Origin of the sequence: Nitratireductor luteus (genome assembly GCF_026162365.1) — a bacterium.
In the GTDB taxonomy this organism is placed as follows: domain Bacteria; phylum Pseudomonadota; class Alphaproteobacteria; order Rhizobiales; family Rhizobiaceae; genus Chelativorans; species Chelativorans luteus.
On record NZ_JAOANW010000022.1, the window covers coordinates 1 to 45403 of the forward strand.

Below are 45403 nucleotides of genomic sequence, written 5' to 3' on the forward strand. Positions count from 1 at the left end.
GCTCCTTGCGCAGCTTCAGCAGCGCGTCGATCTCGCAGTCGAGGGTCAGGTAGAAATGCGGGATGGTGGTCTTGGCCTCGACCAGGCGCCGGGCGATGGTCTTGCGCATGCCGTCATGGGGCACCAGTTCGTAGGAGCCTTCCTCGAACAGCTTGAGCACGGCGTCGTCCGACATCGGCTTGGCGGCCGGCGCCTCGGCGGCCTTCGCCGCCGGCGCGGCGCCTGTCTCGGCGGCCTTTGCCACATCGGCCTTCACCACACGGCCCTTCGGCCCCGAGCCGGCAATCGCCGACAGATCGAGCCCCGCCTCCCTCGCAAGGCGCCGGGCAAGCGGGGTGGCGAAGATGCGCTCGCCATCCTCTGCCTTGCGCGCGGCGGGCTTTGTCTCGCTGGCTTCAGCCTTTTTCGGCGCTTCGGCCGCTGGCTCAGCCTGAGGCTTTTCGGCCTTTCCGGCCTCCGCTTCTTGCTTCCTCGATTCCGGTTTTGCCGCTTCCGGCTTCGAGCCGCCGTCAGCCGCCTTGGCGGCTTCGGCGACGTCCTCGCCTTCCCCGGCCAGAACCGCGATGAGGGCATTCACCTTCACTCCGTCGGTGCCCTCGGGCACGACGATCTTGGCGACGGTGCCCTCGTCGACCGCTTCCACTTCCATGGTCGCCTTGTCGGTCTCGATCTCCGCTATGACGTCGCCGGGGGCGACATTGTCGCCCTCCTTGACCAGCCACTTGGCGAGATTGCCCTCCTCCATCGTTGGCGAGAGGGCCGGCATGGTGATCTCTATCGGCATGGGGTCTCCTCCCTCAATTCCGGTAGGAAACGGCTTTCACCGCCTCGACAACGTCCACGACACTGGGCAGCGCGAGCTTTTCCAGATTGGCGGCGTAGGGCATCGGCACGTCCTTGCCGGCGATGGTGACGACGGGGGCGTCGAGATAATCGAACGCCCGCTGCATCACTTGGGCAGCGATATGGTCACCCACCGACGATTGCGGGAAGCCCTCCTCGACGGTCACCAGCCTGTTGGTTTTCTTCACGGATTCGATGACGGTGTCTAGGTCCATCGGGCGGATGGTGCGCAGGTCGATGATCTCGACATCGATCCCCTCGCCTGCCAGTTCCTCCGCCGCCTTGATGGCATAGGTCATACCGATGCCGAAGGAGACGATCGTCGCGTCCTTGCCTTGCTTGTGGATGCGCGCCTTGCCGATGGGCAGCACGAAATCTTCGAGCTTCGGCACATCGAAGCTCTGGCCGTAGAGGATTTCGTTTTCGAGGAAGACGACCGGGTTGGGATCGCGGATCGCGGCCTTGAGCAGGCCCTTCGCGTCGGCTGCGGTATAGGGCATAACCACCTTGAGGCCGGGAATGTGGCCGTACCAGGCGGCATAGTCCTGACTATGCTGGGCGGCGACGCGGGCCGCCGCGCCATTGGGGCCGCGGAAGACGATTGGCGCGCCCATCTGGCCGCCGGCCATATAAAGCGTCTTGGCAGCCGAATTGATGATCTGGTCCATCGCCTGCATGGCGAAGTTGAAGGTCATGAACTCGACGATCGGCTTCAAGCCGGCAAAGGCAGCGCCGATGCCGACGCCGGCAAAGCCGTGCTCGGTGATCGGCGTATCGACCACGCGCTTGTCGCCGAACTCCTGCAACAATCCCTGCGTGATCTTGTAGGCACCCTGATACTCAGCAACTTCCTCGCCCATGACGAAGACATCGCCATCGCGGCGCATCTCCTCGGCCATGGCATCGCGCAGCGCCTCTCGAACGGTGGTCGGTACCATCTCGATGCCTTCCGGTATGTCCGGATCGGAAGCCACCTCGACCTTGGGGGCGGCCGGAACTTTTTCGCCGCCATCCGCCTTCGCTTCAGCCTTCGGCGCATCTTCCGGGGCGGGCGCTTCCGCCGTCCTGTCCTTGTTCGGGCTGTCCGAGGCGGCATTGTCGAGGTCGCTGGCGCTTTCGCCGTCCCCCAGAAGCAGTGCGATGGGCGTGTTGACCTTGACCCCTTCGGCGCCCTCCTCGATCAGGATACGGCCTATGGTGCCTTCATCGACGGCTTCCACTTCCATGGTCGCCTTGTCAGTCTCGATCTCGGCTATGATATCTCCAGGAGCGACGTTGTCGCCTTCCTTCTTGAGCCATTTGGCCAGATTGCCCTCTTCCATGGTCGGCGAGAGCGCGGGCATCAGGATTTCCGTTGGCATGTTGCGTCCCCCCTTAGAGCAAGATGTCAGTGTAGAGCTCGGAAACATCCGGCTCGGGGTCGTTCTGGGCAAAATCGGCGGCGTCGGCCACGATCTCGCGAACCTTCTTGTCGACCGCCTTCAGTTCGTCCTCGCTCGACCATTTCTTCTCGATGAGACGGTTCTTCACCTGCTCTATGGGGTCATGCTCGGAGCGCATTTTCTGCACTTCGTCCTTGGAGCGGTATTTGGCGGGGTCAGACATGGAATGGCCGCGATAGCGATAGGTCTGCATTTCGAGGATGATCGGGCCCTTGCCGGAGCGACACCACTCGACCGCCAGGTCGCCGGCAGCCTTCACAGCACGCACATCCATGCCATCCACCTGAATGCCGGGTATCTTGAAGGAAAGGCCGCGGTGTGAAAAATCCGTCTCGGCGGAAGAGCGCGAAACGGATGTTCCCATGGCGTAGCGGTTGTTCTCGATGATGTAAATCACGGGAAGCTTCCACAGCGAGGCCATATTGAAACTCTCATAGACCTGCCCCTGATTGGCCGCGCCGTCGCCGAAATAGGTCAGGGAAACGCTGTCATTGTCGCGATAGCGGTTCGCGAAGGCCAGGCCCGTTCCAAGCGAGACCTGGGCGCCGACAATGCCATGGCCACCATAGAACTTCTTCTCCTTGGAGAACATGTGCATGGAGCCACCCTTGCCCTTGGAATAGCCGCTGCGCCGGCCGGTCAGTTCGGCCATCACGCCGCGCGCTTCCATGCCGGTGGCGAGCATGTGGCCGTGGTCGCGATAGCCGGTGATGACCTGATCGCCATCCTTCAGAGCCATCTGCATACCGACGACGACGGCCTCCTGCCCGATGTAAAGGTGGCAGAAGCCTCCGATCAGGCCCATGCCGTAAAGCTGGCCGGCCTTTTCCTCGAAGCGGCGGATGAGGAGCATGTCCTCATAGGCCTTGAACTCCTGTTCCTTCTTGAAGTCCTCGGGCTTTGGCGTCTTCACCGCGTTCGCTGCCGCTACCGCATTGCGCGGTGGGGCCTTGGTTTTGGACACACTTTTGGCTGTGGTTTTCCTGGCGGCTGTCGCCATGTTTCGCTCCCTGGATCGTCTCTTATCGGACATAGGAAGGAACCGGCAATCAAAGGCCGCCTGCACCATCACTGGCGCCACGGCGACCGCAAAATTGACGATCCACTTCCTTCGCCGAAGAAGCTAACATGCGCGCATACTTAGCGCTACGCCAAAAAAGCATGCCTGCCATGTCGGCTAAATAGCTACATTCATTGGAAAATAGACGATTAACCGGATTCAGGTTAATCGCTGGGCGCCGCTGCGCGGTAGATGACGATCTCGTTATCTTGAGCTAAGCTTAGCGCACGACGCGCCTGCTCGTCGAGCATATCTTTTTCCAGGCTGCCATCATTGATCAGCGCAAGCCGGCCCTCCAGCTTCTCCCGCGCCGCGCGCAAGCCGTTAAGCTCGGCGTCCAGATAGGTTACGCGCTCGACCAGTTTCTCGCGCGCATAGATGCCGTAGTCGCCGTGAAAAATATGGTAGGCGAAATAGGACAGAAACAGGCTCGCGATCGCCGGGACGATCAGCCTTCCGGTATTTCTGCGTTTGTGATGGCGGGTCCACATGCGGCAAATTCCTTCCGCCGCATGTGGCCATATCTTGTTTAATGGAGAGTTATTACGCCGGAGCCCGGCAGCAAAAAGATGCTCTATCCGCGCAGAATTTCGCTGCCGGCATAGCGTGCCTGGCGACCCAGCTCCTGCTCGATGCGGATGAGCTGGTTGTATTTCGCCAGCCGGTCGGAGCGCGCCAGCGAGCCGGTCTTGATCTGCCCGCAATTGGTGGCCACGGCCAGATCGGCGATGGTGGAATCCTCCGTCTCGCCGGAGCGGTGCGACATCACCGCCGAATAGCCTGCCTTGTGCGCCGTCTCGACCGCATCGAGGGTCTCGGTCAACGTTCCGATCTGGTTCACCTTGACGAGGATGGAATTGGCGATGCCCATCTTGATTCCGTCCCGCAGGCGGGCGGAATTGGTGACGAAGAGATCGTCACCCACGAGCTGCACCTTGTCTCCGGCAAGCTCGGTAAGGATTCTCCAGCCTTCGAAATCGTCCTCCGACATGCCGTCCTCGACGGAGATGATCGGGTAATCGGCGGCGAGCTTTGCCAGATATTCGGCCTGCGCCTTGCCATCCCGCGTCGTCCCCTCGCCCTCATAGACGTACTTGCCGTCCTTAAAGAATTCGGTCGCCGCGCAATCGAGCGCGATCGCCACGTCGTCGCCGGGCTTGTAACCGGCCTTTTCGACCGACGCCATGATGAAGTCCAGCGCCTCCTGAGCGCTCTTGAGCCCCGGCGCGAAGCCGCCTTCGTCGCCGACATTGGTATTGTGTCCGGCCTTCTTCAGCCCGGCCTTCAGCGTGTGGAAGATTTCGGAGCCCCAGCGCACCGCCTCCGCCAGCGAATCGGCGCCGACCGGCAGCACCATGAACTCCTGGAAATCGATGGGATTGTCGGCATGGGCGCCGCCATTGATGATATTCATCATCGGCACGGGCAGGAGATGCGCGCCGGCTCCCCCCACATAACGGTAGAGCGGAAGGCCGGAGGCCTCGGCGGCAGCCTTCGCCACGGCCAGGGACACGCCGAGAATGGCGTTGGCGCCAAGGCGGCTCTTGTTTGGCGTGCCGTCGAGCTCGATCATCGTGTTGTCGATATGGATCTGCGCTTCCGCGTCCATGCCGCCGATCGCCTCAAAGATTTCGCCGTTCACGGCTTCTACCGCCTGCTGAACGCCCTTGCCGAGATAGCGCGGCCCGCCATCGCGAAGCTCGACCGCTTCGTGCGCGCCGGTCGATGCGCCCGAAGGAACCGCCGCCCGCCCCATCGAACCGTCTTCCAGCACCACATCCACTTCGACGGTGGGGTTGCCACGGCTGTCGAGAATTTCACGTCCGACGATGTCGATAATGGCAGTCATGGGTGCTCTCTTTGATCTCGGGGTTGCTCGAAAGGACTGTCGACGCCCGTATTAGCGAATGTTCGGAAAAAGACAATGATGCCGGGTGTTCGCCGCGGCAATGACAGCCGCCAGCCTATCCGCCCTTCGCGATCCGATCGAACGCCATAAGCCGCTCCAGCAGTGTCGGCAGGTCCTTCAGGGACACCATGTTGGGGCCATCGGAGGGGGCGTTGTCAGGATCTTGGTGGGTCTCGATGAAAACGCCGGCCACGCCCACAGCGACCGCCGCGCGTGCCAGCGTTTCCACGAAACGGCGTTCGCCGCCGCTGGAGCCACCCATGCCGCCCGGCTGCTGGACCGAATGCGTTGCATCGAAGATGATCGGCGCACCGAATTCGGCCATTTGCGGTAGGGCCCGCATGTCGGAGACAAGTGTGTTGTAGCCGAAGGAGGTGCCGCGCTCGGTGACGAGCACGTTGGCGTTTCCCGATTCGGTCACCTTGGCCACCACGTTCTTCATGTCCCAGGGCGCCAGGAACTGCCCCTTCTTGACATTCACCACCTTGCCCGTGTTCGCGGCGGCGATCAGAAGATCGGTCTGGCGGCAAAGGAAGGCCGGTATCTGCAGCACATCGACCGCTTCGGCTACGACCGTGCACTGTTCCTCCGTGTGGACGTCGGTCAGCACCGGCACGCCCAGCTCGCCACGCAGGTCCGCGAAGATCGGCAGGGCCGCGTCGAGGCCGGCACCGCGCCTGCCCGAAAGCGAGGTGCGGTTGGCCTTGTCGAAGCTCGTCTTGTAGACGAAGCCGATGCCGAGCCTTTCCGTCAGCTCCTTGAGCCTGCCGGCGATGTCGAAGGCATGGTTGCGCGATTCGAGCTGGCACGGACCGGCGATCAGCGCTAGAGGCGCGTCGTTGGAAAACAGCGCGCTGCCGATTGCGACGCGTGGATTGGGCGATGTCATGATCGTTCCTCGAACAGGAGATATGCGCCCTGCCCCGGCCCGGGCGCTATGCAGATGCGGCTATGCGTTTCCTCGAACGGAAGGTCTTCACGCTCGAGCACAGCCTTTGGAAGTGCCAGATCGCTGCAACGAAAAACGATGCCGACCGGCTTTGGACCTGGAGAAGGTTCGACCCTAATCCCATAGATTTCGCGTATGACTGCCGGCGCGCCGATATATATCGAGCCATTCGCCAGTGAAACGTCGAGCAGGCCATCGGTCCTTTCCGAAAGCTGGGAGCCGGCGAAGCCGGCAAAGAAGCGACCAGCGGAAACGGCATCGTCGGCGGCAACGAGCACTTTTTCGATTGCGGCTACCCCGTTCGGGTGGCGCGTCAGATCGGGGCGATCGAAGGGAATCGGGTTCACGCGCTGGCACGTGAAGCAGAAGCTGCCCAGCCATCCGGGGGGCGCTGCGAAGGCGAGACGGAATGAAGCCTGCGCCGCTTTGCCGCCGGCATCAGCGAACGGCCTCGAAAACTCCAGCATTGCGCCGGCGCTTATGCCCTGCTCGACGAACCTCTGGTGATCGCGTGAGGCATCGTCGGTGCCCAGCACGATTGCCGAGAAACCTTCCTGCCCGTATTGGGCACGAAAGGCGTTGTCGCGCTCTACGAAGATATTGCCGCCGGTCATGGCTTCCGATGCCAATTCATCATCGATCCGCGCTAGCGGCTCGAGATATGTGCCGTCGGAGAAGAAAACGCAGGCATTGCCTGTGCCGAATGGATGGGCCGCGTCCGCTGCCATCGAGAAACCAAGGGCGGTCATGCGCCGGCGCGCCTCGTCCAACCGGGCGACGGGCAATACGCAGTGGTCGATCGGCAATGGCGGCATGATCATGCTCCAGTTGCAGCGGGCATGTGCCCTACCGCACTCACACCAGTCTCGACTGCTCCACGGCAGCGCCGATGAAAGAGGCGAAGAGCGGGTGTGGCTCGAAGGGCCGGCTCTTCAGTTCGGGATGATACTGGACGCCGATGAACCAGGGATGGTCGGCATATTCGATTGTCTCCGGCAGAACGCCGTCAGGCGAGAGGCCGGCGAAGACGAGGCCGCATCCCTCCAGCTTTTCCCGGTAACCGATATTGACTTCATAGCGGTGGCGATGGCGTTCGGAGATTGCCTGCGAACCATAGATGTCGGCGATTTTGGACCCTCCCGCCAGCTTCGCCTCATAGGCGCCCAGCCGCATCGTGCCGCCGAGATCGCCGGCCGCCGTGCGCTTTTCGAGCATATTGCCCTTGAGCCATTCGGTCATCAGCCCCACGACCGGTTCGCTGGTTGGGCCGAATTCGGTCGAAGAGGCCTTCTCGATGCCGGCCAGCGAACGGGCTGCCTCGATGCAGGCCATCTGCATGCCGAAGCAGATGCCGAAGTAAGGCACCTTGCGTTCCCGCGCGAACCTGGCCGCGAGTATCTTGCCTTCTGCGCCGCGCTCGCCGAATCCGCCAGGCACCAGGATGCCGTGGACCTTTTCAAGCCAGGGCGCGGGATCTTCCTTCTCGAAGATCTCGGCCTCGATCCACTCCAGCTTCACCCGCACCCGGTTGGCCATGCCGCCATGGGACAGCGCCTCGTTGAGCGATTTGTAGGCGTCCTTGAGGCCCGTATATTTGCCGACGACGGCAATGGTGACCTCGCCCTCGGGGTTGTGGATCCGGTCCGATACTTCGTGCCAGCGCTCCATGCGCGGCTTGGGTGCCGGATCGATGCCGAACGCGGCCAGCACTTCCGAATCGAGCCCTTCGCGATGGTAGGCTGTCGGCACGTCGTAGATATGCGCGACGTCCAGTGCCTGGATGACAGCGGACTCGCGGACATTGCAGAAGAGCGAAAGCTTGCGGCGCTCCTCGGCCGGGATTTCCCGATCGGCGCGCACCAGCAGGATATCGGGGGCGATGCCGATCGAACGCAGTTCCTTGACGGAATGCTGTGTCGGCTTGGTTTTCAGTTCGCCGGCAGCCGGTATCCAGGGCATCAGCGTCAGGTGGACATAGACGGCATTGCCGCGCGGCAACTCGTTGCCGAGTTGGCGGATCGCCTCGAGGAAAGGCATCGCCTCGATGTCGCCGACCGTGCCGCCGATCTCGCACAGCACGAAATCGTAGTCCTCGTTGCCCTCGAGCACGAACTGCTTGATCTCGTCGGTAACGTGCGGGATCACCTGCACCGTCGCGCCCAGATAATCGCCGCGCCGCTCCTTCTCGATGATGTTCTGGTAGATGCGGCCGGTCGTGATATTGTCGTGCTTGTTGGCCGAACGGCCGGTGAAGCGCTCATAGTGGCCAAGATCCAGATCGGTCTCGGCGCCGTCGTCCGTCACGAACACTTCGCCATGCTGATAGGGCGACATGGTGCCTGGATCGACGTTCAGATAGGGATCCAGCTTCCTGATTCGCACGCGGTAGCCACGCGCCTGAAGCAGCGCGCCCAAGGCCGCCGCCGCAATGCCTTTGCCGAGGGAGGAAACCACGCCGCCCGTGATGAATACATATCGCGCCATGGGATTCACCGCATAGCGGGGCACGGCCGATTCCGCCAGTGCAAAATGCCGTAGCCCGCAGATTTTTGTCTTGCCGGGCGAGAACGGCCGGCGCGCGAAGGTGGGCCGTCAATCCACCCATTTGCCCTCCATCGAGGCGCGAGACTGTCCGCGCCCGATGATCGAAGCAATATCCTCCCAGGCCTTACTGGCCAGTGGGAACCTGCGGTTCCGAGTTAGGCGCTTGTTGGCCTTCATCGGCCGGCGCCGAGGGCTGCACGCTGCCGCCAAGCTGGTCCAGAATACCGCCCGAACCTTCCTGCTGGGTACCGGACTGCGACTGGGGTAGATTCTCCAGTATGTCGGTGGGGCGTCCCTCGTAGCGCGCCAGAAGGGACAGGGCGAGCGACGTGGCGAAGAAGGCTGCTGCCAGAATCGCGGTGGTGCGGGTCAGGGCGTTGGCCGCGCCGCGCGCGGACATGAAGCCGGACCCTCCGCCGATGCCAAGACCGCCTCCCTCGGAGCGCTGCATGAGGACCGCACCGACGAGCGCGAGCACGACGAGCAAGTGAATGACGATGATGACAGTCTGCATGAATCCTTCCGGCGCTTTGCGCGACAAAACCCAGCGGCGAACCGCGGATGCGGCTCATTACATGGCTTTGCAGGTTTTTCCAAGTCCCTGCACGCCAGAGATAAGCGCGATCGCCGCCTTTACAAGAAATCAGGTCGATACGGCCTCCACTAGCGGGCCGTGGCCCTGGCAATCCCCAGGAAATCGTCGGCCTTGAGGCTGGCCCCGCCGACGAGCGCGCCGTCGACATTCAACACCGCCAGAAGCTCGGCCGCGTTGGACGGCTTCACCGAGCCGCCGTAAAGGATTCGCATCCACTCCGCCTTCCCGCCGAGCCTTTGCCGCAACCCCGCCCGCAGATGGGCATGCGCTTCCGCCACATTGTCGGTAGTAGGGGTCAGGCCGGTTCCAATGGCCCAGACCGGCTCGTAAGCGATCACGGTGTTTTCAGCGTCAGCCTCGTCGGGAACCGAGCCGGCGATCTGCCGGGAAAGCACCTCGAGTGTTTCGCCGGCCTCGCGCTGAGCTTTCGTTTCGCCAACGCATATGATCGCTGCCAGCCCCGCGCGCCAGGCCGCCCTTGCCTTTTTCGCGACGACTTCATCCGATTCGCCATGGTCGGTGCGCCGCTCCGAGTGCCCGACAATGACATGTGTGGCCCCGCAATCGGCGAGCATCTCCGCAGAGACGTCACCGGTGTGAGCGCCCTTATCCTCCGTATGGCAGTCCTGGCCGCCGACCGAGAAAGCCAGATCCCGCACCATCGCCGACGCCTCGTGAAGCAATGTCGCCGGCGGGCAGATCAACCCGTCGGCATCCAGAGCGAATCCGGTAAACCCTTCGGCTATCGCTCGCAGTTCTTCCAGGGAAGAACGCGTTCCATGCATTTTCCAATTGCCGGCGATCAGGGGGCGAATGTCGGGTGTCATGGCGTTCCATTCGATCTGGAGGACAGTTCGCCGTGTTCACTACCAAAATACGGCCACAAAGCAATCGACAGTGGCGCGCCGGGGCGTTATGCCCATTGGTCGACATTCGAGTTCAACCGGAAAAGACATCGGAACCAGCATGCTTGAAAGCCTCCGAAACGCAGCCACAACCTGGATCGCCAAGCTCCTTCTCGTTCTTTTGGTCATGAGCTTTGCGGTCTGGGGCATTTCCGGGCAGATATTCTCCGATGTCGGCCAGACAGTCGTGACCGCCGGCAATACGTCGGTATCCGCCCAAGAATTCCGCCTTGCTTACGACCGCCAGATTGCCCAGCTATCCCAGCAATTGGGAACCAGGGTAACACGCGAGCAGGCTGTCGCTTTCGGCCTCGACAACCAGGTTCTGGCCGAGCTGGCGGCAGGTGCGGCGCTGGAGGAAACGGCCAACGAGATGAATCTCGGCGTTTCCCAGCAGAAAGTCGCCGAGCTCGTGGCCTCGAACCCCGCCTTCCAGAACGCCAGCGGACGGTTCGACCGCCGCCAGTTCGAATTCGTGCTCAGCCAGGCGGGCGTCCGGGCGGAGGAATATTTGAGGCAGCGCGAGAAAGCGGCGGTCAGGCAGCAGATCGTCGATGCCGTTTCAAGCGGCATCACCGCGCCGAAAACCCTGCTCGAAAGCATCGCCCTTTACCGCGGCGAAGACCGCACCATCGAATATGTGGTGCTGCCACGCAGCCTGGTCGAGCCCATCGAGGATCCGACAAGCGGCGTGCTCCAAAGTTGGTTCGAGAAGAACAAGCAGCGGTATGCCGCGCCCGAATACCGCCAGGTCAATTATGTAAAGCTCGAGCCCCAGGACATCGCCGACCCTTCGGTGATTTCCGACGATCAGGTCCGCTCCTATTACGAGGACAACAAGGCTCGGTACACGACCGAGGAGCGGCGGACCTTCGACAAGATCACCTACGCCACCCGCGAGGAAGCAGAGACCGCGCGCGAGGCCATGCGGACAGGATCGAGCTTCGACGATCTCCTGTCCATGAGCGGCGCGCCGGCATCCGATATCCGGTTCGAAGCCATGACACGCAAGGCGATCGCCGATGAAGCCCTCGCGGAGGCCGTCTATTCGATCGACGAGGGAAAGACCAGCGACGTGATCGACAGCCCGTTCGGCCCCGCCCTCGTCCGCGTCGTGGAAGTGCTGCCCGAAAAGGCAACGCCGCTGGAAGAAGTGTCCGAAGATATCCGCCAGGAACTGGCACTGGACGAGGCAAGCCGGGTCCTGCTCGACACATATGACGCCTATGAAGACGCGCGCGCGGGCGGCCAGTCGATGCAGGAAGCTGCCGCCAGCCTCAAGCTGGAAATGAAAACCGTCGAGGCCATCGACCGCTCGGGCCAGAACCCGGACGGCGAGATCATCCGCGACCTGCCGGCCTCCCGCGACCTCGTTTCAGCGGCTTTCGGCACCGAGGAAGGGGTCGAGAATCCGCCGCTCAACCTGGGGGCCAGCGGTTTCCTGTTCTATGAGGTCGCGGATATCGTTCCGGCCCGCGACCGCACGCTCAATGAGGTGCGCGAGAAGGCTGTGGCCGACTGGAAAAACGAGCAAGCCCGCGAAAAGCTTTCGGCACGCGCCCGCGAACTCCAGGAGGCAGTGCAGGCCGGGAAGTCGCTCGATGAAATCGCTTCCGAACTTGGCCTGCAGAAGGATGTCCGCCGCGGGCTGAAGCGCCAGGCCGACGATGCGACCATAGGACGGGAAGGCGTTGCCGCCGTTTTCTCGGTCGCTCAGGGTGAGACAGGCACCTTCGACAACCCGGCCGGCGACGGTCAATTCCTGTTCAAGGTGACGGAAGTCTTCGCGCCCGCCACCGCGTCGGCGGATGCGCTGCCGGACGATCTGGCGCAGTCGGTGCAGCAGAACCTGTCCAACGATCTGGTCAACCAGCTCGTCACTCGGCTTCAGGCCGAGCATGGCGTGACGGTGAACCAGAGCGCCATCGATCTGGCGCTGAGCTTCTGATAGTCGTATGGCTGATCTGAAAGTACATATCGCGACCGCTGCCGCGGGCAGATCTCTGAGCTTCGAGGAAGCGCGTGATGCGTTCGACATCATCATGTCGGGCGAAGCCACGCCCAGCCAGATCGGCGGCTTCCTGATGGCGCTGAGAGTGCGCGGCGAAACCGTCGACGAGATAAGCGGCGCCGTGGAGACGATGCGGGCGAAGATGCTGCCTGTCGACGCGCCGGAGGGCGCCGTCGACATCGTCGGCACCGGCGGCGACGCCTCGGGCACCTACAACGTCTCGACCTGCGCCGCCTTCATCGTGGCCGGCGCGGGCGTTCCCGTGGCCAAGCACGGCAATCGGGCGCTTTCTTCACGCTCGGGCGCAGCCGACAGCCTTGCTGCACTCGGGGTCAACATCGAGATCGGGCCTGAAGCGATTTCCACCTGCATAGGCGAAGCCGGGCTCGGCTTCATGTTTGCGCCATCGCATCATGCCGCCATGCGCCATGTGGGGCCGATGCGCGTGGAACTGGGCACGCGCACGATCTTCAATCTGCTCGGCCCGCTTTCCAATCCGGCCAGCGTCAAGCGCCAGCTTGTCGGCGTGTTCGCCGAAGAGTGGGTCGAGCCGCTGGCCCATGTGCTCAAGCAGCAGGGCGCCGAAAAAGCCTGGGTCGTGCACGGCGACGGTCTCGACGAAATGACGACCACGGGCACGACCCAGATCGCCGCGCTCGAGGACGGCCTGGTACGCTGTTTCGAGCTGACACCAGAGGAAGCCGGGCTGCCGCGCGTTTCAATAGACAACATCAAGGGTGGAGACGCGCAACACAATGCGCGCGCGCTGCGCGCCGTTCTGGAAGGCGCCAAGAACCCCTATCGTGACATCGCCGTCTTCAATGCCGGCGGGGCGCTGGTGGTGGCAGGCAAGGCGGGCAGCATCGTGGAGGGCGTCCAACTGGCTGCCCGGTCGATCGATAGCGGCTCGGCGCTGGCAAAGCTCGAAAAGCTGGTCGAAATCTCCAATCGATAGGCGTAAGGTAGGGTCATGGTCGATATTCTGCGCAAGATCGAGGCATATAAGCGCGAGGAGATCGCATCGGCCAAGGCCGCAGTGCCGGAAGACGAAATCAAGGCGCGCGCGCAGGACGCCGCCCCTCCCCGCGGCTTCATCCAGGCTCTCCGGGCCCGGCGCGCGACCGACGACCTGGCGCTGATCGCCGAGGTCAAAAAGGCCAGCCCCTCCAAAGGGCTCATCCGGGCCGACTTCGATCCGCCCGCCCTGGCCAAGGCCTATGAGGCGGGCGGCGCGGCTTGTCTTTCGATCCTTACGGATGCGCCTTCCTTTCAAGGCGCACCGGAATTTCTGACCGCGGCACGCGCGGCCTGCGGCCTGCCGGTGCTGCGCAAGGATTTCATGTTCGAGCCTTACCAGGTCTACGAGGCCCGCTCATGGGGCGCCGACGCAATTCTCGTCATCATGGCGAGCGTTACCGACGACGAGGCGAAGGCACTCGAGGATACCACCCTGACGCTTGGCATGGATGTCCTGATCGAGGTTCATGACGAACCGGAGCTCGAGCGCGCGCTTCGCCTGGATTCGCCGCTGATCGGCATCAACAACCGCAACCTGCGCACCTTTGAGACCGCGCTTGAAACTTCCGAGCGCCTTGCACCCATGATCCCGGAAGACCGCCTGGTAATCGGCGAAAGCGGCATCTTCACCCACGATGATTGCCTGCGGCTTCTCAAGGCGGGTATCGGCACCTTCCTCGTCGGCGAAAGCCTCATGCGCCACAACGACGTCGCCGCCGCCACCCGGGCGCTTCTGGGCCACGAGACGGGCACGCAGGCTGCCGAATAATGGCAGGCGAGAGTGAAAGGCTGACGCATCTGGGAACCGGCGGCGAAGCCCGCATGGTCGATGTCGGCGCGAAGGCGGAGACCGTCCGCATAGCCGTTGCCGAAGGCGCAGTGTCGATGGGCCCGGCGACGCTGGAAGCCATTCTGGCGGGCAACGCCAAGAAGGGCGATGTGATCGCCACAGCCCGCATCGCCGGCATCATGGCCGCCAAGAAGACCCACGAGCTGATCCCCCTGTGCCACCCGCTGGCGCTCAACCAGGTCGTGGTCGATATCGTTCCGGACGAGGCGCTGCCCGGATTGCGCGTTACCGCCACCGTGCGTGTGAGCGGAAAGACGGGCGTGGAAATGGAGGCGCTGACGGCGGTCTCCATAGCCTGCCTGACCATCTACGACATGGCCAAGGCACTCGATAAATCCATGGAAATCACCGATGTGCGGCTGGTCAGCAAGACCGGCGGCAAATCTGGAGAATGGCGGCGGGAGCATGGATCCGATGGCGCTTCTACCGGTTGACGAAGCGCTCGACCGCATGCTCGACGGCGTGCGCGCACTGGGCAGCGAGGAAGTGGCCATAGCGGCCGCCGGCGGGCGTGTTCTGGCTTCGGCGCTGAGTGCGCAGCGAACCCAGCCTCCATTCGACGCCGCCGCCATGGACGGATATGCCGTGCGCGCGGCCGACGTCGCCGCTCTGCCGGCCCGCCTGCGCCTGATCGGTGTTTCCGCCGCCGGCAAGCGCCATGCTGGCAGCCTCGGCCCCGGTGAGACAGTCCGGATTTTCACCGGCGCGCCGATGCCCAAGGGGGCCGACGCGATCCTCATTCAGGAGAACGCCGAGGCCGACGGCGATGTCATCGAAGCAAGGGAGGGCGTGGAGCCCGGTCGGCATATCCGGCGGGCCGGGCTCGATTTCGAGCAGGGAGATGTTCTGCTCGATGCCGGCCGCGTTCTCGATCCCGCCGCCCTCTCGCTGGCCGGAGCCGCAGGTTACGGCCGCCTGCCGGTCGTGCGCCGTCCGCGGATCGCCATCATCGCCACGGGCGACGAGCTCGTGCCGCCGGGAACCGAGCCCGGCCCTGACCAGATCGTGGCGTCCAACAATCTGTCCGTGGCGGCGCTGGCGCGTGCGGACGGCGCCGAAATCGTCGATCTTGGCATCGTCGGCGACGATCGCGCCGCCATCGCCGGGGCCATACAGGCGGCGCTCGGCGAAGCGGCCGATATCATCGTCACGCTCGGCGGCGCCTCGGTCGGAGAACACGATCTGGTGCGCGAGGTGCTCGTCGGCGAAGGCATGGAGCTCGCCTTCTGGAAGATCGCGATGCGTCCTGGAAAGCCACTGATGTTCGGCCGGCTGGGCGGAGCCCGGGTTCTGGGATTTCCCGGCAATCCGGTCTCGACCTTCGTGTGCGCGCATCTGTTCCTGAGGCCTCTGATCGCCCGGTTTTCCGGCCGCACCTACCTGCCCGAACTGCGCTCGGCCATTCTTGCCCAACCGATGAAGGCCAACGACCATCGCCAGGACTACGTGCGCGCCTCGGTCATTTCCGGGCAGGACGGGCTGATGGCCTCGCACTTCGATGTGCAGGATTCCTCCATGCTGTCGACCCTGGCGGCCGCTAACGCCCTTATCATCCGCGAACCCGGTGCCCCGGCGAGCGCGGCCGGAGACCGCTGCCGCGTACTGATGCTGCGATAATCCTGCCCGAATTTTGGTATTGCGGAACACAACTGGAACAGATACGGTCTGTTCTGGTTTTGTTTTTCTGATTCCTGAGGTTGGAACAATGCTGACGCGCAAACAGCACGAGTTGCTGCTCTTCATTCACGAACGGTTGAAGGAGACGGGCATTCCGCCTTCCTTCGACGAGATGAAGGAGGCGCTGGATCTTGCTTCCAAATCGGGCATTCACCGCCTGATCACGGCGCTGGAGGAACGCGGCTTCATCCGCCGCCTGCCGAACCGTGCCCGGGCGCTGGAGGTGCTACGCCTTCCCGATTCCATCGCACCCGGCCTCAACGCCCAGCGCGGGTTCTCGCCCAGCGTGATACAAGGCAGCCTTGGCAAGCCACCCGCCTCTTCCCGCCCGAAACCCGCCGCAAGCAATGACGACGATGTCAGCGTGGTCTCCATACCGGTCATGGGCCGGATCGCCGCCGGCGTGCCTATCGAGGCCATTCAGCATCAGACGCATTCCATCGGCGTCCCGCCGGACATGTTGACGGGCGGCGAACACTACGCGCTCGAGGTCAAAGGGGACTCGATGATCGAAGCCGGCATTTTCGACGGCGATACGGTGATCATCCGCGAGACGCAGACAGCCAATCCGGGCGAAATCGTCGTCGCGCTGGTCGACGAGGAGGAGGCAACGCTCAAGCGCTTCCGCCGCAAGGGCGCCTCGATCGCCCTGGAGGCGGCCAACCCCGCCTATGAGACGCGCATCTTCGGCCCCGACCGGGTCAAGGTCCAGGGCAAGCTTATCGGGCTGATCCGGCGCTACTGATCCTGGCCTGTCTTGCGCCGGTAGGGCGGAAGGCCGCGGGCGGCGCGTGAATATTGCCGCTGCGTGTGCCAGGGCCGATAGGGCTGACTGATCGCCTGAGCTAATTCGGCCCCTGCTTCACCGAGGCCTGCTAGCCAGACCGCTGCACTTCCCCTGAGCGCGAGGTCGCGTTTTGTGAAGACGAGCGCCTTGCTCCCGGGGCACAGGTTTGAAGCCGTTGCGTCGTCGACGACGATTAGGGATGCTGTTTCACAGACTGGCTTTGCCGCTGCGGCATTCTCGGCGTGGGCAATAAGATGCCCAGCCGGGTTATCTATAAGACAGAGCCCATTGACGCAGGAAAACTGGCGGGATTTCATCTCGGGCGCAGCGGTCTTGCCGGCAACCAGCGGCTTGACCACCATCTTGGCATTCAGGGCACGGGTCCAATCGTCCATCGTGAAACCGTTGGGCCGGGCGCGGTTGACCGCCAGTCCGCCATCGGCCGTCCTCACCCCCATCAGCCGGCCATCCTCGCTTATCAGCACGGCGGGCAGTTCGCGCGCGACAAGAAGCCCGAAGCCGACGATCGCCAGCGGCGCGGCCAGCAGCCTTGCGCGCGTGGTCGACAGGACGGCCACGACGAAGGCCACCGTCAGCAGCAGAAATGCCGGCAGCGGCATCAGGCCGACGGCATCGATGGGGGATCTGTCGGATATCCATTCGGCAATGGCGATGACCGCCGCTATAGCGCGTCCCATGATCGACAGGAAGAATCCGTCCAGTCCGAAGGGCATGGCGAATATCGCCAGGACCGCCGCAGGCATGGCCACAAGGGAGACAAGCGGCATGGCGGCGAGATTGGCCGGGAGCGCGAGCGGCGAAGCGCGCTGGAAATGCCACGCGCCGAACAGCGTCGTCGCCAGTCCCGCGATCACGGACGTCGCTGCGAGCCCTGCGGCGAAGACGAGCACTGTGCGCAACAGGTTGCGCGCCAGGCCTGCTGGCGGCACGCGACCGCGTTCCCGCCGACCCATGCGCCAGTCGGTCCAGCCGGCATAGGCGGCAATGAGCGCCGCTGTGGCGGCGAACGACATCTGGAAGCTCGGGCCGACCACCTCGTGCGGCGAAATGATGATGATGATCAGCGCGGCGATGGCCAGATTGCGCATGGTTATGGCGGCGCGATCGAACAGCAGCGCCGCCAGCATCACCGCGAGCATGATGTAGCTGCGCTGGGCGGCCACGGCCGAGCCCGAGAAGAACAGATAGAGCGTGCAGAATGCGAGCGCCGCGCCGGCGGCGTATTTCTTCACCGGCACGCGCTGCGAGAATTGCGGGAAAAGGGCCGCGCCCGCCCGCGCCATTGCCATCACGGTGGCGGCCACCAGGGCCATATGGAGCCCGGATATTGCCAGGATGTGGGCAAGACCGGAGCGCCGCAGCCATTCGTTTATAGGCTCTGGTATGCCGGCGCGCATGCCGACGATCATGGCGGCTGCCACCTGCCCTTCCGCGCCGGGAACCGCATGCCTGATACGTGCCGCGAGCCCTTCCCGCGCCGCCTGCAGCCAGCGCGCCGGTCCCGCGGTCAGGCCGTCATCCGCCACCACCGCCGCCCGCTCGGGGTTGGACAGGAAGAAGCCGACTGCTCCTATCCCGTTGAAATAGCTTGAGAAGGAAAAATCATAGGCGCCGGGGCGGACCGGACCGGAAGGGCTCATCAGGCTGGCAAGCCCGCTGATGCCGTCGCCGGCGGCAAGGCCCTCCGGCACCGAACGGGCGCTCAGCCGCACGCGGGCCGGCGGATAGCGCAGTTGGGGCCGCTCGGTCGCCACGATGTCGATCGTCAGCCGCAGGCGCCCGCTTGCCTGGTGCTCCAGGCTCACCAGCCGCCCGGTGATCCTGGTGGTCACGTCCGATCCCATCATCGACGTCGAAGCGCGCCAGGTTTCGAGCTTGCCCAGCAAGGCGCCGGCCAGGATCAGCAGGATCGCTCCGCTGATGAACGGCAGGATGCGACGATCGCGGGAAAGAAAAGTGACGACGAGAAGCAGGCATAGCGAGAGCACCAGCGGCAGTGCTTCGGGCTCCCACGGCAGCGCGAAATACGCCGCCGCGCCCGCACCCAGAAGAACGGGCAGGCACAGGAATGTCCCGCCGCGCGCCGCGTCCCGCGAGATCGCGGCGGGAAAACCCCGCCAGAAGGCAATGAAGGCCGGCACCTGTGGCCGCTGTTCGGGCATGTCTGCCGGCACGGGCGCCGGCGGCGCGAGCGGACGCGCTGTTCCCGGCAGGAACAATCCGCGCTCGCTGTCCGCCACTGCCGCCTTGTCGTCCCCCACCGCCCGAACACCCCGCAGGCTTGCACCCCAAGCGGCCTATGCTACATGACGGGCAGCCGATTTCCAGCCGCGACGGCCACCGCCGCGCCGCAACCCGAACATTCAGGAACCAGCATGTCCCGTCCCGTCATCACCCGCTTCGCCCCCTCGCCCACCGGCTATCTTCACATCGGCGGCGCGCGAACGGCGCTCTTCAACTGGCTCTACGCCAGACATACCGGCGGTAAGATGCTCCTGCGCATAGAGGACACCGACCGGCAGCGCTCGACGGAGGCCGCCACGGCGGCCATACTCGACGGTCTGTCATGGCTCGGCCTGCTGTGGGATGGGGAGCCGGTCTCGCAGTTCGAGCGCGCCGACCGCCATCGCGAGGTGGCCCTCGAGCTTCTGGAAAAGGGCGAGGCCTATTACTGCTATGCCTCGCAGGCCGAGTTGGAGGCCATGCGCGAAAAGGCGCGCGCAGAGGGCCGCCCGCCCCGCTATGACGGCACATGGCGCGATCGCGCGCCGTCGGAAGCGCCGCAGGACGTCAAGCCGGTCATCCGCATAAAGGCGCCGCGCGAGGGCGACACCGTCATCCACGACAAGGTTCAGGGCGAGGTCCGCTTTCCCAACAAGGACCTGGACGACTTCATCATCCTGCGTTCCGACGGCTCGCCCACATATATGCACGCCGTGGTCGTCGACGATCACGACATGGGCATCACCCACATCATCCGCGGCGACGATCACCTGACCAACGCGGCGCGCCAGGCGCTCATCTACAAGGCCATGGGCTGGGAGGTGCCTGTCATGGCGCATATCCCCCTGATTCACGGCCCGGATGGCGCCAAGCTTTCCAAGCGGCATGGAGCGCTGGGCGTCGAGGCCTACCGGGCCATGGGCTATCTGCCGGAGGCCCTGCGCAACTATCTCGTGCGGCTTGGCTGGAGCCATGGCGACGACGAGATCATCTCGACGGCGCAGATGATCGAGTGGTTCGAGATCGAGGATGTCAACAAGGGTGCGGCGCGCTTCGACTTCCAGAAGCTCGAGGCGGTCAACGGCCACCATATGCGCCATACGCCAGACGACGAACTGCTCGAAATCCTGATGGAAACGCTGCCTCATCTTACCGATGGAAATGTCATCCTCGAAAAGCTGGACGAGCGAAGGAAAGCACAGCTCCGTGCTGCGCTTCCTGGTTTGAAGGAGCGCGCAAAAACATTGGTAGAACTTGTTGATGGTGCTGGGTTTCTCTTTGCAGAACGCCCCCTCGCGTTCGAGGAAAAGGCTAGCCTCCTGCTGGATGATGACGCGCGGGCCATGCTGGGGCGACTCGCCGACGATCTGGCTGCCATGCCTGCATGGTCGGCCGACGATTGCGAATCCGCGGTGCGGGCATTCGCCGAGAAAACCGGGCTCAAGCTGGGCAAGGTCGCACAGCCATTGCGTGCTGTGCTGACCGGGCGCACGACTTCCCCGGGCATATTCGACGTACTGGATGTGCTTGGACAGGAAGAATCGCTAGCCCGCATAAGGGATCAGGCACGCGCGGCGTAAGGCTTTGCGCTAAATTCCCCCGTTGCAGTGCAGCATTGGCAGTTTGTCAAGCTTGGCAGGGATTGTTAAATGCGATAGCTAATGCCCACGTCAGATGAACCGCCTTCCCCAGCGCGGTGGAGATTTCTGCCCCGAGTTTCAAGACATGAGAGGTGTTTGTGATGACCAATTCCAATGCAAAGCTGGAGCTCGGAGGAGAAAGCAAGGAATATGACGTACTGCATGGCACTGTCGGCCCGGACGTCATCAACATCTCGTCGCTCTACAACGACACAGGGATGTTCACCTACGATCCCGGCTTTACATCGACGGCGAGCTGCGAATCCAAGATAACCTATATTGACGGCGACGAAGGCACGCTGCTTCACCGCGGTTACCCGATCGACCAACTGGCCGAGCACGGTGATTTTCTGGAAGTCTGCTATCTGCTTCTTTACGGTGAACTGCCGACCAAGACCCAGAAGGACGATTTCGACTACCGGGTGACGCACCACACGATGGTGCATGAGCAGATGAACCGCTTCTTCACCGGTTTCCGCCGCGACGCACACCCCATGGCCGTGATGTGCGGCGTGGTCGGTGCCATGTCGGCCTTCTATCACGATTCCACCGACATCTCCGACCCGCATCAACGCATGGTGGCCAGCCTGCGGATGATCGCCAAGATGCCTACCATCGCGGCGATGGCCTACAAATACCATGTCGGCCAGCCCTTCGTTTATCCGCGCAACGAGTTGAGCTATGCGGCCAATTTCCTGCATATGTGCTTCGCGGTGCCGTGCGAGGAATATAAGGTCAACCCGGTCCTGGCGCGCGCCATGGAGCGCATCTTCATCTTGCATGCCGATCACGAGCAGAACGCTTCCACCTCCACTGTGCGGCTTGCCGGTTCCTCGGGCGCGAACCCGTTTGCCTGCATTGCCGCCGGCATCGCCTGCCTTTGGGGCCCTGCGCATGGCGGCGCCAACGAGGCGGCGCTCAATATGCTGGACGAGATCGGCACGGTCGATCGTATCCCCGAATATATCGAGCGGGCCAAGGACAAGAATGATCCATTCCGCCTGATGGGCTTTGGGCATCGCGTCTACAAGAACTACGATCCCCGCGCCAAGATCATGCAGAAGACCTGCCACGAGGTGTTGGGCGAACTCGGCATCAAGGACGACGTGCAACTCGACATCGCCATGGAACTCGAGCGCATCGCGCTGACAGATGATTACTTCATCGAGAAAAAGCTCTACCCGAATATCGATTTCTATTCCGGTATCACGCTGAAGGCGCTGGGCTTCCCGACCACGATGTTCACGGTCCTGTTCGCGCTGGCGCGCACGGTCGGCTGGATTGCCCAGTGGAAGGAAATGATCGAGGATCCGAGCCAGAAGATCGGGCGCCCGCGCCAGCTCTATACCGGCGCCACGCAGCGCGACTACGTGCCGATTGCCAAGCGCTGATCGACGCTGTGAAAGATGCAAGGCCCCGTTTGCAGCGGGGCCTTTTTCTTGAGATCTTCTATCCGGTGACCCGGCGCCCTGTGCGCGCCAGAAAATTAGCGGCGATGCTGTCGGGGACGCTGCGGTTGCGAAAATCCCGGATCACCTCCGACCATGCGAACCGGATCGAGTTCTCCACGATCTCCCGGTCATAGCGCTTGAGGCTGTCCTCTATCGGGGCCCACCGGTAAAGTGCGGCCGGACTTTCGGTGAAGCAATCGGCCCCCATGGCGAGATTTTGCCATTGGGTGTGTTCGAGCCGCGCCGCGAAGGTCTCCCGGTACTGCTTGACCAGGTCGTCACCCAGTTCCTCCCTGTTCTCGCCTAGGCCTGCCTCATGGCAATGGATCGCCAGCGCGCGTGCATGCGCCTGCAGCGTTCCGGAGGCGGCGACGCGTGAAGACACATGGACCGTGATATCGGACAGGCTGGCCGCGAAGACGTGGCGCTTGGCGATATTTATGGATTCCACGAAGACATCGTCCTCGAACATCGACGGATACCGGGTGCCCATCCGCGTCTTGAGATAACCGTAAAGCTTCTTCTGCGAGACGAAAGCCGCGCGCGTCTGCGTGAAGCGCACAAGCCCATCGAGGCTATCGATGGGCTCGCGTTCCAGACGCACGGCCAGGCGCTGTGCGGCCTGCTTAAACAACGCTTTCGCCCTTGAGGCAAAGCTCCCGCGCGCAGCGGCATGGGGTTCGGCGGGTAAGACCAATGTCTCAATTCCCTTTGCTCAGCGGATCGCCAACACTCACCCATTCATTGTGGGTCCGATTCGGCTCGCCCGCAATGGCCGCTGTTAGAGACTTTCGTCGCTAACGACATCTAGGGAGGAGGACGTCATGTCCATCGATAATATGGAGCTGCGGGATCGCTACTGGCAGAAGACGCGAAATCTGACGATTTTCGTTCTCGCCTTGTGGGTGTTCTTCTCGCTAATCATCCCGGCAATGGTCGGAACGCTCAATTCCATGACGTTCCTTGGCTTTCCGCTCGGATTTTACATGATTGCCCAGGGCTCGCTCATCGCCTTCGTCGTCATCATCTGGTTTCAGAACTGGCGCCAGGACGCGATCGACGACGAGTTCGGCTTTGGCGAAGAAAGCTGAGGAGGGCTCGTCATGGCATTGATTCAAGGAAGGTTCCTGGACAATATCGGTCGCGTTTACGGCATATACACCGGTGGCTTCCTCGGGTTCATCATTCTGATGGCCATATTGGAGCAGCTTGGCGTCGGCGCCGACACGATCGGCATCCTGTTCGTCGCCTTCACGATCGCCATCTATGCGGTGATCGGCTGGCTCTCGCGGACGATGGAGGTCGACGCCTATTATGTGGCGGGGCGACAGGTCCCGGCGGTCTATAACGGCATGGCCACCGCGGCCGACTGGATGTCGGGCGCATCCTTCGTGGCGTTGGCCGGCGGCATCTATTTCGGCGGCTATGGCTACATGGCCTTCATCATCGGCTGGACCGGCGGCTATGTGCTCGTCAATTCACTGATGGCGCCTTATCTGCGCAAATTCGGCTGTTATACCGTGCCCGACTATATCGGCACCCGCTACGGCGGCAATCTCGCCCGATTCTGCGCGGTCGTCGTGCTCGTCGTGGCATCGTTCACCTATGTGACGGCACAGATCAACGCTACCGGAACGATCGCGGCGCGCGCGCTGCACATTCCGTTCTCGGTCGGCGTCTGGTTCGGCCTTCTCGGCATCCTCCTCTGCTCGATGCTGGGCGGCATGCGCGCGGTGACCTGGACGCAGGTGGCGCAGTATATCGTGCTGATCATCGCCTATCTGGTCCCGGTCATCTGGATGTCGAACGCCCAGGGCTTCGGCATCATTCCGCACTTCACCTATGGCGAGGCGGCAGCCAATATGAGCCAGTTCGAGGCTCAATACGGGCTTAACCCGCCGGCCGAGGCCGTCGCCGGGCTTTCGGTGCTGACAACGCCGCATACGGGGCCCGTGGGCGAGTATGCGGAGTGGAAGTTCGTTACGCTGGCGCTGGTCATGATGTGCGGCACGGCATCGCTGCCCCACATCCTCATGCGCTACTTCACCACGCCCTCCGTGCGTTCGGCACGCAGATCCGTTGCCTGGTCGCTGCTGTTCATCTTCCTGTTGTACTTCACGGCGCCGGCTCTTGCCACGCTCACGAAGCTGCAGCTTCTGGACCCAAGCCTGCCTACGGCAATCATCGGCAAGCCCTTTGCCGAAGTGGCTTCGCTTGCCTGGATCCAGAACTGGTCGAGCGTCGGGTTCCTGGCGATCGCCGATCAGAACGGAGATGGCATCCTTCAGCTCAACGAGTTCTTCATGCGTCCGGACATCGTCGTTCTGGCCACGCCTGAAATCGCCGGTCTTCCCTATGTGATTTCCGGTCTCGTTGCAGCCGGCGGCATGGCCGCGGCCATGTCGACAGCGGACGGTCTACTGCTCGCCATCGCCAACGCGCTCAGTCACGATCTCTACTACAAGATGATCGATCCGAAGGCAGACACTTCGGTACGGCTCATCGTTGCCCGTGTGCTGCTGGTCGGAATCGGCGCCCTCGGTGCGTTGATCGCCTCGCTTCAGCTCACCGGTATTCTGGGTGCCGTGGCATGGGCATTCTGCTTCGCGGCCTCCGGCCTCTTCTTCCCGCTCATGTTGGGCGTCTGGTGGAAGCGGGCCAACCGTCAAGGTGCGGTAGCGGGCATGGTGATCGGCTTTATCGCCGGCACGAGCTACCTGTTCTACGTCTATGGCGGCGGAACCCCGTGGTTCGGTCTCGATCATCTGCGCTTCGGCATCGTCGGCATGGCGGCTAGCCTGGTCTCGATGGTGGCGGTCACGCTGATGACCCCTGCCCCGGACGAGGAAATCCAGCGCATGGTGGACGACACCCGCGTTCCCGTGGGACCGCCCATCCTGGCAGCCAAGCACTAGACATGCGATAGGAAGTACTGGGGCGGGATCAACTCCCGCCCCAGATTTGTCTCGAACAGGAATATGCGCGAATGCAGGGCTCCCTGGCCGTCTTTCCCATCTGGGTCATCATCATCGATTATGTTCTCGGCGTCATCATGTGGACGCTCATCGGACGAACTGCCATGAGCATCTTCCTGCCCGAGGATTCGAACTTCTTCTTCATGCGCTTCTTCGTACGTGTGACCAACCCGATCCTGCGGCTGTTCCGCCCGATCACGCCGAGCTTCCTGTTGGATATGCTGGTCCCGGTCTATGTCGCCTGGTTCTTTTTCATGATCCGATTCTACCTGATGCCGTGGCTTCTGGGCTATTCGGTCATGGGCATGCTGTCGTTCCCGCTGGAAAGCGAGATCGCCGCGATGATCTATCAGACGTTCGGCAGATAACCGGGGCCACAGTATCTTGCGGTCAGGTGGAATCGCCTGCATCCGCATGAATGCTGAAAAATAAGCTGGAGCTGCGTGCGTCCGAATGGACGCGCAAAGAAAGGTCGAGGTCCAGACCTACCTAGGAGTCTAGTGCCGCAAGCAGGGCGACGGCGCCCTTCATATCACGCTCGCGGGCAGCGCGGCGCGCAGCGGCTTCCGCATCCTCGCCCCATTGCGAGATGTTCCAGTCTTCGTCCACATGGGCGGCCGCCCATGCCTCGTCCGCGCCGATGGCGCCGGCCTCGACGGCGAGCGCCAGCAGCGCCGACCCAGTCAGCGTCGTCATCACATGCAACGAGGCCAGCCGGAACGGCTCCCAGCGCGGCTTGAGATAAACGCCCAAGGCGGCGATCACCTGGCGGGGCTGCTCCACATGCATGACGCCTTCGGCAAGCACGAAGCGTGCGCCAAGCTGGCCTTGTGCCCAGTCGAGCACCGGATCCCAAGCCTCCGCCTCCAAGTGGACGAGCCGCTCCGGTCCTTCCGCGCGGTAGCAAAGGAGGTCGTTCGAGGCGAATCGCAGTATGTCTTCTGCTACCGCCTGCGCATCGTTTGCCACGCCATCGATAGCGGTGTTGACTAACCGCGTGACGGGCATGGTCATCGGGTCGATCTCGCTGCTCTGGGCGTCATACTCATCTGCGACCAGTTTGGCGGCGCTGGCCGTGGGCAGCGCTAGATGATTGCCCGCCGGCGTGCGCACGGCGCGTCCGTCCAAGAGAACCTTCCAAACTCCTGCCTCGCCGGCGACATCGACGCTCTTGTAGAAGCGCTTCAGCAGTGGCGTCTTCATCTGTTTCTGTGCCCGCTTCACCGGATCGGGGTCGGAGAGCTGCTTGCCGGCTTCGAGATCGTTCAGAATATCGCGCATGGGTCCGATATAGGTTTCCTGGCGCCGGATGCCACAGAAAGGCCCGGGCTTTTCTACAGGTCGGCTTCACCGAGGGCTTCATCGAAGCCCAGAAGGTTCCAGCTCTGCTGCATGTGCGGCGGCATGGGCGCGGTCACGTCCACCTTGCCTCCGTCTGGATGCGGGATGATGATGCGGCGGGCATGAAGGTGCAGGCGGTTCTGCATGCCGCCGGGCAGTTCCCAGTTCTGGTCGGCCTCGAAATATTTCGGGTCGCCGATGATGGGGCATTTGATATGCGCGGCATGCACGCGGAGTTGGTGGGTGCGGCCGGTAAAGGGCTCCATGTGCAGCCAGGAAAGCTGCATGCCCGCCTGCTCGACCACCCGATAGTGTGAAATCGCGTGGTCAGCGTCGGGCTCGCCATGCTTGGCGACCCGCACGCGGTCGCCGTCCGGCGTCGGTTCCCTCACCAGCCAGGTGGAGATCCGATCCTCGGCCTTCTTCGGCACGCCTTTTACCAGTGCCCAATAGATCTTCTTGGTTTCGCGGGCGCGAAAGGATTCGGCCAGGCGCATCGCGGCCAGCCGCGTGCGGGCCACGACCAGAACGCCGGACGTGTCCCGGTCGAGCCGGTGCACCAGGCGCGGCTTCTCACCCTTCTTGTTGCGCCAGGCCTCCAGCATGCCGTCGACATGGCGGCTTACGCCGGACCCGCCCTGCACGGCCAGCCCGGCCGGCTTGTTGAAGACGAAAACCTTCGGGTCCTCATGAATGAGCATCTGCGACAGGACTTCCGCGTCGCCCTGGTCGCGCATGGTGCGCATGGTGGTCGGTCCGCCGCCCTTGCGATCGACGTCAATCGGCGGAACGCGGATCGTCTGGCCGGGCTGGACGCGCGTGTCCGCCTTGGCGCGGCCACCGTCCACGCGCACCTGTCCCGTGCGCAGGAGCTTCTGCAACTGGCCGAAGCCCAGACCCGGATAATGTGTCTTGAACCACCGGTCGAGGCGCATGCCCGCCTCGCCGCCGTCCACTTCGATCTGTTCTACGCCTGCCATGTCACCTGACTTTCAGTTGAGGCGCAGATAGCATCACCAGACGCTTCTTGCGAGCCACAATCCTGCAAAGAGTGCGAAGATCGCGCAAAACACGCTACCAAGTACGTAGCCAAGCACAGGGAAAGCCGCACCGCGCTCCCACAGCACCGCCACATCGAGCGAAAAGGCGGAGAATGTGGTGAACCCGCCGAGCACGCCCGTCGCTACGAAAAGCCTGACCTCAGCCGGCGCGCCCGTGCGACGCACCAGATATTCGATGAACAGCCCCATGGCAAACGAGCCGATCACATTCACCGCCAATGTGCCCCAGGGAAAGCTCAGGCCTAACACACGGCCGACCCACTGGACGCCCAGATGGCGCATGCCCGCGCCCAGCGCGCCGCCGATACAGACGAGAAATAGATGATACATGCTGTTCCCACACCCGGTGCTTGCCGGTTATTTCCTACAGCATCGGCCCCAAAATCGGAATCGTTTTTCGGAAAGCACGATGCAAAGAGCGAGCTATTCGTCCCCGCTCCGCTCCCGCCTCAGCTTTGCCCAGTAATCCAGCCGCTTGCGGATCTCGCGCTCGAAGCCGCGCTCCGGCGGGTCGTAGAATTTCTGGCGGTCCATGGCCTCGGGAAAATAATTCTGGCCGGAAAAGGCGTCGGGCATGTCGTGGTCGTATTGATAGCCGCTGCCATAGCCGGTCTGCTTCATCAGCTTGGTCGGCGCGTTGAGAATGTGCTTGGGCGGCAGCAGTGAGCCGTTCTCCTTGGCCGCGGCCATCGCCTGCTTGAAGGCCGTATAGGCAGCGTTCGATTTCGGCGCGGTCGCCAGATAGATGCAGGCCTGCGCCAAGGCGAGTTCGCCCTCCGGCGAGCCCAGATAGTCATAGGCGTCTTTGGCGGCGTTGGTGACGGCGAGCGCCTGGGGATCGGCCAAGCCGATATCCTCGACCGCCATGCGGACCAGCCGCCGGCCGATATAAAGCGGGTCCTCGCCCGCGTCGAACATGCGGCACAGATAATAGAGCGCCGCGTCGGGATCGGAACCACGCACCGATTTGTGCAGCGCCGAGATCAGATTGTAGTGCCCGTCCTGCCCCTTGTCGTAGACCGGCGCGCGGCGCTGCACGATCTTCTGCAGGGCTTCGGCATCGAAGACCTCGCCATCGCCCGCCGCGCGCCACACTTCCTCGGCCAGCGTCAGCAGCGCCCGGCCATCGCCGTCGGCCATGCGCAGCAGGACCGCCCTCGCCTCGCCATCGAGCGGCAGCGACCGGTCTTCCATGGTTTCAGCGCGCTCCAGAAGCCGGGCGAGGCTTTCGCTCTCCAACGGGTGGAAAACGAGCACGCGCGCGCGGGACAGAAGCGCGGCATTCAGTTCGAAAGACGGGTTTTCCGTCGTGGCGCCGACCAGCACGACGGTGCCATCCTCCATGACCGGCAGGAAAGAGTCCTGCTGGGCACGGTTGAAACGGTGGATCTCGTCTACGAAAAGCAGTGTCTGCCGGCCTTGCTGGCGCCGCAGGCGCGCGCTCTCGAACACCTTCTTGAGATCGGCGACGCCTGAAAAGATGGCCGATATCTGCTCGAATGCCAGCTCCGTTTCGCCGGCCAGCAGCCGTGCGACGGTCGTCTTCCCGGTGCCGGGCGGTCCCCAGAAAACAAGCGAGCCCAACGAGCCCGAGCGGATCATGCGCGCCAGCACGCCCTCCGGACCGGTCAGATGTTCCTGGCCAACCACCTCGCCGAGGCGCGTCGGCCGCAATCGATCGGGAAGCGGACCGGCTGGCTGCTGGCCCGGTGCAGCATTCCTTGTGAAGAGATCGTCCGCCACAGCTAATATCTCAGCATCTGGCGCAGAAGCCGGCCGTCGCGCTCCAGCGAGAAGCGCCACCAGCGCGTGTTGCTTTCGGCCAGCCTGCGGGCTTCCTCGGCGTTCTTCGGCTCCTCGCCATTGATCTCACGCAGGATGTCGCCCTTACGCAGGCCGAGTTTCGCGGCGGGCGAGTTGCGGGCGACATCGACGATGACCACGCCCTTGAGGTTGACCGGCAGACGCAGACGCTGGGCAAGGCTTGGCGACAACAGAGCAACCGACGAACCGGCGAAGGGCCCCTCACCGCCTATTTCGACCGGCCTCCCGACATCCTGAGGCGGTCGCTCAATGGCAAGCGACAGTGTCTCCTTGCGGCCTCCTCGCAACGTTTCGATTTCCGCATTTTCGCCGATACCAAGGGTCGCGAGTCGGTATTCGAGGGCATCGGGTGTATCGACCGGCGTTCCGTTGACGGCCACAATCACATCACCGCTTTTCAGACCCGCCTGCATGGCCGGGCTACCTTCGGCGACATTGGTCACCAGCGCACCGGCCGGCCGCTCCATTCCCAGCGCCTCGGCGATACGCGGGGTGACCGGCTCGTAGCTGGCGCCCACATAGGGCCGCTCGAAATAGTCCGCCCCGTTCCGGGCCGCCTTGACGACGGCGCGCACGATATTGGCCGGAATGGCAAAGCCTATGCCGTTGGAGCCGCCAGAACGGCTGAAAATCGCCGTGTTGATACCGACCACCTCGCCCTTCATGTCGATCAGCGCGCCACCGGAATTGCCGGGATTGATGGCGGCATCGGTCTGGATGAAGAAGCCGAAGTCGGTGATGCCGCGTGGCGTGCGCGCGAGCGCAGAAACGATGCCACTGGTCGTCGTCTGGCCGACGCCAAAGGGGTTGCCGATGGCCAAAACAAGATCGCCGACTTCAAGTGCCTCGGAATCGCCCAGCCTGACGGAAGGAAACGCACCGCCATTTTCTATCTTGAGGACGGCGAGATCCAGGCCCTCGTCCTTGAGAAGAATTTCACTCGCGAATTCGCGGCCGTCCGCCATGGCGATCTTCACCTCGTCCGCCTGACGGATGACGTGATAGTTCGTCACCACGATGCCCGACGGATCGACCAGCACCCCGGAACCGAGAGAAGACTGAACGCGCGGCGGCATCTGCGGCAGGTCGAAGAAGCGCTCGAAGAAGGGATCCCCCATGAAGGGCGAACGCACCTCGACGCGCGAAGACGCGTACACGTTGACGACCGCAGGCGCGGTTTCGCGGACGAGCGGCGCGAAGGAAAGCTGCACCTCGGATTGCGAGAACGGAACGCGCTTCGGAGCGGTCTCCGCCGATGGTTCGCTATCCTGGCTGCCGCGAAGCAGTTTCGAGATAAAACCCTGCGGCTCCACCTCCTGCGAGCCGGCCGTTTCGAGGGGCAGCGCAGCAGCGGCGGCAAGGGCGATCACCGCCCCTACCCATTTCAACGATGTTCGCATCAATCGTCTCTCGTCATTCCGAATCCGCACGTCATGTTCCAAAAGAATGTGCGCATTGAAAGACCGCAAATCCAGCCGTTTTGGGGACAGCACAGGGACAAAAAGAAAAAGGGGCCGCTGGGGCCCCTCTATCAATCGGTCTCGCTGACGGCGATCTTATGCCGCTTCGGTCTCTTCGTTGGCCGTCTCGGCCTCGACCCGCGCGCGATCGACGGCGCCCTTGGCTGCAACATCGCGTTCGACGAACTCGATGACGGCCATCGGCGCATTGTCGCCATGGCGGAAGCCGGCCTTCATGATGCGCAGATAGCCGCCATTGCGCGAAGCATAACGCGGAGCAACGGTGTCAAACAGACGGCGCACAAGGTTCTCGTCGCGAATTGCGGCGATGGCTTGGCGGCGGGCATGCAGGTCGCCCCGCTTGCCGAGCGTCACCAGCTTCTCGACGATGGGGCGGATCTCCTTCGCCTTCGGCAATGTGGTGACGATCTGCTCATGCTCGATAAGCGAAGCCGCCATGTTGGCGAACATCGCCTTGCGGTGGCTGGCGGTACGGTTCAGCTTGCGGCCGGATTTTCCGTGGCGCATGGCTATTCTCCTTCAATACCCTTCGTGGCCCTGTCGGGCGCGCCCGGGCTCTTGCTCTTAATACTGATCTTCGTAGCGCTTGGCGAGTTCTTCGATATTGTCCGGTGGCCAATCCTGAACTTCCATGCCCAGGTGCAGCCCCATAGACGCCAGCACTTCCTTGATTTCGTTGAGCGACTTGCGGCCGAAATTCGGCGTCCGCAGCATCTCGGCTTCCGTCTTCTGGATCAGGTCGCCGATATAGACGATGTTGTCGTTCTTCAGGCAGTTGGCCGAACGGACCGAAAGCTCCAGCTCGTCGACCTTTTTCAGAAGCGCCGGGTTGAAGGCAAGCTCCGTAACCTGCTCGGCAGGCTGCTCCTTCTGCGGCTCCTCGAAATTCACGAACAGGCCGAGCTGATCTTGCAGGATGCGCGCAGCGAAAGCCACCGCGTCCTCACCGGTCACCGAACCGTCGGTCTCCAGCGTCATGGTCAGCTTGTCGTAGTCGAGAACCTGGCCCTCGCGGGTGTTCTCGACCTTGTAGGAGACCTTCTTGACCGGCGAATAGAGGCTGTCGACCGGAATCAGGCCGATCGGCGCATCCTCGGCGCGGTTGCGGTCGGCGGGCACATAGCCCTTGCCCGTGTCGACGGTGAACTCCATACGGATCTCGGCCCCCTCGTCGAGGGTGCAGATCACATGCTCGGGGTTCAGTATCTCGACGTCGCCAACGGTCTGGATATCGCTGGCGGTCACGGCGCCCGGTCCCTGCTTGCGCACGACCATGCGCTTGGGCCCATCGCCTTCCATGCCGATGGCGATTTCCTTGATGTTGAGGACGATGTCGGTCACGTCCTCTCGCACGCCGGGAATCGACGAGAATTCGTGCAGCACGCCGTCGATCTGGACGGCGGTGACGGCGGCGCCGCGCAGCGACGACAGCAGCACGCGACGAAGCGCGTTGCCGAGCGTCAGGCCGAAGCCGCGCTCCAGCGGCTCGGCGACGAGCGTGGTCTGCGTCTTGCCCTTGGACGTGAACTCGATCTTGTTGGGCTTGATGAGTTCTTGCCAGTTTTTCTGGATCATTCTGATTTCCTTCCGTTACCCCGCCACCATCCATTCGTGGCGGGCGATCTGGAAACCGTAGAGGAGCGACGGACGATCCGCCGCTCTTGCGGTAAGTGATAATGCTAGACGCGGCGCTTCTTGCGCGGGCGGCAGCCATTGTGCGGGATCGGCGTCACGTCGCGAATCGACGTGATCGTGAAACCCGCGGCCTGCAGCGCGCGGAGGGCGGACTCGCGGCCCGAACCTGGGCCCGACACCTCGACCTCGAGCGTCCGCATGCCATGTTCGGCAGCCTTGCGGGCGCAATCTTCGGCGGCGACCTGAGCGGCGAACGGCGTCGACTTGCGCGAACCCTTGAAGCCCTGCGAGCCGGCCGACGACCAGGCAATCGCATTGCCCTGCGCGTCGGTGATGGTGATCATGGTGTTGTTGAACGTCGAGCTCACATGAGCAACGCCCGACGAGATATTCTTGCGTTCACGACGACGAACGCGTGCGGCTTCCTTAGCCATATTATTCCTTTCAGTCGATCTCTACACCGCCGTAGTGCCAGCGGCTCCACCAAAGAAGCGAATAGTGAGTAGCGAATAGGGTTTACCTGCTCACTGTTCTCTAATCGCTAATTACTTCTTCTTGCCGGCGATCGGCTTGGCTGGGCCCTTGCGGGTGCGCGCATTGGTGTGCGTGCGCTGGCCGCGTACCGGCAGGGAGCGACGATGACGCAGGCCGCGGTAGCAGCCGAGATCCATCAGACGCTTGATGTTCATCGAGACTTCACGGCGCAGATCGCCCTCGACCTGGTAGTCGCGGTCAATGGCCTCGCGGATGTGAAGCACTTCGGCATCCGTCAGCTCGTTCACGCGACGCTCGGCCGGAATGTTGGCCTGGGCAACGATCTTCTGGGCGAACCTCGGCCCGATGCCGTGAATATATTGAAGCGCAATGACGACGCGCTTGTTTGTCGGAATGTTGACGCCAGCAATACGGGCCACGTCGGCTCTCCTTGGTTTCCTGCCGCCTGTCCGGCGGGTCTTTTCAACTATTAGCCGGACAAGACGAAAGCGCCCGATCCCAGCCCTGAATTTCTCAGACCGGCACCGACCGCTTTTGACATTCAAGCGAATTGGGCCGTCTTTGACGGAATCGCCGGGAAAAGTCAACTCCCCGAGCGACATTTTGAATGCAGTCAGACCGACTGCAGAACCTGTTCGATCTGCCGCGTCACATCCTCGATGTCCGCCATGCCATCGACCGAGCGGAGTTTGCCCTTGGCGTAGTAATAGCCGGTCAGTTGTGCCGTCTTCTTGTAGTACTCGCGCAGCCGCTCGTCGAACACATCGGCATTGTCGTCCTTACGCACTGCCTGGCCGTCGGCCCTCGCCTGCTCCGCCCGCTTCTCGATCCGCCCGATCAGTGCCTTGTCGTCGACCACCAGTTCGATGACCGCGTCAATCGCTAGTCCACGCTCGGCGAGCATTTCCTCCACCGCGTCGGCTTGGGCAAGCGTGCGCGGGTATCCATCGAGGATGAAACCATTTGCGCAGTCTTCCTGATCGATTCTTTCCGCGACGATGGCATTGACGATCGCGTCCGACACCAGTTCGCCGGCGTCCATGACGGCCTTGGCCCGCTTGCCGACATCGGTCTCAGCCTTCACCGCCGCGCGCAGCATGTCGCCGGTGGAAAGCTGCGGAATGCCAAGCTTGTTCACCAATCGCTGCGCCTGGGTCCCCTTACCCGCCCCCGGCGGCCCAAGAAGTATAAGCCTCATCGTCCTCTTTTCCCCCCACGCAGCTTCGATTTCTTGATCAATCCCTCGTACTGATGCGCGATCAGATGTCCCTGCACCTGCGCCACCGTATCGAGCGTCACGCTGACGACGATCAGCAGCGACGTGCCACCCAGATAGAAGGGTACGCCGGTAGACGCGATGAGGAACTCCGGCAGCAGACAAACGAGAACCAGGTAGAGAGCGCCCACGGCCGTGATGCGGGTCAGCACATAATCGATATATTCAGCCGTCCGCTCGCCGGGGCGATAGCCGGGAATGAAGCCGGAATGCTTCTTGAGCTGGTCGGCCGTGTCCTTCGGATTGAAGACGATAGCCGTATAGAAGAACGCGAAGAAGGCGATCAGCGCGGCATAAAGGATCATGTAGAGCGGCTGGCCGTGACCGAGCGTGGCAAGCACGGTGCCGGCCCAGGCGGGAAGCTGCGTCGTATCGGAGAAGCCGGCTGCGGTGGTCGGCAGCAACAGCAGAGATGATGCAAAGATCGGCGGGATCACGCCGGCCGTGTTCAGCTTCAGTGGCAGGTGCGAGGTATCGCCCTGGAACATGCGGTTGCCGACCTGGCGCTTCGGATACTGGATCAGCAGCCGGCGCTGGGCTCGTTCAAAGAAGACGATGACGCCGATGACGACGATGGCCAGCACGATGATCGCAAGGATCAGGCCCGTCGACATGGCACCGGTGCGCCCCAATTCCAGCGTGCCGCCGATTGCCGATGGAAGGCCGGCGACGATACCCGAAAAGATGATCAGCGAAATGCCGTTACCGATGCCGCGCGCCGTGATCTGCTCGCCAAGCCACATCAGGAACATGGTTCCGCCCACCAGAGTGATGACGGCCGAAATGCGGAAGAACCAGCCCGGATCGGTGACAATGTTCGCCCCGCTCTCAAGCCCTATCGCAATGCCGTATGCCTGCACGGTGGCGAGGATTACGGTGCCGTAGCGGGTATATTGATTGATAACCTTGCGGCCCTGCTCGCCTTCCTTCTTGAGCTGCTCAAGAGTGGGAACGACCGAGGTCATCAACTGCATGATGATGGAGGCGGAGATGTAAGGCATGATGCCAAGGGCGAAGATCGCCATGCGCTCGACCGCGCCGCCTGCAAACATGTTGAAGACGCCGAGAACGCCGCCCGACTGCTGTTCGAACGCCTGCGCGAACGCCTCGGGATTGATGCCCGGCATCGGGATATAGGTGCCCAGCCGGTAAACGAGAAGCGCGCCCAGCGTGAACCAGATGCGCTTCTTCAGGTCTTCCGCCTTGGCGAAGGCCGAAAAATTCAGATTGGAGGCAAGTTGTTCGGCTGCCGATGCCATGAAAAGTTCTCCGCTTGGTCACGCGCAAGCCGCGCGAACAGGAATGTGGACGCCGGTTCCCCTATCGACCGATTCCGTGGATCGAAGCCAGGAAACAATCAAAACACCGAACCGCCCACCCCCCCTTGGCGGATCAATGGGGCGGATCATGCGCCGCACCGCTAGAACCGGCAGCACATTGTGCCAGCCCGAGATAAGCTCGGGCGGACGAGGTTGCAAGCGGCGGAATGGATCCGCCGCCTGCCAAAGATGTCTATTCAGCCGCCTTTTCGACAACCTTCACCGAACCGCCGGCCTTTTCGATCTTCTCGATGGCCGACTTGGTGGCGCCGGCAACGTCGAGAACGACCTTCGCCGAAATATCGCCATTGCCGAGCACCCGCACGCCGTCCTTGACGCGGCGGATGACGCCGGCCTTGACCAGTGCGGCGCTGTCAATCGTCTGACCAGCATCGAGCTTCTTGGCATCGATTGCCGTCTGGATGCGGCTGACCGATACTTCGTTGAACTTCTTGCTGAAGATGTTCTTGAAGCCGCGCTTGGGCAGGCGACGGTAGAGCGGCATCTGGCCACCCTCGAAGCCCTTGATGGCCACGCCGGAGCGCGACTTCTGACCCTTGACGCCGCGGCCGCCGGTCTTGCCGGTGCCCGAGCCGATGCCCCGGCCCAGACGCTTGCGCGAATGGGTGGCGCCTTCGTTGTCCCTGAGTTCGTTGAGTTTCATCGATCCTGCTCCTCGATCTCTCAGGCTTCGTCGACGATGCGCACGAGGTGCTGCACCGTTGCGACCATGCCGCGCACGGAAGGAGTATCCTCCAGCGTCGAGCGGCGATGCATCTTGTTCAAGCCCAGGCCGACCAGCGTGGCGCGCTGCTCCTTAGGGCGGCGAATGGGGCTGCCGATCTGCTCAACGGTGATCGTCTTGCCCTTCTTCTTCTCAGCCATGTCCGTCAATCCTTGATTGGGTCCAGCTCGTCATCTGACGTGCCGAACCGCGCCCTGCCTATTCCTCGCCGCCGGCGGCAGTGCCGCGGCGCGCCTGGAGGGTCGAATACTTGATGCCGCGCTGGGCCGCTACATCCTTGGGATGCTTCTGGCTCTTCAGCGCATCGAAGGTCGCGCGCACCATGTTGTACGGGTTCGAAGACCCGAGCGACTTGGCGACGACGTCCTGGACGCCCAGCGTCTCGAAGACGGCGCGCATCGGACCGCCGGCGATGATGCCGGTACCGGCCTTGGCGGCGCGCAGGTGGACGCGGCCCGCGCCATGGCGGCCGTCAACGTCGTGATGCAGCGTGCGGCCCGAACGAAGCGGGACGAAAATCAGATCGCGCTTGGCGCTTTCGGTCGCCTTGCGAATGGCTTCCGGCACTTCGCGCGCCTTGCCGTGACCAAAGCCGACACGGCCCTTCTGGTCGCCGACGACGACGAGTGCGGCGAAACCGAAGCGGCGGCCACCCTTGACCACCTTGGCAACGCGGTTGATGTGAACGAGTTTATCGACGAATTCGCTGTCGCGCTCTTCGCGCTCGCGGCGATCGTCCCTGCGGCCTTGTTGTGCCATTATCCTTGTCCTTTTTCTTTTCCGGAAGCACGGGGTTGATAAAAATCCCGGGCGCCAGAGACGCCCAGGACGGGGTTAGAACTTGAGGCCGCCTTCGCGGGCAGCGTCGGCCAGCGCCTTGATGCGGCCATGGTAGAGATAGGGGCCGCGGTCGAACACGACATTCTCTACACCGGCCTTCTTGGCGCGCTCGGCAATAAGCTTGCCGATCTCCATCGCGGCCGACGTATCGGCTCCCGACTTCAGTTTGCCCTTCAGGTCGGTTTCCAGGGTCGAGGCGGCGGCAAGGGTGTGTCCCTTCACGTCATCGATGACCTGGGCATAAATATTCTTGGACGAGCGGTGGACCGAAAGCCGCGGCTGCCCGTTGGCGACCGCCTTCAACTTCCGGCGAACGCGCCCGGCGCGCCGCTTAACGGATACCTTCGACACCATGGCTTGCGTTCCTTACTTCTTCTTGCCTTCCTTGCGGACGATTGTCTCGTCCGCGTATTTTACGCCCTTGCCCTTGTAGGGCTCGGGAGAGCGAAATTCGCGGATTTCCGCCGCGACCTGGCCGACCACCTGCTTGTCCACGCCGGCGACGACGATTTCCGTCGGCTTTGGCACGGTTATGGTAACGCCCTCGGGCGCCTCATAATGGACCTCGTGGCTGTAGCCAAGCGAAAGCTGGAGCCGCTTGCCCTGCATCGCGGCGCGATAACCGACGCCGTTGATCTCCAGGCGCTTTTCGAAGCCGCCCGACACGCCCTGAACGATGTTCTGGATCTGCGTGCGGGACATGCCCCACTTGGAGCGCGCATCCTTGGACTGGTCGCGCGGATCGACGGCGATGCCGCCGTCTTCCATCTTGACCAGAACCTCGTCGTTGACGACGAACTTCAGTTCACCCTTCGGGCCCTTGGCCGTCACGGTTTGTCCCTCGACGCTGGCTGTGACGCCCTGCGGCACCGGGACCGGCTTTTTGCCAATACGAGACATGTTCTTGTCCTCGTTGTTCCGTTGTTGGGTTCCGCCGGATCAGAAGATCTGGCAGAGCACCTCTCCGCCGACATTCTGCTCACGGGCTTCATGGTCGGCCATCACGCCCTTGGGCGTCGAAAGGATGGCCACACCGAGACCGTTCGCAACCTGCGGGATTGATTTCACCGACACATAGACGCGGCGGCCCGGCTTGGAAACCCGTGCAATCTCGCGTATGACCGGGGTGCCCTCGTAGTATTTCAGCTCGATCTCGAGCTCCGACTTGCCATTGTCGTAGTCGACCTGGCTGTAGTCGCGGATGTAGCCCTCAGTCTTCAACACATCCAGCACACGGGCGCGCAGCTTCGAAGCCGGCGTAGAGACCGTGTTCTTCTTGCGGCCGATGGCATTGCGGATGCGGGTCAGCATATCGCCGAGTGGATCGCTCACAGACATACTCTTGCTCCCTTACCAGCTCGACTTGACCAGGCCCGGAATGAGCCCGCTATTGCCAAGTTCGCGCAACGCGATACGCGACATCTTCAACTTGCGGTAATAGGCCCGCGGACGGCCCGTCACATCGCAACGGTTGCGGATGCGGGTCTTGGAGGAATTGCGCGGAAGCGCGGACAGCTGAAGCTGCGCTTTGAAACGCTCTTCGATCGGCCTGTCCTGATCCTTGATGATGGCCTTGAGCGATGCGCGCTTTGCGGCATAGCGGTCTACCAATTCGCGGCGCTTCTTGTTCTTCTCGACTGCGCTGACTTTTGCCATAGAAAAGTTCCTTTTGCTCGCCTGCCGTTACTGCCGGAACGGGAAGTTGAAAGCCTTCAGAAGCGCGCGCGCTTCGTCATCGGACTTTGCAGTCGTACAGACGATGATGTCCATTCCCCAGATCTGATCGACCTTGTCGTAATTGATCTCGGGGAACACGATGTGCTCCTTCACGCCCATGGCGAAGTTGCCGCGGCCGTCGAAGCTCTTTGGGTTCAGGCCGCGGAAGTCGCGAACGCGCGGAAGCGCGACGTTGACCAGGCGGTCCAGGAATTCGTACATGCGCTCCTTGCGCAGGGTGACCTTGGCGCCGATCGGCATCTCTTCACGCACCTTGAAGCCGGCAATCGACTTGCGGGCCTTGGTGATGACCGGCTTTTGGCCGGCGATGAGCGCCAGGTCTTCCGCAGCGATGGACGGCTTCTTGGAATCGCCCGTCGCTTCGCCCACGCCCATGTTGATGACGATCTTGTCGATGCGCGGGACCTGCATCTCGTTCTCGTACTTGAAGGCCTCGAGGAGCTCCTTGCGGATGACCTCGTCGTACTTCTTCTTCAAGCGAGGCTGAATCTTAGCGTTAGCCATCGATCGTTTCTCCCGAGCGCTTCGCAACGCGAACCTTCTTGTCTCCGTCGATCTTAAATCCGACGCGGGTCGGCTTGCCGTCCTTGGGGTCGGCCAGAGCGAGGTTGGACAGGTGGATAGGCGCTTCCTTGGCAATGATGCCGCCTGCATCCTGCGCGGACTGCTTTTGATGTCGGCGAACGATGTTGACGCCGCGAACCAGCGCCTTGTCTTCCTTCGGCATCACCTGAATGACTTCACCGGAACGACCCTTGTCGCGGCCGGCGAGCACGACGACATTGTCGCCCTTTTTGATCTTCTGCATTTCCCGGCCTCCTTAGAGCACTTCCGGCGCGAGCGAGATGATCTTCATGTGGCTCTTGGCGCGAAGTTCGCGCGGAACCGGTCCGAAGATGCGGGTGCCCACGGGCTCTTTCTTGTTGTCGACGAGAACGGCCGCATTATTGTCGAAACGGATAACGCTACCGTCGGCCCGGCGAATGTCCTTGGCTGTGCGAACCACAACCGCCTTCATCACGTCGCCCTTCTTGACGCGGCCGCGCGGAATGGCTTCCTTCACCGAAACGACAATGATGTCGCCTACGGAAGCGTATTTCCGCTTCGAGCCGCCGAGCACCTTGATGCACATGACACGACGTGCGCCGGAATTATCCGCCACGTCGAGGTTTGTTTGCATCTGAATCATGACTGGCCGCCTTCTACTTAGTGGGAAGTGCGCCTCTCGCGCAGCTTCCGGCTTGTCCAAATGGTCTTATTGTGCGGGTGTCTCGTTGACGACGATCCAGCACTTGTCCTTCGAAATCGGACGCGTTTCCTGGATCAGCACCTTGTCGCCGACCTTCAACGCATTCGTCTCATCATGGGCCTTGTACCGCTTGGTACGGCGCACGGTCTTCTTCAGCAGCGGGTGAGCGAAACGGCGCTCGACGCGTACGACGACCGTCTTGTCGTTCTTGTCGCTCACCACGGTGCCCTGCAAAACGCGCTTTGGCATATTCGCTTTCCTCAGGCCTTACTGCCAGCCGATTTCTCGGCGGCGATTGTCTTGATGCGCGCAATGTCACGGCGAATCTGCTTCACACGCGCGGTTTTCTCGAGCTGCCCCGTCGCCTTCTGGAAACGAAGGTTGAACTGCTCTTTCTTCAGCTTGGCCAGCTCGTCGTCGAGCTGGTCGGGCGTCATCGCCCTTACGTCAACGGCCTTCATGATGACTGCCTCTCCTACTCTGCGATGCGCTGGACAAAGCGCGTCTTGATCGGGAGCTTGGCGGCACCAAGGCGAAGCGCCTCGCGTGCAACGTCGACGCCCACACCGTCGATCTCGAACATTACGCGACCGGGCTTAACGCGTGCGGCCCAGTAATCCACCGAACCCTTACCTTTACCCATGCGGACCTCGGTCGGCTTGGAGGTGACGGGAACGTCGGGAAAAATCCGGATCCAGACACGGCCCTGGCGCTTCATGTAGCGCGTGATGGCACGGCGCGCGGCCTCGATCTGGCGCGCGGTCACCCGCTCCGGCTCAAGAGCCTTGATACCGAACGAACCGAAGTTCAGATCAGTGCCGCCCTTGGCTATGCCATGGATACGGCCCTTGAACTGCTTGCGGAATTTCGTGCGCTTTGGTTGCAGCATCTCTATCTACTCCAAAATTCCGGCTCAGGCGTGTTCACGGCGGCGGCTGCCGCCCTGCTCGCCCTCGACAACGCGGCGTTCGGACGCCATCGGATCGTGTTCGAGGATCTCGCCCTTGAATACCCAGACCTTCACACCGCAGATACCATAGGCCGTCTTCGCCTCGGCGGTTCCGTAGTCGATGTCGGCGCGAAGCGTGTGCAGCGGCACGCGGCCTTCACGATACCACTCGATGCGCGCGATCTCCGCGCCGCCGAGACGGCCCGAGCAGTTGATGCGGATGCCCTCGGCGCCAAGCCGCATGGCCGACTGAACGGCACGCTTCATGGCACGGCGGAAGGCCACCCGGCGCTCGAGCTGCTGGGCGATCGACTGGGCGATCAGCTTCGCGTCGATCTCGGGCTTGCGCACCTCGACGATGTTGAGATGCGTTTCCGCATTCGTCATCGACGAGACCTTGCGGCGCAGCTTCTCGATGTCCGCACCCTTCTTGCCAATGATCAGGCCCGGGCGGGCGGCGTGGATCGTAACGCGGCACTTCTTGTGCGGACGCTCGATCACCACCTTCGAAATGGCAGCCTGCTTGAGTTCCTTCTCGATATACTCGCGGATCTTCAGATCCTCGTGAAGGAGCTCGCCATACTCCGCATTGTCCGCGAACCAACGGGAATCCCAGGTGCGGTTGATGCCGAGACGCAGGCCGATCGGATTAACTTTGTGGCCCATCAGGCGGCCTCCACTTTCTCTTCGACTTCGCGGACGACAATCGTCAGGTGCGAGAACGGCTTCTCGATGCGGTTGGCGCGGCCGCGGCCACGCGCATGGAACCGCTTCATGACGATCGACTTGCCGACATAGGCCTCGGCGACAACCAGCGCGTCCACGTCCAGATCGTGGTTGTTCTCCGCATTGGCGATTGCCGACTGGAGCGTCGACTTCACGGTGCCGGCGATACGCTTGCGCGAGAATTCAAGGTCAGCGAGCGCTGTCGCGACCTTCTTCCCGCGGATCATCGCGGCAACGAGGTTCAGCTTCTGCGGGCTGACGCGGATCGTGCGCAGTACGGCACGAGCCTCATTGTCTGCAAGCCTGCGCGGTGCTTTGGCCTTGCCCATCGTTACTTCCTCTTAGCCTTCTTGTCCGCCCCGTGGCCGTAATAGGTGCGGGTCGGAGCGAATTCACCGAATTTGTGGCCCACCATCTCTTCCGAGACGAGCACCGGAATATGCTTCTGGCCGTTGTAGACGCCGAAGGTCAGGCCGACGAACTGCGGCAGAATGGTGGAGCGACGGCTCCACATCTTGATCACCTCTTTGCGTCCGCTTTCGCGAACCTTCTCGACCTTCTTAAAAAGAAAGCCATCGACAAAGGGGCCTTTCCAAACTGAACGGGACACTTGCCGTTACCTTTCTTATTTCTTGCGCTGATGGCGCGAGCGCATGATGAACTTATCGGTCGACTTGTTCGACCGCGTCTTCATGCCCTTGGTGGGCTTGCCCCACGGCGAGACCGGGTGACGACCACCCGAAGTGCGGCCTTCACCGCCGCCATGAGGATGGTCGACCGGGTTCATGACCACACCACGGTTGTGCGGACGCTTGCCCATCCAGCGCTTGCGGCCGGCCTTACCGAGGCTGATGTTCGAATGGTCCGGGTTGGACACGGCACCGACGGTGCCGAGGCAATTGCCCGATACCAGGCGCTGCTCGCCCGAGTTCAACCGCAGGATCGCCATGCCCTGATCGCGCCCGACGAGCTGGCAATAGGCGCCGGCCGAGCGGGCGATCTGACCGCCCTTGCCCATCTTCATCTCCACATTATGCACGATCGTTCCGATCGGCATTGCAGAGAGCGGCATGGTGTTGCCCGGCTTCACGTCGACGGCCTTGAGCGAGGAGATGACCCTGTCGCCGGCAGCCAGGCGCTGCGGCGCCAGGATGTAGGACAACTCACCATCGTCGTAGCGCACCAGCGCAATGAAGCCTGTCCGGTTCGGGTCGTATTCGATACGCTCGATGACGCCCGAAACGTCGAACTTGCGACGCTTGAAATCGACCAGCCGGTAGGTCCGCTTGTGGCCGCCGCCCTGGAACCGCGCCGTGATGCGACCGGTATTGTTGCGGCCGCCCTTGCTCGTCAGCCCCTGGGTAAGGCCCTTGACCGGCTTGCCCTTGTAGAGGCCGGAGCGGTCGACGATCACCAGCTGACGCTGGCCTGGGGTTACCGGTTTAAAGTTCTTGAGTGCCATGTCTTAATCCTCGCGGCCTCTCAAAGACCAGTAGCGATGTCGATCGAGTGCCCCTCGACCAGCGTCACGATCGCCTTCTTGGCGTCGCTCTGCCTGCCGATGGTGCCGCGGAACCGCTTCACCTTGCCTTTGCGAACAAGTGTGTTCACGCCCTTTACCTTCACACCGAAAAGCGCCTCTACGGCAGCCTTGATCTCGGGCTTGGTGGCCTTGCGCGCCACGTTGAAGACGACCTGGTTGTTCTCAGAGGCCATCGTCGATTTCTCGGTGACCACCGGGCTGACGATCACGTCATAGTGGCGAAGGTCATTCATTTAAATCGCTCCTCGAGGGCTTCGACAGCCGCCTTGGACAGCACCAGCGTGCCGCGGCGAAGAATGTCGTAGACGTTAATGCCCTGCACCGGCAGCACATCCACATTCGGAATGTTCTGCGCCGCGCGCTTGAAACCTGCGTCGAGCTCGGCACCGCCGATCATCAGCACGTTGGAAAGTCCGAGCTTGGCGAAGCTATCCACCAGCACCTTCGTCTTGCCATCGGCAAATGCCAGATCGTCGATGATGATCAGGCTTTCCGATTTCGCTTTGGCCGAAAGCGCATGCTTCAGGCCGAGGGCACGAACCTTCTTCGGCAGATCGTGCTCGTGGCTGCGCACGACCGGGCCGTGAGCCTTGCCGCCGCCGCGGAACTGCGGAGCGCGCGCCGAATGGTGGCGGGCGCGGCCGGTGCCCTTCTGGCGGTACATCTTGGCGCCGGTGCGCGCGATCTCGGCGCGCCCCTTGGCCTTGTGCGAGCCCTGCTGACGCTTGGCAAGCTGCCAGCGCACGACGCGGTGCAGGATGTCTTCGCGCGGATCAAGTCCGAAGATCTCGTCGGAGACCTTCAGCTTGCCGGCATCCGTGCCCGCCAGGGTGGTTACCTTAAAATCCATTATTCTGCCCCCTCGCTGGCGGCGGCGTTTTCGGCCTTCGCGGCATCATTGTTTGCGGCGCGGATGGCGGCCGGAAGCGGCGCGCCCTCTGGCAACGGCGCCTTGACGGCATCGCTTACCATGATCCAGGCGCCCTTGGAGCCGGGAACAGCGCCGCGGACCAGGATCAGGCCACGCTCGGTATCGGTGGAGACGATCTCCAGGTTCTGGGTCGTGACGCGATGGTTGCCCATGTGGCCAGCCATCTTCTTGCCCTTGAACACCTTGCCCGGATCCTGGCGCTGACCGGTCGAACCGTGCGAACGGTGCGACACCGAGTTGCCATGGGTTGCACGACCGCCACCGAAATTGTGACGCTTCATGACGCCCTGGAAGCCCTTGCCGATGGAAGTTCCCGTCACGTCGACCTTCTGGCCGGCGACGAAATGATCCGCCGTGATCTCGGCCCCGACATCAAGAAGATTGTCGGGCGACACCCGGAATTCGGCAACCTTCGCCTTGGGCTCGACCGTGGCTGCAGCGAAATGACCGCGCAACGCCTTCGACGTGTTCTTCACCTTGGCAAGGCCGACACCGAGCTGAACGGCCGTGTAGCCATTCTTCTCTTCGGTGCGCTGCGCCACGACCTGGCAGTTTTCCATGCGCAGAACCGTGACAGGGACATGCTCGCCCGCCTCGTTGTAGACGCGCGTCATCCCGATCTTCTGTGCGATAACACCTGAACGCATCGGTTCGATTTCCTTTCAGGGTTCCCGGCTCGCAGCCTTTCGGCTTCTTGCCCGGGTTCCTAACCTATTGTCTTCCGCCTAGAGCTTGATCTCGACGTCGACGCCGGCAGCAAGATCGAGCTTCATAAGAGCATCGACCGTCTGGGGGGTCGGGTCCACGATGTCCAGAAGACGCTTGTGGGTCCGCATTTCAAACTGCTCGCGCGACTTCTTGTCGATGTGCGGCGAGCGGTTCACCGTGAATTTCTCGATCCGCGTCGGCAGCGGGATGGGCCCGCGGACATTCGCGCCGGTGCGCTTGGCCGTGGACACGATCTCGCGCGTCGAAGCATCAAGCACCCGGTGGTCAAACGCCTTGAGGCGGATACGGATATTTTGTCCGTTCATTTTTCAAGTTCCTTGTTCCGCTGCGGCGCGGGCTACCCCGCGCCGCGCCGGATGCTTGTCCTGTTACTCGGTGATCGATGCGACGATGCCGGCGCCGACGGTGCGGCCGCCTTCGCGGATGGCGAAGCGCAGCTTCTCCTCCATGGCGATCGGCACGATCAGCTCGACATCGACCGTCACATTGTCGCCCGGCATCACCATTTCCGTGCCCTCGGGAAGCGACACCACGCCGGTCACGTCCGTCGTGCGGAAGTAGAACTGCGGACGGTAGTTGGTGAAGAACGGCGTGTGGCGGCCGCCCTCCTCCTTGGTCAGGAT

The 45403-nt window shown here is 62.6% G+C and carries 56 protein-coding genes; 11 read left to right on the forward strand and 45 right to left on the reverse strand.

What is annotated here, in order from left to right; all coding sequences use genetic code 11:
* From N1058_RS22560 to tpiA, 10 genes are all read right to left on the reverse strand, one after another.
* On the reverse strand, positions 1-784 hold a 784-nt coding region (locus N1058_RS22560), incomplete at its 3' end, for a biotin/lipoyl-containing protein (protein ID WP_265519840.1).
* 13 nt (positions 785-797) lie between these two features.
* A complete protein-coding gene (locus N1058_RS22565; protein ID WP_265519841.1) occupies positions 798-2204 on the reverse strand; it encodes a pyruvate dehydrogenase complex E1 component subunit beta in 1407 nt (468 codons plus the stop codon).
* Between the two features lie 13 nt (positions 2205-2217).
* Positions 2218-3285 (reverse strand): pyruvate dehydrogenase (acetyl-transferring) E1 component subunit alpha, encoded by a 1068-nt coding sequence (pdhA, locus tag N1058_RS22570; protein ID WP_265519842.1) that lies wholly within the window; start codon positions 3283-3285, stop codon positions 2218-2220.
* A 224-nt stretch (positions 3286-3509) separates the two neighbouring features.
* Positions 3510-3836: an FtsB family cell division protein gene (locus N1058_RS22575; protein WP_265519843.1), complete on the reverse strand. Its 327-nt coding sequence runs from the start codon at positions 3834-3836 to the stop codon at positions 3510-3512.
* Positions 3837-3919: 83 nt separating this feature from the next.
* A complete protein-coding gene (gene eno / locus N1058_RS22580) occupies positions 3920-5194 on the reverse strand; it encodes a phosphopyruvate hydratase (protein ID WP_265519844.1) in 1275 nt (424 codons plus the stop codon).
* A gap of 115 nt (positions 5195-5309) precedes the next feature.
* Entirely contained in the window at positions 5310-6143 is an 834-nt protein-coding gene (gene kdsA / locus N1058_RS22585) for a 3-deoxy-8-phosphooctulonate synthase (RefSeq protein ID WP_265519845.1), read from the reverse strand.
* Complete coding sequence (locus N1058_RS22590; RefSeq protein ID WP_265519846.1) at positions 6140-7018, reverse strand: VOC family protein; 879 nt, start codon at positions 7016-7018, stop codon at positions 6140-6142. The genes kdsA and N1058_RS22590 overlap by 4 nt, the downstream gene beginning before the upstream one ends.
* 40 nt (positions 7019-7058) lie before the next feature.
* Positions 7059-8687 (reverse strand): CTP synthase, encoded by a 1629-nt coding sequence (locus tag N1058_RS22595; protein ID WP_265519847.1) that lies wholly within the window; start codon positions 8685-8687, stop codon positions 7059-7061.
* 184 nt (positions 8688-8871) lie between these two features.
* Positions 8872-9261, reverse strand: a complete 390-nt coding sequence (gene secG, locus N1058_RS22600) for a preprotein translocase subunit SecG (protein ID WP_265519848.1) — start codon at positions 9259-9261, stop codon at positions 8872-8874.
* 149 nt (positions 9262-9410) lie between these two features.
* On the reverse strand, positions 9411-10169 hold the full coding sequence (tpiA, locus tag N1058_RS22605; RefSeq protein WP_265519849.1) for a triose-phosphate isomerase: 759 nt from the start codon (positions 10167-10169) through the stop codon (positions 9411-9413).
* A 139-nt stretch (positions 10170-10308) separates the two neighbouring features.
* On the opposite strand from tpiA, the gene N1058_RS22610 reads away from it, so the two are divergent.
* The 6 genes from N1058_RS22610 to lexA all read left to right on the forward strand — a co-directional run bounded on the left by N1058_RS22610 (position 10309) and on the right by lexA (position 16547).
* Positions 10309-12195, forward strand: coding sequence for a SurA N-terminal domain-containing protein (locus tag N1058_RS22610; protein ID WP_265519850.1), 1887 nt, complete (start codon positions 10309-10311; stop codon positions 12193-12195).
* Positions 12196-12202: 7 nt separating this feature from the next.
* Positions 12203-13213 (forward strand): anthranilate phosphoribosyltransferase, encoded by a 1011-nt coding sequence (trpD, locus tag N1058_RS22615; RefSeq protein WP_265519851.1) that lies wholly within the window; start codon positions 12203-12205, stop codon positions 13211-13213.
* A 15-nt stretch (positions 13214-13228) separates the two neighbouring features.
* On the forward strand, positions 13229-14044 hold the full coding sequence (gene trpC / locus N1058_RS22620) for an indole-3-glycerol phosphate synthase TrpC (protein WP_265519852.1): 816 nt from the start codon (positions 13229-13231) through the stop codon (positions 14042-14044).
* Positions 14044-14559, forward strand: coding sequence for a cyclic pyranopterin monophosphate synthase MoaC (gene moaC / locus N1058_RS22625; RefSeq protein ID WP_265519853.1), 516 nt, complete (start codon positions 14044-14046; stop codon positions 14557-14559). The genes trpC and moaC overlap by 1 nt, the downstream gene beginning before the upstream one ends.
* Positions 14540-15742, forward strand: coding sequence for a molybdopterin molybdotransferase MoeA (locus tag N1058_RS22630; RefSeq protein ID WP_265519854.1), 1203 nt, complete (start codon positions 14540-14542; stop codon positions 15740-15742). Before moaC ends, N1058_RS22630 begins: the two co-directional genes overlap by 20 nt.
* 88 nt (positions 15743-15830) lie before the next feature.
* Positions 15831-16547, forward strand: coding sequence for a transcriptional repressor LexA (lexA, locus tag N1058_RS22635; RefSeq protein WP_265519855.1), 717 nt, complete (start codon positions 15831-15833; stop codon positions 16545-16547).
* Here lexA and N1058_RS22640 read toward each other — a convergent pair.
* Positions 16541-18871 (reverse strand): ComEC/Rec2 family competence protein, encoded by a 2331-nt coding sequence (locus N1058_RS22640; protein ID WP_265519856.1) that lies wholly within the window; start codon positions 18869-18871, stop codon positions 16541-16543. The genes lexA and N1058_RS22640 overlap by 7 nt on opposite strands.
* 114 nt (positions 18872-18985) lie before the next feature.
* On the opposite strand from N1058_RS22640, the gene gltX reads away from it, so the two are divergent.
* On the forward strand, positions 18986-20413 hold the full coding sequence (gene gltX, locus N1058_RS22645) for a glutamate--tRNA ligase (RefSeq protein WP_265519857.1): 1428 nt from the start codon (positions 18986-18988) through the stop codon (positions 20411-20413).
* Between the two features lie 161 nt (positions 20414-20574).
* Positions 20575-21864, forward strand: a complete 1290-nt coding sequence (gene gltA / locus N1058_RS22650) for a citrate synthase (protein ID WP_265519858.1) — start codon at positions 20575-20577, stop codon at positions 21862-21864.
* A gap of 58 nt (positions 21865-21922) precedes the next feature.
* Here the strand turns inward: gltA and N1058_RS22655 are convergent, their stop codons facing one another.
* Entirely contained in the window at positions 21923-22558 is a 636-nt protein-coding gene (locus tag N1058_RS22655) for a hypothetical protein (RefSeq protein WP_265519859.1), read from the reverse strand.
* A 190-nt stretch (positions 22559-22748) separates the two neighbouring features.
* Between N1058_RS22655 and N1058_RS22660 the strand changes: the two genes are divergently transcribed.
* The 3 genes from N1058_RS22660 (at position 22749) to N1058_RS22670 (ending at position 25267) form a co-directional block, all read left to right on the forward strand.
* Positions 22749-23015, forward strand: a complete 267-nt coding sequence (locus N1058_RS22660) for a DUF4212 domain-containing protein (protein ID WP_265519860.1) — start codon at positions 22749-22751, stop codon at positions 23013-23015.
* A 12-nt stretch (positions 23016-23027) separates the two neighbouring features.
* The gene (locus tag N1058_RS22665) at positions 23028-24839 is read left to right on the forward strand and encodes a sodium:solute symporter family protein (RefSeq protein ID WP_265519861.1); all 1812 of its coding nucleotides are present in this window, start codon (positions 23028-23030) and stop codon (positions 24837-24839) included.
* A gap of 71 nt (positions 24840-24910) precedes the next feature.
* Positions 24911-25267 (forward strand): YggT family protein, encoded by a 357-nt coding sequence (locus tag N1058_RS22670; protein WP_265519862.1) that lies wholly within the window; start codon positions 24911-24913, stop codon positions 25265-25267.
* A 121-nt stretch (positions 25268-25388) separates the two neighbouring features.
* Here the strand turns inward: N1058_RS22670 and N1058_RS22675 are convergent, their stop codons facing one another.
* The 33 genes from N1058_RS22675 to N1058_RS22835 all read right to left on the reverse strand — a co-directional run.
* Positions 25389-26180, reverse strand: coding sequence for an ATP12 family chaperone protein (locus tag N1058_RS22675; RefSeq protein ID WP_265519863.1), 792 nt, complete (start codon positions 26178-26180; stop codon positions 25389-25391).
* Positions 26181-26233: 53 nt separating this feature from the next.
* Complete coding sequence (locus N1058_RS22680) at positions 26234-27220, reverse strand: RluA family pseudouridine synthase (protein WP_265519864.1); 987 nt, start codon at positions 27218-27220, stop codon at positions 26234-26236.
* A gap of 33 nt (positions 27221-27253) precedes the next feature.
* Positions 27254-27631, reverse strand: a complete 378-nt coding sequence (crcB, locus tag N1058_RS22685) for a fluoride efflux transporter CrcB (RefSeq protein ID WP_265519865.1) — start codon at positions 27629-27631, stop codon at positions 27254-27256.
* A 93-nt stretch (positions 27632-27724) separates the two neighbouring features.
* Positions 27725-29044, reverse strand: coding sequence for a replication-associated recombination protein A (locus N1058_RS22690; RefSeq protein ID WP_265519866.1), 1320 nt, complete (start codon positions 29042-29044; stop codon positions 27725-27727).
* Positions 29045-29046: 2 nt separating this feature from the next.
* Positions 29047-30525 (reverse strand): DegQ family serine endoprotease, encoded by a 1479-nt coding sequence (locus tag N1058_RS22695; RefSeq protein ID WP_265519867.1) that lies wholly within the window; start codon positions 30523-30525, stop codon positions 29047-29049.
* Positions 30526-30681: 156 nt separating this feature from the next.
* Positions 30682-31113 carry a 50S ribosomal protein L17 gene (rplQ, locus tag N1058_RS22700; RefSeq protein ID WP_265519868.1) on the reverse strand — a complete coding sequence of 144 codons (432 nt, stop codon included), beginning with the start codon at positions 31111-31113 and terminating at the stop codon, positions 30682-30684.
* Positions 31114-31170: 57 nt separating this feature from the next.
* Positions 31171-32181 (reverse strand): DNA-directed RNA polymerase subunit alpha, encoded by a 1011-nt coding sequence (locus tag N1058_RS22705; RefSeq protein ID WP_265519869.1) that lies wholly within the window; start codon positions 32179-32181, stop codon positions 31171-31173.
* A 104-nt stretch (positions 32182-32285) separates the two neighbouring features.
* Positions 32286-32675, reverse strand: coding sequence for a 30S ribosomal protein S11 (gene rpsK, locus N1058_RS22710; RefSeq protein WP_265519870.1), 390 nt, complete (start codon positions 32673-32675; stop codon positions 32286-32288).
* A 111-nt stretch (positions 32676-32786) separates the two neighbouring features.
* Complete coding sequence (rpsM, locus tag N1058_RS22715) at positions 32787-33155, reverse strand: 30S ribosomal protein S13 (RefSeq protein ID WP_265519871.1); 369 nt, start codon at positions 33153-33155, stop codon at positions 32787-32789.
* Positions 33156-33349: 194 nt separating this feature from the next.
* Entirely contained in the window at positions 33350-33934 is a 585-nt protein-coding gene (locus tag N1058_RS22720) for an adenylate kinase (RefSeq protein ID WP_265519872.1), read from the reverse strand.
* Positions 33931-35271, reverse strand: a complete 1341-nt coding sequence (gene secY / locus N1058_RS22725) for a preprotein translocase subunit SecY (RefSeq protein ID WP_265519873.1) — start codon at positions 35269-35271, stop codon at positions 33931-33933. Before secY ends, N1058_RS22720 begins: the two co-directional genes overlap by 4 nt.
* A 253-nt stretch (positions 35272-35524) precedes the next feature.
* Positions 35525-35995, reverse strand: a complete 471-nt coding sequence (rplO, locus tag N1058_RS22730; protein WP_265519874.1) for a 50S ribosomal protein L15 — start codon at positions 35993-35995, stop codon at positions 35525-35527.
* A gap of 20 nt (positions 35996-36015) precedes the next feature.
* Positions 36016-36216, reverse strand: a complete 201-nt coding sequence (rpmD, locus tag N1058_RS22735) for a 50S ribosomal protein L30 (RefSeq protein WP_265519875.1) — start codon at positions 36214-36216, stop codon at positions 36016-36018.
* Between the two features lie 58 nt (positions 36217-36274).
* Positions 36275-36835: a 30S ribosomal protein S5 gene (gene rpsE, locus N1058_RS22740; protein WP_265519876.1), complete on the reverse strand. Its 561-nt coding sequence runs from the start codon at positions 36833-36835 to the stop codon at positions 36275-36277.
* 75 nt (positions 36836-36910) lie between these two features.
* Complete coding sequence (gene rplR / locus N1058_RS22745; RefSeq protein ID WP_265519877.1) at positions 36911-37270, reverse strand: 50S ribosomal protein L18; 360 nt, start codon at positions 37268-37270, stop codon at positions 36911-36913.
* A gap of 12 nt (positions 37271-37282) precedes the next feature.
* Entirely contained in the window at positions 37283-37816 is a 534-nt protein-coding gene (gene rplF, locus N1058_RS22750; protein ID WP_265519878.1) for a 50S ribosomal protein L6, read from the reverse strand.
* A gap of 39 nt (positions 37817-37855) precedes the next feature.
* Complete coding sequence (gene rpsH, locus N1058_RS22755) at positions 37856-38254, reverse strand: 30S ribosomal protein S8 (RefSeq protein ID WP_265519879.1); 399 nt, start codon at positions 38252-38254, stop codon at positions 37856-37858.
* A gap of 12 nt (positions 38255-38266) precedes the next feature.
* The gene (rpsN, locus tag N1058_RS22760; RefSeq protein WP_265519880.1) at positions 38267-38572 is read right to left on the reverse strand and encodes a 30S ribosomal protein S14; all 306 of its coding nucleotides are present in this window, start codon (positions 38570-38572) and stop codon (positions 38267-38269) included.
* A 27-nt stretch (positions 38573-38599) separates the two neighbouring features.
* Complete coding sequence (gene rplE, locus N1058_RS22765) at positions 38600-39157, reverse strand: 50S ribosomal protein L5 (RefSeq protein WP_265519881.1); 558 nt, start codon at positions 39155-39157, stop codon at positions 38600-38602.
* Positions 39150-39461 carry a 50S ribosomal protein L24 gene (gene rplX / locus N1058_RS22770; protein ID WP_265519882.1) on the reverse strand — a complete coding sequence of 104 codons (312 nt, stop codon included), beginning with the start codon at positions 39459-39461 and terminating at the stop codon, positions 39150-39152. The genes rplE and rplX overlap by 8 nt, the downstream gene beginning before the upstream one ends.
* 12 nt (positions 39462-39473) lie before the next feature.
* Positions 39474-39842, reverse strand: coding sequence for a 50S ribosomal protein L14 (gene rplN, locus N1058_RS22775; RefSeq protein ID WP_265519883.1), 369 nt, complete (start codon positions 39840-39842; stop codon positions 39474-39476).
* A 66-nt stretch (positions 39843-39908) separates the two neighbouring features.
* Positions 39909-40151 (reverse strand): 30S ribosomal protein S17, encoded by a 243-nt coding sequence (gene rpsQ, locus N1058_RS22780; RefSeq protein ID WP_265519884.1) that lies wholly within the window; start codon positions 40149-40151, stop codon positions 39909-39911.
* An 11-nt stretch (positions 40152-40162) separates the two neighbouring features.
* Positions 40163-40363, reverse strand: a complete 201-nt coding sequence (gene rpmC, locus N1058_RS22785) for a 50S ribosomal protein L29 (RefSeq protein WP_159590046.1) — start codon at positions 40361-40363, stop codon at positions 40163-40165.
* Between the two features lie 14 nt (positions 40364-40377).
* Positions 40378-40791: a 50S ribosomal protein L16 gene (gene rplP / locus N1058_RS22790; RefSeq protein WP_265519885.1), complete on the reverse strand. Its 414-nt coding sequence runs from the start codon at positions 40789-40791 to the stop codon at positions 40378-40380.
* A gap of 24 nt (positions 40792-40815) precedes the next feature.
* Positions 40816-41517, reverse strand: coding sequence for a 30S ribosomal protein S3 (gene rpsC / locus N1058_RS22795; RefSeq protein ID WP_265519886.1), 702 nt, complete (start codon positions 41515-41517; stop codon positions 40816-40818).
* The gene (rplV, locus tag N1058_RS22800) at positions 41517-41906 is read right to left on the reverse strand and encodes a 50S ribosomal protein L22 (RefSeq protein WP_265519887.1); all 390 of its coding nucleotides are present in this window, start codon (positions 41904-41906) and stop codon (positions 41517-41519) included. Before rplV ends, rpsC begins: the two co-directional genes overlap by 1 nt.
* 2 nt (positions 41907-41908) lie before the next feature.
* Positions 41909-42187: a 30S ribosomal protein S19 gene (rpsS, locus tag N1058_RS22805; protein WP_265519888.1), complete on the reverse strand. Its 279-nt coding sequence runs from the start codon at positions 42185-42187 to the stop codon at positions 41909-41911.
* A 15-nt stretch (positions 42188-42202) separates the two neighbouring features.
* Entirely contained in the window at positions 42203-43039 is an 837-nt protein-coding gene (rplB, locus tag N1058_RS22810; RefSeq protein ID WP_265519889.1) for a 50S ribosomal protein L2, read from the reverse strand.
* 20 nt (positions 43040-43059) lie between these two features.
* Complete coding sequence (locus N1058_RS22815; RefSeq protein WP_265519890.1) at positions 43060-43353, reverse strand: 50S ribosomal protein L23; 294 nt, start codon at positions 43351-43353, stop codon at positions 43060-43062.
* Positions 43350-43970, reverse strand: a complete 621-nt coding sequence (gene rplD / locus N1058_RS22820; RefSeq protein ID WP_265519891.1) for a 50S ribosomal protein L4 — start codon at positions 43968-43970, stop codon at positions 43350-43352. The genes N1058_RS22815 and rplD overlap by 4 nt, the downstream gene beginning before the upstream one ends.
* The gene (gene rplC, locus N1058_RS22825) at positions 43970-44698 is read right to left on the reverse strand and encodes a 50S ribosomal protein L3 (RefSeq protein WP_265519892.1); all 729 of its coding nucleotides are present in this window, start codon (positions 44696-44698) and stop codon (positions 43970-43972) included. The genes rplD and rplC overlap by 1 nt, the downstream gene beginning before the upstream one ends.
* 78 nt (positions 44699-44776) lie before the next feature.
* Positions 44777-45085: a 30S ribosomal protein S10 gene (gene rpsJ / locus N1058_RS22830; RefSeq protein WP_007066362.1), complete on the reverse strand. Its 309-nt coding sequence runs from the start codon at positions 45083-45085 to the stop codon at positions 44777-44779.
* Between the two features lie 63 nt (positions 45086-45148).
* Positions 45149-45403: EF-Tu C-terminal domain-related protein (locus N1058_RS22835; protein ID WP_476739416.1), on the reverse strand; the 255-nt coding region annotated here is incomplete at its 5' end.

Coding starts and splice junctions, on each gene's coding strand:
- rplQ (WP_265519868.1), bottom strand. CDS start 31,113: ATGCGCCACGGAAAATCCGGCCGCAAGCTGAACCGTACCGCCAGCCAC.
- N1058_RS22680 (WP_265519864.1), bottom strand. CDS start 27,220: ATGGCAGGCGTAGAACAGATCGAAGTGGACGGCGGCGAGGCGGGCATG.
- N1058_RS22590 (WP_265519846.1), bottom strand. CDS start 7,018: ATGCCGCCATTGCCGATCGACCACTGCGTATTGCCCGTCGCCCGGTTG.
- tpiA (WP_265519849.1), bottom strand. CDS start 10,169: ATGACACCCGACATTCGCCCCCTGATCGCCGGCAATTGGAAAATGCAT.
- N1058_RS22595 (WP_265519847.1), bottom strand. CDS start 8,687: ATGGCGCGATATGTATTCATCACGGGCGGCGTGGTTTCCTCCCTCGGC.
- N1058_RS22575 (WP_265519843.1), bottom strand. CDS start 3,836: ATGTGGACCCGCCATCACAAACGCAGAAATACCGGAAGGCTGATCGTC.
- rplX (WP_265519882.1), bottom strand. CDS start 39,461: ATGCAGAAGATCAAAAAGGGCGACAATGTCGTCGTGCTCGCCGGCCGC.
- rplP (WP_265519885.1), bottom strand. CDS start 40,791: ATGCTGCAACCAAAGCGCACGAAATTCCGCAAGCAGTTCAAGGGCCGT.
- gltA (WP_265519858.1), top strand. CDS start 20,575: ATGACCAATTCCAATGCAAAGCTGGAGCTCGGAGGAGAAAGCAAGGAA.
- rpsJ (WP_007066362.1), bottom strand. CDS start 45,085: ATGAACGGACAAAATATCCGTATCCGCCTCAAGGCGTTTGACCACCGG.
- rplF (WP_265519878.1), bottom strand. CDS start 37,816: ATGTCTCGTATTGGCAAAAAGCCGGTCCCGGTGCCGCAGGGCGTCACA.
- secY (WP_265519873.1), bottom strand. CDS start 35,271: ATGGCATCGGCAGCCGAACAACTTGCCTCCAATCTGAATTTTTCGGCC.
- rplV (WP_265519887.1), bottom strand. CDS start 41,906: ATGGGCAAGGCCAAAGCACCGCGCAGGCTTGCAGACAATGAGGCTCGT.
- rpsC (WP_265519886.1), bottom strand. CDS start 41,517: ATGGGCCACAAAGTTAATCCGATCGGCCTGCGTCTCGGCATCAACCGC.
- N1058_RS22665 (WP_265519861.1), top strand. CDS start 23,028: ATGGCATTGATTCAAGGAAGGTTCCTGGACAATATCGGTCGCGTTTAC.
- rpsK (WP_265519870.1), bottom strand. CDS start 32,675: ATGGCTAAGGAAGCCGCACGCGTTCGTCGTCGTGAACGCAAGAATATC.
- rpsN (WP_265519880.1), bottom strand. CDS start 38,572: ATGGCAAAAGTCAGCGCAGTCGAGAAGAACAAGAAGCGCCGCGAATTG.
- N1058_RS22815 (WP_265519890.1), bottom strand. CDS start 43,353: ATGAATGACCTTCGCCACTATGACGTGATCGTCAGCCCGGTGGTCACC.
- eno (WP_265519844.1), bottom strand. CDS start 5,194: ATGACTGCCATTATCGACATCGTCGGACGTGAAATTCTCGACAGCCGT.
- rpsE (WP_265519876.1), bottom strand. CDS start 36,835: ATGGCACAACAAGGCCGCAGGGACGATCGCCGCGAGCGCGAAGAGCGC.
- rplC (WP_265519892.1), bottom strand. CDS start 44,698: ATGCGTTCAGGTGTTATCGCACAGAAGATCGGGATGACGCGCGTCTAC.
- N1058_RS22695 (WP_265519867.1), bottom strand. CDS start 30,525: ATGCGAACATCGTTGAAATGGGTAGGGGCGGTGATCGCCCTTGCCGCC.
- N1058_RS22720 (WP_265519872.1), bottom strand. CDS start 33,934: ATGAGGCTTATACTTCTTGGGCCGCCGGGGGCGGGTAAGGGGACCCAG.
- trpD (WP_265519851.1), top strand. CDS start 12,203: ATGGCTGATCTGAAAGTACATATCGCGACCGCTGCCGCGGGCAGATCT.
- moaC (WP_265519853.1), top strand. CDS start 14,044: ATGGCAGGCGAGAGTGAAAGGCTGACGCATCTGGGAACCGGCGGCGAA.
- rplO (WP_265519874.1), bottom strand. CDS start 35,995: ATGAAACTCAACGAACTCAGGGACAACGAAGGCGCCACCCATTCGCGC.
- rplN (WP_265519883.1), bottom strand. CDS start 39,842: ATGATTCAGATGCAAACAAACCTCGACGTGGCGGATAATTCCGGCGCA.
- N1058_RS22705 (WP_265519869.1), bottom strand. CDS start 32,181: ATGATCCAGAAAAACTGGCAAGAACTCATCAAGCCCAACAAGATCGAG.
- lexA (WP_265519855.1), top strand. CDS start 15,831: ATGCTGACGCGCAAACAGCACGAGTTGCTGCTCTTCATTCACGAACGG.
- rplR (WP_265519877.1), bottom strand. CDS start 37,270: ATGGTGTCGAAGGTATCCGTTAAGCGGCGCGCCGGGCGCGTTCGCCGG.
- kdsA (WP_265519845.1), bottom strand. CDS start 6,143: ATGACATCGCCCAATCCACGCGTCGCAATCGGCAGCGCGCTGTTTTCC.
- secG (WP_265519848.1), bottom strand. CDS start 9,261: ATGCAGACTGTCATCATCGTCATTCACTTGCTCGTCGTGCTCGCGCTC.
- rplB (WP_265519889.1), bottom strand. CDS start 43,039: ATGGCACTCAAGAACTTTAAACCGGTAACCCCAGGCCAGCGTCAGCTG.
- rpmD (WP_265519875.1), bottom strand. CDS start 36,216: ATGGCTGAGAAGAAGAAGGGCAAGACGATCACCGTTGAGCAGATCGGC.
- gltX (WP_265519857.1), top strand. CDS start 18,986: ATGTCCCGTCCCGTCATCACCCGCTTCGCCCCCTCGCCCACCGGCTAT.
- rpmC (WP_159590046.1), bottom strand. CDS start 40,363: ATGAAGGCCGTTGACGTAAGGGCGATGACGCCCGACCAGCTCGACGAC.
- rpsH (WP_265519879.1), bottom strand. CDS start 38,254: ATGTCTGTGAGCGATCCACTCGGCGATATGCTGACCCGCATCCGCAAT.
- N1058_RS22610 (WP_265519850.1), top strand. CDS start 10,309: ATGCTTGAAAGCCTCCGAAACGCAGCCACAACCTGGATCGCCAAGCTC.
- N1058_RS22630 (WP_265519854.1), top strand. CDS start 14,540: ATGGCGCTTCTACCGGTTGACGAAGCGCTCGACCGCATGCTCGACGGC.
- trpC (WP_265519852.1), top strand. CDS start 13,229: ATGGTCGATATTCTGCGCAAGATCGAGGCATATAAGCGCGAGGAGATC.
- N1058_RS22675 (WP_265519863.1), bottom strand. CDS start 26,180: ATGCGCGATATTCTGAACGATCTCGAAGCCGGCAAGCAGCTCTCCGAC.
- N1058_RS22565 (WP_265519841.1), bottom strand. CDS start 2,204: ATGCCAACGGAAATCCTGATGCCCGCGCTCTCGCCGACCATGGAAGAG.
- crcB (WP_265519865.1), bottom strand. CDS start 27,631: ATGTATCATCTATTTCTCGTCTGTATCGGCGGCGCGCTGGGCGCGGGC.
- N1058_RS22670 (WP_265519862.1), top strand. CDS start 24,911: ATGCAGGGCTCCCTGGCCGTCTTTCCCATCTGGGTCATCATCATCGAT.
- rpsQ (WP_265519884.1), bottom strand. CDS start 40,151: ATGCCAAAGCGCGTTTTGCAGGGCACCGTGGTGAGCGACAAGAACGAC.
- rplE (WP_265519881.1), bottom strand. CDS start 39,157: ATGGCTAACGCTAAGATTCAGCCTCGCTTGAAGAAGAAGTACGACGAG.
- rplD (WP_265519891.1), bottom strand. CDS start 43,970: ATGGATTTTAAGGTAACCACCCTGGCGGGCACGGATGCCGGCAAGCTG.
- N1058_RS22660 (WP_265519860.1), top strand. CDS start 22,749: ATGTCCATCGATAATATGGAGCTGCGGGATCGCTACTGGCAGAAGACG.
- pdhA (WP_265519842.1), bottom strand. CDS start 3,285: ATGGCGACAGCCGCCAGGAAAACCACAGCCAAAAGTGTGTCCAAAACC.